Annotated in this window: 49 protein-coding genes, 1 tRNA gene and 1 rRNA gene; 19 read left to right on the top strand and 32 right to left on the bottom strand. The window is 70.7% G+C overall.

All coding sequences use genetic code 11. The features are described 5' to 3' along the window. Positions 1 to 203 precede the first annotated feature (203 nt). The 4 genes from ACFY9S_RS22395 to miaA form a co-directional block, all read right to left on the bottom strand. A complete protein-coding gene (locus ACFY9S_RS22395) occupies positions 204 to 2,378 on the bottom strand; it encodes an HD domain-containing protein (RefSeq protein WP_391131294.1) in 2,175 nt (724 codons plus the stop codon). Positions 2,379 to 2,674: 296 nt separating this feature from the next. Continuing rightward, positions 2,675 to 3,547 (bottom strand): diaminopimelate epimerase, encoded by an 873-nt coding sequence (gene dapF, locus ACFY9S_RS22390; RefSeq protein ID WP_391131292.1) that lies wholly within the window; start codon positions 3,545 to 3,547, stop codon positions 2,675 to 2,677. Between the two features lie 119 nt (positions 3,548 to 3,666). Next, positions 3,667 to 4,179, bottom strand: a complete 513-nt coding sequence (locus tag ACFY9S_RS22385) for a hypothetical protein (RefSeq protein WP_391131616.1) — start codon at positions 4,177 to 4,179, stop codon at positions 3,667 to 3,669. 108 nt (positions 4,180 to 4,287) lie between these two features. Then, the gene (miaA, locus tag ACFY9S_RS22380) at positions 4,288 to 5,226 is read right to left on the bottom strand and encodes a tRNA (adenosine(37)-N6)-dimethylallyltransferase MiaA (protein WP_391131290.1); all 939 of its coding nucleotides are present in this window, start codon (positions 5,224 to 5,226) and stop codon (positions 4,288 to 4,290) included. A gap of 182 nt (positions 5,227 to 5,408) precedes the next feature. On the opposite strand from miaA, the gene ACFY9S_RS22375 reads away from it, so the two are divergent. Then, positions 5,409 to 5,678 carry a hypothetical protein gene (locus ACFY9S_RS22375; RefSeq protein WP_391131288.1) on the top strand — a complete coding sequence of 90 codons (270 nt, stop codon included), beginning with the start codon at positions 5,409 to 5,411 and terminating at the stop codon, positions 5,676 to 5,678. A 26-nt stretch (positions 5,679 to 5,704) separates the two neighbouring features. Continuing rightward, positions 5,705 to 6,052: an Rv0909 family putative TA system antitoxin gene (locus ACFY9S_RS22370; protein WP_391131286.1), complete on the top strand. Its 348-nt coding sequence runs from the start codon at positions 5,705 to 5,707 to the stop codon at positions 6,050 to 6,052. Between the two features lie 157 nt (positions 6,053 to 6,209). Here ACFY9S_RS22370 and ACFY9S_RS22365 read toward each other — a convergent pair whose 3' ends face one another. From ACFY9S_RS22365 to ACFY9S_RS22350, 4 genes are all read right to left on the bottom strand, one after another. After that, entirely contained in the window at positions 6,210 to 6,923 is a 714-nt protein-coding gene (locus ACFY9S_RS22365) for a class III extradiol dioxygenase subunit B-like domain-containing protein (protein WP_391131285.1), read from the bottom strand. Between the two features lie 58 nt (positions 6,924 to 6,981). Next, a complete protein-coding gene (gene miaB, locus ACFY9S_RS22360; RefSeq protein WP_391131283.1) occupies positions 6,982 to 8,496 on the bottom strand; it encodes a tRNA (N6-isopentenyl adenosine(37)-C2)-methylthiotransferase MiaB in 1,515 nt (504 codons plus the stop codon). A 66-nt stretch (positions 8,497 to 8,562) separates the two neighbouring features. Then, complete coding sequence (locus ACFY9S_RS22355) at positions 8,563 to 9,216, bottom strand: response regulator (RefSeq protein WP_391131281.1); 654 nt, start codon at positions 9,214 to 9,216, stop codon at positions 8,563 to 8,565. Next, positions 9,216 to 10,181: a histidine kinase gene (locus ACFY9S_RS22350; protein ID WP_391131279.1), complete on the bottom strand. Its 966-nt coding sequence runs from the start codon at positions 10,179 to 10,181 to the stop codon at positions 9,216 to 9,218. The genes ACFY9S_RS22355 and ACFY9S_RS22350 overlap by 1 nt, the downstream gene beginning before the upstream one ends. Positions 10,182 to 10,387: 206 nt before the next feature. Between ACFY9S_RS22350 and ACFY9S_RS22345 the strand changes: the two genes are divergently transcribed. Both ACFY9S_RS22345 and ACFY9S_RS22340 read left to right on the top strand, forming a co-directional pair. Then, positions 10,388 to 10,873 (top strand): cation:proton antiporter regulatory subunit, encoded by a 486-nt coding sequence (locus tag ACFY9S_RS22345; protein ID WP_102912251.1) that lies wholly within the window; start codon positions 10,388 to 10,390, stop codon positions 10,871 to 10,873. 4 nt (positions 10,874 to 10,877) lie between these two features. Further along, on the top strand, positions 10,878 to 12,095 hold the full coding sequence (locus ACFY9S_RS22340) for a cation:proton antiporter (protein ID WP_102912250.1): 1,218 nt from the start codon (positions 10,878 to 10,880) through the stop codon (positions 12,093 to 12,095). 39 nt (positions 12,096 to 12,134) lie between these two features. On the opposite strand, the gene ACFY9S_RS22335 is transcribed toward ACFY9S_RS22340, so the two are convergent. Continuing rightward, the gene (locus ACFY9S_RS22335) at positions 12,135 to 12,542 is read right to left on the bottom strand and encodes a MazG nucleotide pyrophosphohydrolase domain-containing protein (RefSeq protein WP_391131276.1); all 408 of its coding nucleotides are present in this window, start codon (positions 12,540 to 12,542) and stop codon (positions 12,135 to 12,137) included. Positions 12,543 to 12,638: 96 nt separating this feature from the next. Here ACFY9S_RS22335 and ACFY9S_RS22330 point away from each other — a divergent pair, with 96 nt between their 5' ends. Beyond that, the gene (locus ACFY9S_RS22330) at positions 12,639 to 13,640 is read left to right on the top strand and encodes a TAXI family TRAP transporter solute-binding subunit (RefSeq protein WP_391131274.1); all 1,002 of its coding nucleotides are present in this window, start codon (positions 12,639 to 12,641) and stop codon (positions 13,638 to 13,640) included. A gap of 233 nt (positions 13,641 to 13,873) precedes the next feature. Here the strand turns inward: ACFY9S_RS22330 and ACFY9S_RS22325 are convergent, their stop codons facing one another. Together ACFY9S_RS22325 and ACFY9S_RS22320 are read right to left on the bottom strand one after the other, a co-directional pair. Beyond that, entirely contained in the window at positions 13,874 to 15,280 is a 1,407-nt protein-coding gene (locus ACFY9S_RS22325) for an ATP-binding protein (protein ID WP_391131272.1), read from the bottom strand. Between the two features lie 9 nt (positions 15,281 to 15,289). After that, the gene (locus ACFY9S_RS22320) at positions 15,290 to 15,976 is read right to left on the bottom strand and encodes a response regulator (RefSeq protein WP_391131270.1); all 687 of its coding nucleotides are present in this window, start codon (positions 15,974 to 15,976) and stop codon (positions 15,290 to 15,292) included. Between the two features lie 291 nt (positions 15,977 to 16,267). Here ACFY9S_RS22320 and ACFY9S_RS22315 point away from each other — a divergent pair, with 291 nt between their 5' ends. From ACFY9S_RS22315 to ACFY9S_RS22280, 8 genes are all read left to right on the top strand, one after another. Next, positions 16,268 to 17,044, top strand: coding sequence for an amino acid ABC transporter ATP-binding protein (locus tag ACFY9S_RS22315; protein ID WP_102909911.1), 777 nt, complete (start codon positions 16,268 to 16,270; stop codon positions 17,042 to 17,044). Between the two features lie 82 nt (positions 17,045 to 17,126). Next, the gene (locus ACFY9S_RS22310; RefSeq protein WP_391131267.1) at positions 17,127 to 17,966 is read left to right on the top strand and encodes a transporter substrate-binding domain-containing protein; all 840 of its coding nucleotides are present in this window, start codon (positions 17,127 to 17,129) and stop codon (positions 17,964 to 17,966) included. Between the two features lie 84 nt (positions 17,967 to 18,050). Further along, positions 18,051 to 18,716, top strand: coding sequence for an amino acid ABC transporter permease (locus tag ACFY9S_RS22305; RefSeq protein ID WP_102909912.1), 666 nt, complete (start codon positions 18,051 to 18,053; stop codon positions 18,714 to 18,716). Beyond that, positions 18,713 to 19,606, top strand: coding sequence for an ABC transporter permease subunit (locus tag ACFY9S_RS22300; RefSeq protein WP_391131265.1), 894 nt, complete (start codon positions 18,713 to 18,715; stop codon positions 19,604 to 19,606). The genes ACFY9S_RS22305 and ACFY9S_RS22300 overlap by 4 nt, the downstream gene beginning before the upstream one ends. A gap of 176 nt (positions 19,607 to 19,782) precedes the next feature. Then, positions 19,783 to 21,390: an FAD-dependent monooxygenase gene (locus ACFY9S_RS22295; RefSeq protein WP_391131263.1), complete on the top strand. Its 1,608-nt coding sequence runs from the start codon at positions 19,783 to 19,785 to the stop codon at positions 21,388 to 21,390. A 17-nt stretch (positions 21,391 to 21,407) separates the two neighbouring features. After that, entirely contained in the window at positions 21,408 to 21,569 is a 162-nt protein-coding gene (locus ACFY9S_RS22290; protein WP_391131261.1) for a putative leader peptide, read from the top strand. 98 nt (positions 21,570 to 21,667) lie between these two features. Then, positions 21,668 to 22,234, top strand: a complete 567-nt coding sequence (locus tag ACFY9S_RS22285) for a cysteine dioxygenase (protein ID WP_391131259.1) — start codon at positions 21,668 to 21,670, stop codon at positions 22,232 to 22,234. After that, complete coding sequence (locus ACFY9S_RS22280) at positions 22,231 to 22,650, top strand: rhodanese-like domain-containing protein (protein WP_391131257.1); 420 nt, start codon at positions 22,231 to 22,233, stop codon at positions 22,648 to 22,650. Before ACFY9S_RS22285 ends, ACFY9S_RS22280 begins: the two co-directional genes overlap by 4 nt. Before the next feature lie 51 nt (positions 22,651 to 22,701). Here the strand turns inward: ACFY9S_RS22280 and recX are convergent, their stop codons facing one another. The 4 genes from recX to ACFY9S_RS22260 form a co-directional block, all read right to left on the bottom strand. Beyond that, on the bottom strand, positions 22,702 to 23,520 hold the full coding sequence (gene recX / locus ACFY9S_RS22275; RefSeq protein ID WP_391131255.1) for a recombination regulator RecX: 819 nt from the start codon (positions 23,518 to 23,520) through the stop codon (positions 22,702 to 22,704). Positions 23,521 to 23,523: 3 nt separating this feature from the next. After that, positions 23,524 to 24,648: a recombinase RecA gene (recA, locus tag ACFY9S_RS22270; protein WP_391131253.1), complete on the bottom strand. Its 1,125-nt coding sequence runs from the start codon at positions 24,646 to 24,648 to the stop codon at positions 23,524 to 23,526. A gap of 437 nt (positions 24,649 to 25,085) precedes the next feature. Continuing rightward, entirely contained in the window at positions 25,086 to 26,351 is a 1,266-nt protein-coding gene (locus tag ACFY9S_RS22265; RefSeq protein WP_391131251.1) for an AI-2E family transporter, read from the bottom strand. A 226-nt stretch (positions 26,352 to 26,577) separates the two neighbouring features. Beyond that, positions 26,578 to 26,772: a DUF3046 domain-containing protein gene (locus ACFY9S_RS22260; RefSeq protein ID WP_102909918.1), complete on the bottom strand. Its 195-nt coding sequence runs from the start codon at positions 26,770 to 26,772 to the stop codon at positions 26,578 to 26,580. A 79-nt stretch (positions 26,773 to 26,851) separates the two neighbouring features. On the opposite strand from ACFY9S_RS22260, the gene ACFY9S_RS22255 reads away from it, so the two are divergent. Beyond that, on the top strand, positions 26,852 to 27,796 hold the full coding sequence (locus tag ACFY9S_RS22255) for a hypothetical protein (protein ID WP_391131248.1): 945 nt from the start codon (positions 26,852 to 26,854) through the stop codon (positions 27,794 to 27,796). Here ACFY9S_RS22255 and ACFY9S_RS22250 read toward each other — a convergent pair whose 3' ends face one another. The 3 genes from ACFY9S_RS22250 to ACFY9S_RS22240 are packed head-to-tail and all read right to left on the bottom strand — an operon-like array spanning position 27,797 to position 29,681. Beyond that, positions 27,797 to 28,108 carry an AzlD domain-containing protein gene (locus tag ACFY9S_RS22250; protein ID WP_033308277.1) on the bottom strand — a complete coding sequence of 104 codons (312 nt, stop codon included), beginning with the start codon at positions 28,106 to 28,108 and terminating at the stop codon, positions 27,797 to 27,799. Next, complete coding sequence (locus ACFY9S_RS22245) at positions 28,105 to 28,836, bottom strand: AzlC family ABC transporter permease (protein ID WP_391131246.1); 732 nt, start codon at positions 28,834 to 28,836, stop codon at positions 28,105 to 28,107. The genes ACFY9S_RS22250 and ACFY9S_RS22245 overlap by 4 nt, the downstream gene beginning before the upstream one ends. 14 nt (positions 28,837 to 28,850) lie before the next feature. Then, entirely contained in the window at positions 28,851 to 29,681 is an 831-nt protein-coding gene (locus ACFY9S_RS22240) for an AraC family ligand binding domain-containing protein (protein WP_391131244.1), read from the bottom strand. Positions 29,682 to 29,800: 119 nt separating this feature from the next. Here ACFY9S_RS22240 and ACFY9S_RS22235 point away from each other — a divergent pair, with 119 nt between their 5' ends. From ACFY9S_RS22235 to ACFY9S_RS22225, 3 genes are read left to right on the top strand one after another with little or no spacing between them, the layout of a single operon-like run. Further along, entirely contained in the window at positions 29,801 to 34,750 is a 4,950-nt protein-coding gene (locus tag ACFY9S_RS22235) for an ATP-dependent helicase (protein WP_391131242.1), read from the top strand. A 57-nt stretch (positions 34,751 to 34,807) separates the two neighbouring features. Then, entirely contained in the window at positions 34,808 to 35,629 is an 822-nt protein-coding gene (locus ACFY9S_RS22230) for a DNA-formamidopyrimidine glycosylase family protein (RefSeq protein ID WP_391131240.1), read from the top strand. 32 nt (positions 35,630 to 35,661) lie between these two features. Next, entirely contained in the window at positions 35,662 to 36,426 is a 765-nt protein-coding gene (locus tag ACFY9S_RS22225) for an SDR family oxidoreductase (protein WP_391131238.1), read from the top strand. 97 nt (positions 36,427 to 36,523) lie between these two features. Here the strand turns inward: ACFY9S_RS22225 and ACFY9S_RS22220 are convergent, their stop codons facing one another. From ACFY9S_RS22220 to ACFY9S_RS22175, 10 genes are all read right to left on the bottom strand, one after another. Then, on the bottom strand, positions 36,524 to 36,823 hold the full coding sequence (locus tag ACFY9S_RS22220) for a hypothetical protein (protein WP_391131236.1): 300 nt from the start codon (positions 36,821 to 36,823) through the stop codon (positions 36,524 to 36,526). A 397-nt stretch (positions 36,824 to 37,220) separates the two neighbouring features. Then, positions 37,221 to 37,691: a ferritin-like domain-containing protein gene (locus tag ACFY9S_RS22215; protein WP_391131234.1), complete on the bottom strand. Its 471-nt coding sequence runs from the start codon at positions 37,689 to 37,691 to the stop codon at positions 37,221 to 37,223. Between the two features lie 201 nt (positions 37,692 to 37,892). Then, positions 37,893 to 38,273 carry a helix-turn-helix domain-containing protein gene (locus ACFY9S_RS22210; RefSeq protein ID WP_391131233.1) on the bottom strand — a complete coding sequence of 127 codons (381 nt, stop codon included), beginning with the start codon at positions 38,271 to 38,273 and terminating at the stop codon, positions 37,893 to 37,895. Positions 38,274 to 38,382: 109 nt separating this feature from the next. Then, on the bottom strand, positions 38,383 to 38,928 hold the full coding sequence (locus ACFY9S_RS22205) for a nicotinamide-nucleotide amidohydrolase family protein (protein ID WP_391131231.1): 546 nt from the start codon (positions 38,926 to 38,928) through the stop codon (positions 38,383 to 38,385). Beyond that, a complete protein-coding gene (pgsA, locus tag ACFY9S_RS22200) occupies positions 38,925 to 39,791 on the bottom strand; it encodes a CDP-diacylglycerol--glycerol-3-phosphate 3-phosphatidyltransferase (RefSeq protein ID WP_391131229.1) in 867 nt (288 codons plus the stop codon). The genes ACFY9S_RS22205 and pgsA overlap by 4 nt, the downstream gene beginning before the upstream one ends. Next, positions 39,788 to 41,287 carry a 30S ribosomal protein S12 methylthiotransferase RimO gene (gene rimO, locus ACFY9S_RS22195; protein ID WP_391131227.1) on the bottom strand — a complete coding sequence of 500 codons (1,500 nt, stop codon included), beginning with the start codon at positions 41,285 to 41,287 and terminating at the stop codon, positions 39,788 to 39,790. Before rimO ends, pgsA begins: the two co-directional genes overlap by 4 nt. Before the next feature lie 94 nt (positions 41,288 to 41,381). Further along, positions 41,382 to 42,227, bottom strand: coding sequence for a RodZ domain-containing protein (locus tag ACFY9S_RS22190; protein ID WP_391131225.1), 846 nt, complete (start codon positions 42,225 to 42,227; stop codon positions 41,382 to 41,384). Positions 42,228 to 42,490: 263 nt separating this feature from the next. After that, a complete protein-coding gene (locus ACFY9S_RS22185; protein WP_391131222.1) occupies positions 42,491 to 45,259 on the bottom strand; it encodes a DNA translocase FtsK in 2,769 nt (922 codons plus the stop codon). 127 nt (positions 45,260 to 45,386) lie between these two features. Further along, positions 45,387 to 46,067, bottom strand: a complete 681-nt coding sequence (locus ACFY9S_RS22180) for a two-component system response regulator (RefSeq protein WP_030853408.1) — start codon at positions 46,065 to 46,067, stop codon at positions 45,387 to 45,389. 307 nt (positions 46,068 to 46,374) lie between these two features. Then, positions 46,375 to 51,837 (bottom strand): HAMP domain-containing protein, encoded by a 5,463-nt coding sequence (locus tag ACFY9S_RS22175; RefSeq protein ID WP_391131219.1) that lies wholly within the window; start codon positions 51,835 to 51,837, stop codon positions 46,375 to 46,377. A gap of 381 nt (positions 51,838 to 52,218) precedes the next feature. Between ACFY9S_RS22175 and ACFY9S_RS22170 the strand changes: the two genes are divergently transcribed. Then, positions 52,219 to 54,972 (top strand): SpoIIE family protein phosphatase, encoded by a 2,754-nt coding sequence (locus ACFY9S_RS22170; RefSeq protein ID WP_391131216.1) that lies wholly within the window; start codon positions 52,219 to 52,221, stop codon positions 54,970 to 54,972. 51 nt (positions 54,973 to 55,023) lie between these two features. On the opposite strand, the gene ACFY9S_RS22165 is transcribed toward ACFY9S_RS22170, so the two are convergent. Then, positions 55,024 to 55,395: a hypothetical protein gene (locus ACFY9S_RS22165; protein ID WP_391131213.1), complete on the bottom strand. Its 372-nt coding sequence runs from the start codon at positions 55,393 to 55,395 to the stop codon at positions 55,024 to 55,026. 84 nt (positions 55,396 to 55,479) lie between these two features. On the opposite strand from ACFY9S_RS22165, the gene ACFY9S_RS22160 reads away from it, so the two are divergent. Next, the gene (locus tag ACFY9S_RS22160) at positions 55,480 to 56,250 is read left to right on the top strand and encodes a transposase (RefSeq protein ID WP_391131210.1); all 771 of its coding nucleotides are present in this window, start codon (positions 55,480 to 55,482) and stop codon (positions 56,248 to 56,250) included. A gap of 103 nt (positions 56,251 to 56,353) precedes the next feature. On the opposite strand, the gene ACFY9S_RS22155 is transcribed toward ACFY9S_RS22160, so the two are convergent. From ACFY9S_RS22155 to rrf, 3 genes are all read right to left on the bottom strand, one after another. Next, positions 56,354 to 56,429: transfer RNA gene (locus tag ACFY9S_RS22155), tRNA-Thr, on the bottom strand. Between the two features lie 73 nt (positions 56,430 to 56,502). Then, a complete protein-coding gene (locus ACFY9S_RS22150) occupies positions 56,503 to 57,165 on the bottom strand; it encodes a DegT/DnrJ/EryC1/StrS family aminotransferase (protein ID WP_391131614.1) in 663 nt (220 codons plus the stop codon). Between the two features lie 114 nt (positions 57,166 to 57,279). Continuing rightward, positions 57,280 to 57,371 (bottom strand): 5S ribosomal RNA (gene rrf, locus ACFY9S_RS22145); the annotation flags it as partial.

The following is a 57,371-nucleotide window of genomic DNA, read 5'->3' as shown; positions in this document are numbered from 1 at the left end:
GACGGCGCGCTTTCGTCCCACCCGAACCGGGGACCGCGGCCTGCGCCGGGTGCCGCCCCCGGCCACCCTGGCGGCGCGCCGGGAAGCCGTCCTGCAAGCCTCAGCGAGGCCGCCCGAGGCAGTCCTGCAGCCTCAGCGAGGCCAACCCAGGGCAGTCCTGCAAGCCTCAACGAGGCCACCCGGAGGCCGCCCGCCCGGGCCGCTCAGCCGCCCTGCGGCTGCGGCTGGGCCCGGCTGACGTCGTACACCCCGGCGACATTGCGCATCGCCCGCATCAGGGCGGGCAGGTGACCGGCGTCCGGGAGCTGCACCGTGTAGGTGTGCCGCACCTGCTGCTGGGTCGGGGGCTCGACGGTCGCCGAGACGATCTCGGCGCCCTCGGAGGCCATGGCCTCGGTGAGGTCGGCCAGCAAATGGGGACGGACGAACGATTCGGCGACCAGCGTGACCCGGCACTCGGCGGTCTCTCCCCAGCGCACGCCGACCTCCGCGCGCCCCCCGTCCTTCATGCGCGCCACCGCGGCGCACTCCACGCGGTGCACGGTGACCGCCCCTCCGCGTACGGCGAAGCCGGTGATCTCGTCGGGCGGTACGGGCGTGCAGCAGCGGGCGAGCCGGACGGTCGCTCCCGGCAGGTCGGCGAGGACGTGACCGGTGGCGGGGCGGCCGGCGGGCTGCTCGGAGGTCCCGTCCGGGACGGGCACGTCGGCGGGCCGGCGCGCTGTCCGGTCCTCGGCGATCCGCGCCTCGCTCTGCTGGGACTCCGCCTGCGCCGGATGTGCGGTCAGCCATCGCTGGATGGCGATCCGGGCCGCAGGTGTGTGGGCGTGCTCCAGCCACTCCCGGGAGGGCTCCGACGCCGGGTCCTGGCCCATGAGGAGCTGGACGGTGTCGCCGTCCGTCAGGACGGTGCTCAGCGTCGCCAGGCGGCCGTTCACCCGGGCGCCGATACAGGCGTGCGCGTCCTCGCCGTACTGCGCGTAGGCGGCGTCCACGCAGGTCGCGCCCTCGGGCAGGCCGAGCGTGCCGCCGTCGGGCCGGAAGACGGTGATCTCGCGGTCCTGGGCGAGGTCCTCGCGCAGGGTCGACCAGAAGTGGTCGGGGTCGGGCGCCGCCTCCTGCCAGTCGAGGAGCCGGGAGAGCCACCCCGGGCGGGTGGGGTCGACGCGCTCGCCGTCGGCCGGGTCGTCGGGGGCCGGTGCGTACGGGTTGCCGAGGGCGACGACGCCGGCCTCGGCGACCTTGTGCATCTGATGCGTGCGGATGAGGACCTCGACGACCTGGCCGTCCTCGCGCGCCACGGCCGTGTGCAGCGACTGGTAGAGGTTGAACTTCGGTACGGCGATGAAGTCCTTGAACTCGGAGACCACCGGCTTCAAGCACGTGTGCAGTTCGCCCAGGACGCCGTAGCAGTCCGCGTCCTCGTTCACCAGGACCAGGACGCGGCCGAAGTCGGAGCCGCGGAGCCGGCCGCGTTTGCGCGAGACGCGGTGCACCGAGACGAAGTGGCGGGGCCGGATGAGGACTTCGGCCGGGATGTCCGACTCGCGCAGCACACCGCGCACCTCGTCGGCGACCTCGGCGAGCGGGTCGTCCGTGCGGGCCGCGTTGCGGACGATCAACTCCCTGGTGTGCGCGTACTCCTCGGGATGCAGGATCGCGAAGACCAGGTCCTCCAGCTCGGTTTTGAGCGCTTGGACGCCGAGCCGCTCGGCGAGCGGGATGAGCACGTCACGTGTCACCTTCGCGATGCGCTCCTGCTTCTCGGGGCGCATGACGCCGAGGGTGCGCATGTTGTGCAGCCGGTCGGCGAGTTTGATCGACATGACGCGGACGTCGTTGCCGGTGGCGACGAGCATCTTGCGGAAGGTCTCGGGTTCGGCGGCGGCGCCGTAGTCGACCTTCTCCAGCTTGGTGACGCCGTCGACGAGGTAGCGGACCTCCTCGCCGAACTGGTCGCGGACCTGGTCGAGGGTCACGTCCGTGTCCTCGACGGTGTCGTGCAGCAGGGACGCGGTCAACGTCGTGGTCTCGGCGCCGAGTTCGGCCAGGATCAGGGTCACGGCGAGCGGGTGCGTGATGTACGGCTCGCCGCTCTTGCGCATCTGGCCGCGGTGCGAGGACTCGGCCAGGACGTAGGCGTGGCGCAGGGGTTCGAGGTCCGCGTCGGGATGATGGGCGCGGTGGGCCTCGACGACATGGCTGATGGCGTCGGGCAGCCGGCCACGGGCGGCGGGGCCGAGCAGGGCCGCGCGGCCGAGGCGGCGCAGGTCGATCCGGGGGCGGGCCTTTCTGCGGGGGGCTGTCGGCGTCACCGGTCCTGACACCGCGCCCGGCATCGGGCCTGGGGTCACGGAATTCGTGGCCTCCGCACTCATGGGCACCTCCGGCTGCGTCAACCGGCGGACGGGTGCCTCAGAGCGGACATGGCTCAGGAGGCGGCTTCGGTCCCCCGTCCGGGCCGGTGCTTGATGCTACCGAGCCCACCATGCCCGACTGACCGCCTCTCGCCGAGCGTGAAACTGATCACCCATTCGAGGGACGAATGTGAGGTTTGTACCCTCGTAGGTCACGACCTGCACCATGCGAATCTCGCCAAGTGGCCGGATTCCAGCGGTGGTTTCGGGTCGGCCGACCGAAGGTGCGCGGGTGTTTCGGGACGACCGGTTCCGGCTCACGCTGACGTGACGGCATCCAGCCAGTCCGTGTCGATCTCGCCCTCGGCCACGATCACGGCCGGGCCGGTCATCTCGATCTCGCCGCCAGGCCGCTCGGTGATCACCAGCGTGCCGCCGGGGACGTCAACGGTGTAGGTCACGGGGGTGCCGGTGGCCGTCGGGTCGGCGCCGTCGCGGCGGGCGGTGGCCACGGCGACCGCGCACGCGCCCGTGCCGCACGAGCGGGTCTCACCGGAGCCACGCTCGTGCACACGCAGCGCGACGTGCCCGGGGCCGCGGTCGGCCACGAACTCGACGTTCACACCGTCCGGGTAGGCGGCGGCCGGGCTGAAGGGGGGCGGGGAGAGCAGGTCACCCGCGTGCGCCAGGTCGTCCACGAAAGCGACCGCGTGCGGGTTGCCCATGTTGACGTTCCGCGCGGGCCAGCTGCGCTCGCCGACGCTCACCGTGACGTCGCCGTCCGGGAGCACCGCTCGGCCCATGCCGACGGTCACATCGCCGTTCTTGGCGAGGTGCACGGTCTTCACTCCCCCGCGCGTGGCGACCGCGAGGTCTCCCTCGGTGACGTGACCGGCGCGCTGGAGGTAGCGCGCGAACACCCGCACGCCGTTGCCGCACATCTCCGCGATCGAGCCGTCGCCGTTGCGGTAGTCCATGAACCACTCCGCCTCGGCCGCCATCTCCTCGGCCTCCGGGTGGGCGGCGGAGCGCACGACGTGCAGCAGCCCGTCACCGCCGATGCCCGCGCGCCGGTCGCACAGGGCGGCGACGGCGGCCGGGGGCAGGCCGATGGTGTTCTCGGGGTCCGGGACGATCACGAAGTCGTTCTCGGTGCCGTGACCCTTGAGGAAGGCGATCCGCGTGCTCATGCCTCGATCGTAAGGGCTGCCTGCGACAGCGCCCCTGCGCGGCCACGACGGGGCCCCTACCCGGCTACGTCAGCGGTCCTCCGCGCCTGCGACAGCACATCGGCGCTCGTATCGCGCGATCAGCGCAGCCGCGCCACGCGCCACACGGCGAGGACCACCACGAGGGCCACGACCAGGGCGTACGCGAGGGCGACCCGCCAGTCGGGTCTGCGGCCGGAGCCGCGAGCCGGCAGGCCCGGCCAGGTGTAGCCGACGCGACGGGCGGCCATCATGCCCCAGCCGGCCGCACACGAGCAGATCAGCAGGCCCAGCATGGCGATGACGGCCCCGCTGTCGCCGAAGTCGAAGGCGAGCGGGAAGGCGAACATCAGGGAGCCGAGTGCCGCGAGACCCACGATGGGGGCCAGCTGCCAGATGTGGAGCCGGCGCTGCGGACGCAGCTCGACCTCGACCTCGTCGGCGAACATCTCGCCGGGCTCGGGACCGTCGTCCGTCACGCCCTGCGACTCGTCGGGCCCGTCGGAGCTGAGGTGGTCCGCCTCCTGCTCGGGTGCGGCGTCGGGCCCCGGCTCATCCCGCTCGGCGGTGATGTGATCGGTGCTCGGTGCGGTGTCGCGAGGGCCGGCCTCCATCGCCACGCGCCCTCCCAACTAGGACTCAACTCGGTCGATCGAAGCTCGATGATGGCACGCCGCCGAAGGACCGGATGACGGCCTGGGCATCCCGATGCCATGACGTGATCAGGCTGTAACCGGTCGTTCGACCAAGGACAGCGCGAGCTGCGGAAGTTCTGCGAGATCGGCTGCCGCCCCACTCAACCAGTGCACCCGCGGGTCGCGCCTGAACCATGAATCCTGGCGGCGCGCGAAGCGCTTGGTGGCACGGACGGTCTCGGTCCGCGCTTCCTCGAGGGTGCACTCCCCCGCGAGCGCCGCGAGCACCTGCTGGTAGCCGAGCGCGCGCGAGGCCGTACGCCCTTCACGCAACCCCTGCGCCTGAAGTGCGCTCACCTCGTCCACGAGGCCGGCGTCCCACATCCGGTCGACCCGCCGCGCGATGCGCTCGTCGAGCTCGGGGCGGGCCACGTCGACGCCGATCTGAAGGGTGTCGTACACCGAGTCATGGCCGGGGAGGTTGGCCGTGAACGGTTTGCCGGTGATCTCGATCACCTCCAGGGCGCGGACGACCCGGCGGCCGTTGCTCGGCAGGATCGCGCGGGCGGCCTCGGGGTCGGCGGCGGCCAGGCGGGCGTGCAGCGCGCCGGGGCCGCGCAGCGTGAGTTCCTCTTCCAGGCGGGCGCGGACCTCGGGGTCGGTGCCGGGGAACTCCAGGTTGTCGACGGCTCCGCGAACGTAGAGTCCGGAGCCGCCGACCAGGATCGGCCAGCGGCCCTCGGCGAGCAGGGCGTCGATCCGTTCCCGGGCCAGGCGCTGGTACTCGGCGACGGACGCCGTGACGGTCACGTCCCAGATGTCCAGCAGGTGGTGGGGGACGCCGTCACGCTCCTCGGGCGTCAGCTTGGCGGTGCCGATGTCCATCCCTCGGTAGAGCTGCATGGAGTCGGCGTTGACGACCTCGCCGCCGAGACGCTGGGCCAGGAAGACGCCCAGATCGGACTTTCCGGCCGCAGTAGGTCCGACGACGGCGATGACGCGGGGGGCGGGGAGTGCACTGCTCACCGCCCCAGTCTCGCAAACCTAGAACCCTGGTCTCGAACGAGTTACGTGACGCCACGGCCGCGGGGTCGTTGCCCGTTGCGAGGTTCCTGCCGCCGGATCGCAGAGGCGGTGGCCCGGGCCGCGCAAACTGACGCACCGGGCAACGCGGGATTTCGCCCGCACGAGTAACGTATGGAGTGGATATGGGCGTTTTTGCACGACTTCTCCGGCGGTCGAAGGCCACGGCGGAGACGCCTGCAGCCGAGGCTGAGACCGATACGGCGAAGGCCGGGACCGAGGATGAGGCGGCCGAGGCCGCGGAGGCCAAGGGCACCGACGGAGCCGGGGAAGCGGCGGATCCGGCCGGTGAGGCCGCTGCCGAAGTCACCGAGTCCGAAGCCGTCGACATCCCCAAGCAGCAGTCCACCGAGAAGGCGGCCGACAACGAGGCCGGCGAGGGTGCCCGTACGTGACCGCCCCGCGCGAGGGAAGGTGAGTCATGGGTCTCCTGCACAACGTGAAGGCGAAGCTGGGCCCGGCGAAGGGCAAGGTCTCGGACCTCGCACAGCGGCACGAGGACAAGATCCACCACGGTCTCGACAAGGCCGCGCAGGCCGTCGACAAGAGCACCAAGGGCAAGTACAGCGACAGGATCCAGTCGGGCACGGGCAGGGCCAAGGGCGCCATGGGCCGCCTCGCGCACCAGGGCGAGAGTGGACCGGGCGGGGGTGGCACGACACCGCCGCCGGGCACCGGTGCCGTGCCGCCGGAGGCGGGCCGCACGGCGCCGCCGCGGGACCCGGGTGGCCCCACGCCGCCGGACGACACGCCACCGCCCGCTTCCTGACGCGGACATCGGCACTCTGAAGGGCACATCGGCGGACGGCCGCGGAGCACCGGCTCCCGGCCGTCCCCGCCGTTTCTCTTGTCTGTCTGTTCGCTTGTCTGTCTGTTCGCTTGTCTGTCTGTTCGCTGCCTATCGGCCTACCGGCCTGCCGTCCGCGCTACGACCAGCTGGCCACGATGTATCCCACGCCGTAGGGAGCGTCCTCGTAGAGCAGCGATCCGCCGAGGTCCGCGCCCTCGGCCGCGCCCGCCAGGACCTGCCAGGGGGCCCGGCCGGACACCTTCAGCTCGTGGGCCAGCCCGGTGTCCAGCGCGGTGAGTGCGGCCACGTCCGCCGCGCCGAGCGCCCGTGCGACGTCCGCGTCGAACGGGGCCGCCCGTTCGTCCAGATAGCCCGGGGCCTTGAGCGTCCGGCACGCGCTGGCGTCACCCATCACCAGCAGGGCAACTCGCTCGTCCCGGGCGGCGATGTCCCTACCGGTCCGCGCGCACAGCCCGGGCGGGTACGACTCCCCCACCCCGAGTCCCTCGACCGGGGCGTCGGACCACCCGGTCCGCTCCAGCAGCCAGGCGGCCACCGCCAGCGCGTAAGGCAGTCGCGGTAGCGGGTTCGCGCCCTCGGCCGCTCCAAGACGTACAGCGAGGTCGACGCCGAAGCCCCGGAACGACCCGGCCGCTCCCTCCGGGTACATCTCGGGCCCGGGGCCGTCCACAGGGCCTACGACCACGAGCCGGCCGGGCCGGGCGGCGGTGAGTACGCCCAGCGCGTCCGTGCAGGCGTTCCGCGCGGCGTCCAGTTCCGGGGCGGCGCCCTGGGCGACCTCGGGGACCAGCAGGGGCGGGCAGGGGCAGACTGCGGCGGCGACAAGCATGATCGGCAGGGTAACTCTCAGGGGCGGCTGCCACCGCACAGGGCGGCAGCGGTCCGGTTCAGTCGCAGCCGCACCCGCTCGCCACGGCCGGCAGGGGCTCGGGGGCGCCGATCTTCGGCAGTCCCAGCATCACACCGACGGGCGTGGCCTTCTCGGCCGCGTTCCGATTCTCCCAGGCGTCGCCCGCGCGTGTACGCCGCACGTCCAGCACGGGGCCCTCGGCCAGGAGGTGGTGCGGGGCGGCGTAGGTGATCTCGACCGTGACCACGTCGCCGGGGCGGACCTCCTGGTCCGGCTTGGTGAAGTGGACCAGGCGGTTGTCGGGGGCGCGGCCGGACAGGCGGTGGGTGGTGTCGTCCTTGCGGCCCTCGCCCTCGGCGACCATCAGCTCCAGGGTGCGGCCGACCTGCTTCTTGTTCTCCTCCCAGGAGATCTCCTCCTGGAGGGCGACGAGCCGCTGGTAGCGCTCCTGGACGACCTTCTTGGGGATCTGGCCATCCATGTCGGCGGCCGGGGTGCCGGGGCGCTTGGAGTACTGGAAGGTGAAGGCCTGGGCGAAGCGGGCCTCGCGCGCCACGTGCAGCGTCTGCTCGAAGTCCTCCTCGGTCTCGCCGGGGAAGCCCACGATGATGTCCGTGCTGATCGCGGCGTGCGGGATGGCGGCGCGGACCTTCTCGATGATCCCCAGGAAGCGCTCCTGGCGGTAGGAGCGGCGCATCGCCTTCAGGACCGGGTCGGAGCCGGACTGGAGCGGCATGTGCAGCTGCGGCATCACGTTCGGCGTCTCGGCCATGGCGGCGATGACGTCGTCGGTGAAGTCGCGCGGGTGCGGGGAGGTGAAGCGGACGCGCTCCAGCCCTTCGATCTTTCCGCAGGCCCGCAGCAGCTTGCTGAAGGCCTCACGGTCGCCGATGTCCGAGCCGTACGCGTTGACGTTCTGCCCGAGCAGCGTGATCTCGGAGACGCCCTCGGCGACCAGGGCCTCGATCTCGGCGAGGATGTCGCCGGGGCGGCGGTCCTTCTCCTTGCCGCGCAGGGCCGGGACGATGCAGAAGGTACAGGTGTTGTTGCAGCCGACGGAGATGGAGACCCAGGCCGCATAGGCGCTCTCGCGGCGGGTGGGCAACGTCGAGGGGAACGCCTCCAGCGACTCGGCGATCTCGACCTGTGCCTCGTCCTGCACGCGCGCGCGTTCCAGCAGGACGGGCAGCTTGCCGATGTTGTGCGTGCCGAAGACGACGTCCACCCAGGGCGCCCGCTTCACGATGGTGTCGCGGTCCTTCTGCGCCAGACAGCCGCCGACCGCGATCTGCATGCCGGGGCGGCTCGCCTTCTTCGGGGCGAGGTGGCCGAGGTTGCCGTACAGCTTGTTGTCGGCGTTCTCACGCACGGCGCAGGTGTTGAAGACGACGACGTCCGCCTCGTCGGCGCCCTCGGGGGCGCGGACGTAGCCCGCGTCCTCCAGCAGTCCGGACAACCGCTCGGAGTCGTGGACGTTCATCTGGCACCCGTAGGTGCGTACCTCGTATGTGCGCGTGCCGCCCACTGACTGGCTCCGGTCGATGCTGCTCATGGGGACAAGGGTAGGCGGTCGGCGATGGTGGCCCGGCCGCCTGTGGACAACCACCCCGTACCGGCCTCAGGGCTCGATGAGTCCGGCCCTGATCGCGTAGCGGGTCAGCTCCAGGCGGTCGCGCATGCCGAGCTTCTGGAGCAGGTTGGCACGGTGGCGCTCGACCGTTTTGGCGCTGATGAAGAGCAGTTCGCCGATCTCCTTCGAGGTGTGGCCCTCGGCGACGAGCTTGAGGATCTCCTCCTCGCGTTCGGTGATGGCCCTCTCCGGCAGGCCGTCGCCCCGGTGCAGCCGCTCCAGGTAGGAGCGGACGAGGGCGCGTTCGGCGCCCGGGTAGATGAACGGCTCGTCCCGCACGGCCGCCCGGCAGGCCTCGACCAGGTCACGGTCGGCGACGGACTTGAGGACGTAGCCGCTGGCTCCGGCTCTGAGCGCTTCGAAGAAGTACTCCTCGTTGTCGTACATCGTCAGGATCAGGATGTGCAGGCCGGGCAGTCGGCGGGAGAGTTCCCGGGCCGCCTGGAGGCCGGTCATCCGCGGCATGGCCACGTCCAGGACGGCGAGGTCGACGGCGGTCTCGCGGGCGCGTGCGACGGCCTCGGCCCCGTCGCCGGCCTCGGCGACGACCGTCAGGTCCGGTTCCCCGTCCAGGATGAGGCGCACGCCCCGGCGGACGAGGGTGTGGTCGTCGGCGAGCAGGACGCGGATCGGTGTGGACATCAGCTGGATCCTTCTGTCGCCGGTACGCGCTCTGTCACCGGTATGCGCAGCCGTATCTCGGTGCCGCCGCCCGGAGCCGGTTCCAGGGTCAGGGCGGCGCCGATCAGCAGGGCGCGTTCGCGCATGCCCGTGATGCCGGCGCCCTCGGGGGCGTGACCGACGCCCGTGCCGTTGTCCCGTACGAGGAGTTCGACGCCGCCGGGCACCGGCCGGAGGCGGAGTTCGGCGCGGTCGGCGGCGGCGTGCCGGGCGGTGTTGGTCAGCCCCTCCTGGGCGACCCGGTAGACGACGAGTTCCGCTTCCGGGGTCAGGGTGGGGAGATCGCCGGTCACGTGGTGGCGCACGGTCAGCCCGTGGGTGGTGAACTCGCCGCTGAGCGACCGCAGCGCGCTCGCCAGCCCGAGTTCCTCCAGGACGCCGGGGCGCAGCCGGCGGGCGATCCGGCGGATCTCGTCCAGGCCGGCCCGGGTCGCTTCCTGCGCCTGGCCCACCTCCTCGCGAAGGTCCTCGGGCGCCCGGTCGGCGACGCGCTTGAGCTGGAGGAGGACGGCGGTCAGGGTCTGCCCGACCTCGTCGTGGAGCTCCCGCGCGATACGGTGCCGTTCGCTCTCCTGTGCGGACAGCGCCCGGGCTGCGCCCGTGGCCCGCTCGGCCTCCAGCCGGTCGAGCATCGTGTTGTACGTCATGATCAGCCCGGCCGTCTCAGCCGGTCCCGCGACCACCGGCCGGGAGCCCGGACGCAGCAGGTCCGCGGTGGCCATGGCCCGGTCCAGTCGCTGCAGGGGCACCAGGCCGAACCGCAGCACGAGCGCGTTGCCGGCGAGCAGCATCACCAGGCCGGCGAACAGGACGAGGGCCTCGCCCGCGAGGACGGGGGTGGACACGGTGACCGGGCCGAGCAGCAACGCCGTGGCCACGACCAGACCGGCGGCGTTGAGCGAGAAGATCCGCCAGAACAACGACACGCTTCCGGATCCGCTCCTTCCCGTCTTCGCACCAGGCACCGCCCCCTCCACCCTCTCCGGCGGCCGGCCGCTGCGTATATCCGTCACGACACCCATGTCGTCACCGTACGGCCGGATGGGAGCATGCGGACTTGACCCGTTCGGTGATCGCCACCGTTCAACAGGCCAACAAAGTACGACAAATAAGACGAACAAGGGGAAGTAACGTGTCAGCTCCGCGCCTGAGGGCGACGCCGCTGCCGGGTATCGGGGTCCAGTACGACCTGGAGACCCGGGAACACCGCCATCTGTCGGTGGTGGCGCACCGCGACGGCACGCGCACGGTGAACGTGTACCGGCCCGACGATCCCGATTCCTGCGCCCAGTCCCTGAAGCTGACCAGCTCGGAGGCGGGATCGCTGATCGACGCGCTGAAGCCGTCCCACCACAGCCCGAGCCTGCTGTACACCACGGATCTGGGGCTGGTCGCCGAGCGGATCGAGGTGGCCGCGACCTCGCGCTGGAACGGGCGGGTGCTGGGCGACATGCGGATGCGGACGGAGACGGGCGCCTCGGTGGTGGCCGTGCTGCGCCGGGCCGAGGCCATCCCGTCACCCACGCCGGATTTCCGGCTGGCCGGCGGCGACACTCTGATCGTCGTCGGGACCCGTGAGGGTGTCGACGCGGCGGCGACCATCCTCGAGCGGGAGTGAGCCGTTGCACTCCGCGGTTCTGCTCATCGAGTTCGGTTCCATCATTCTCGGCCTCGGCCTGCTGGGCCGGTTCGCCGGCCGCTTCCAGCTCTCGCCGATACCCCTGTACCTCCTGGCCGGTCTCGCCTTCGGTGAAGGCGGTCTGCTGCCGCTGGGGGCGAGCGAGGAGTTCGTCGCCACCGGCGCGGAGATCGGCGTCATCCTGCTGCTGCTGATGCTGGGCCTGGAATACACGGCGACCGACCTGGTCTCCAACCTCAAGACCCACTACCCCTCCGGTCTGGTCGACTGCGCCCTGAACGCGCTGCCCGGCGCTGCCGTGGCGCTACTGCTCGGCTGGGGTCCGGTGGCCGCCGTCGTACTGGCCGGTGTCACGTGGATCTCGTCGTCCGGTGTGATCGCGAAGGTGCTCGGCGACCTGGGCCGGGTCGGCAACCGGGAGACGCCGGTGATCCTCAGCGTGCTGGTGCTGGAGGATCTGGCGATGGCGGTGTACCTGCCCATCGTCACGGCGCTGGTGGCGGGCGTCGGGCTGATGGCCGGGAGCGTGACCCTGGCGATCGCGCTGGGCGCGGCCGGGCTCGTGCTGTTCGTGGCCGTGCGCTACGGCAGGCTCATCTCGCGGTTCGTCTCCAGCGACGACCCGGAGAAGCTGCTGCTGGTCGTGCTGGGCCTGACGATCCTGGTCGCGGGTGTCGCGCAGCAGCTCCAGGTGTCGGCGGCGGTGGGGGCCTTCCTGGTGGGCATCGCGCTCTCGGGAGAGGTGGCGGAGGGCGCGCACACCCTGCTGAGCCCCCTGCGTGACCTGTTCGCGGCGGTCTTCTTCGTCTTCTTCGGGCTGCACACCGACCCGTCGAGCATCCCGCCCGTCCTGCTGCCCGCCCTCGCGCTGGCCGTCGTCACCGCGCTGACGAAGATCGCCACCGGATACTGGGCGGCCCGGCGAGCCGGGATCTCGGTGAAAGGCCGCTGGCGGGCGGGCGGCGCGCTGGTGGCCCGTGGTGAGTTCTCCATCGTCATCGCCGGCCTTGCGGTCGCGGCGGGTGTCGAACCGTCCCTCGGCCCCCTGGCCACGGCCTACGTCCTGATCCTGGTGGTCCTGGGCCCGCTCACCGCGCGCTACACCGAGCCGGTGGCGACCTGGTGGGCCCGGCGCCGCGAGCCCAGCCGCCCGGAGCCCGCGCCCCGGACGACCGAGGCCGAGGCACCGGTCGCCGACTGAGGAGGGGTGGGCCGGGCGACCCGGAGCGCGACCCCCTGGTCAGGCGCCCCCGCCCGGCACCCACCCCTGTCTGCGCAGCACCCCCCGAACGTCCGGCGCCTCGTAGTGCTCCCCCTTGAGGACCTTGCCGTCCTCGCGGCGGGAGACCGAGCCGTCGGGGCCGATCTTCGTCATGTTGGAGCGGTGGATCTCCGCGAGCACCGCGTCCAGGTCGATGCCGTGTACGAGGGCGGTGCCGTAGGCGACGTAGACCACGTCCGCCAGTTCGTGCGCGAGCCGGTCGAGCGGGCCGCGCACCGACACCTCGGCGACCTCCCCGGCCTCCTCCGCGAGAAGCTCACCCCGGTGGGCCGCCAGTTCCGGGGAGACCTCCGTGGGCGTGCTTCGGGCGTCCAGGCCGAAGGCGAGGTGGAACGCACGGACCAGGTCGGCGGGCGAAGAGCTCATGGGGGCGACTGTAGTGGCGCCCACTGACAGTCCCCGCCCTCGTCCTGTGCCCCCTGCCCTGGTCAGCGGGGCACCCCGGCTGGCAGGATCGCCCGCATGTCCAGAACGCTCCCCCCTGTCGGCAGGCGCCGGGCCCTGCAGGGCGGCACCGCCGCCCTCGTGGTCCTCGGCCTGCTGCTGTGGTGGCTGCGTCCCTGGGCCGATGAGCCGCCGAGCGGGACGATCACGTTCAGCACGGGCACCCGTGCGGGGGTGTACCACGAGTACGGCGAACTCCTGCGCAACGAGATCGACAAGGACATGCCCGACCTGAAGGTGCGGCTGCTGACCAGCGCCGGTTCGCAGGAGAACGTCGCCGACGTGGCGACGGGCAAGGCCGACTTCGCGATCGCCGCCGCCGACGCGGTCGCCACGTACAAGCTCGACAACAGCCGGGGGGCCGACCGGCTGCGCGGCCTCGCTCGCCTGTACGACGACTACGTCCAGCTCGTCGTACCGCCCGACTCGGACATCCGCTCCGTCTCCGACCTGCGGGGCAAGCGCGTGGCCATAGGGCTGCCCGACTCCGGCGTGCGGCTGATAGCCAACGGTGTGCTCAAGGCCGCCGGCATCGATCCGGAGAAGGACATCGAGCCCTCCTCGGACGGCATCGACACCGGGCCCAAGCGCCTGGGGCACGGCCTCGACGCGTTCTTCTGGTCGGGCGGCCTGCCCACGGACGGTCTCAGCGGCCTGGCCAAGAAGTCGGCATCAGCCTTCCGGTTCGTGCCGATCGACGCCACGCTCGTGGCCAAGCTGCACGACCAGGGCGGCGCCACGCGCTACTACCGGGCCACGAAGATGCCGGAATCGGCCTACCCCCGCATCCAGCGTGGCAAGCCGGTTCCGACCATCGCGGTGTCCAACATGCTGGTCACACGCAGCGACATGGACCCCCGGCTCACCGAGTGGCTGACCCGTACGGTGCTGGACAGCCGGGACCTCATCGGGGCCACCGTCCACTCAGCCCAGCTGGTCGACGTCCGCACGGCGATCTACACCGACCCGCTGCAACTGCATGTAGGCGCCCAGCGCTACTACCAGTCGGTCAAGCCGTAGCGCTCGACCTCTCCAGATCCCGCTCTTCGTCATGCCGTCGTCTTCATGCCGCAGGCGCCGACCGGGCACCGGCCACCGACACCGTCTTGGTCATACCGTTGGCGCCGACGGCGGCGCCCCGACCGACACCGCCGTCCTCATCCCATAGGCGCCGACCGCGGCACCCCCACCGACACCGGGCGTCCTCATCCCATAGGCGCCGATCGCGGCATCCCCACCGACACCGGGCGTCCTCACGCAGCAGGCGCCGACCGCGGCACCGCCACCGTCACCTTCAGCCCGTGCGGTTCGTGACGGGCGTACGCGATCGAACCGCCGCCCGCCGCGAGCAGCGCTCGCGAGATGGACAGCCCGAGCCCCGAGCCCTTGATGTTCTGATGCCGGCCGCTGCGCCAGAAGCGGTCACCGACGCGGGCCAGCTCCTCGTCGGTGAGGCCGGGGCCGTGGTCGGTGACGACGACGGTGGAGGTATCGCCGTGGGAGGCGACGCTCACCTCGACGGTCTCGTCCTCGGGCGTGAACTTCACCGCGTTGTCGATGACCGCGTCCAGCGCGCTGGACAGGGCGACCGGGTCGGCCCACGCGGTCGTCGGCGGGCAGTCCCCCAGCAGGCGCACGCCCTTGGCCTCGGCGGTCGGGGCCCAGGCCGCGACACGTTCGGCGGTGAGCTCGCCGATGTCGGTGACCTTCAGGTCCGCCTCGGTGTGCTCGGCCAGCGCCAGGTCGAGCAGGTCGTCGAGGACCTGCGCGAGGCGCTTGCCCTCGGCCTGGACCGAGGCGATCTCCTTGTTGCCCTCGGGCAGCTCGAAGGAGAGCAGCTCGATGCGCAGCAGCAGCGCCGCGAGGGGGTTCCGCAGCTGGTGCGAGGCGTCGGCGACGAAGGCGCGCTGCTGCTCCAGCACGTCCTCGACGTTGTCGGCCATCTCGTTGAACGACCGGGCCAGGCGCTGGAGTTCCGGCGGACCGCCGGCGGCCGCGACCCGGGACTTGAGCCGCCCGGTGGCGATGTCGTGGGTGGTGGCGTCCAGGACCCGTACGGGCTTGAGCACCCAGCCGGTCAGCCGCAGGGCGGCACCGACGGCCAGCAGCATCGCTGCGGACTCACCCGCGCCGATGACCAGCCAGCCGTGCAGCGTGCGCGAGCGCATCTGCCCGGTGGGCGAGTCGGTGACGACGACCGCGACCACGTCCCCGTCCCGGATGACCGGCGAGGCCACCACGAGGTTGCGGCGCTGCCAGGGCCACACCTGTTTCGGGTCGTGGCTGCGGCGGCTGAGCTTCGCCTCGTCGAAGGCGTCCCGGACCTCGCCCTCCTTGGGCAGGGACCACTTGGGCGGTGCGTGGGCCATGGGCCTGCCCGTGCGGTAGAAGACACCGGAGCGGATGCCGTAGACCTCGTAGTAGCTGCGCAGCTCGCTGCTGAGGGTGGCCAGCCGCTCGTTCTCGAACGCGCCGGTGGTCCCGTCGGGCGAGTCGGTGACGAACTGCGCGAGAGCCGCGAAACGGGCTGTGTCGTCGATCCGGTCGACGACGACCTTCTGCTGCTGCGCGCCGGCGAGGCTGACGGCGAGCGGGACGCCGAGGGCGAGCAGCACGGCCGCCATCAGGATGATGAGCAGCGGGAGCAGGCGAGTGCGCACCCGGCCCCGCTACCCGGCAGGCGCGACGAGCCGGTAGCCGACTCCGCGTACGGTCTCGATGAGGGCCGGCATCCGCAGCTTGGCGCGCAGCGACGCGACGTGCACCTCCAGGGTGCGCCCGGTCCCTTCCCAGCTGGTCCGCCACACCTCGCTGATGATCTGCTCCCGGCGGAAGACCACCCCGGGCCGCTGCGCGAGCAGGGCCAGCAGGTCGAACTCCTTGCGGGTCAACTGGACCACCGACCCGTCGACACTGACCTGGCGGGTGGGCAGCTCGATGTGCACCGGGCCGAGCCGCAGCTCGGTCTCGATGCCGCTGGAGGTGTCCTCGTGGGAGGTGCGCCGGCTCACGGCGTGGATGCGGGCGAGCAGCTCTCCGGTGTCGTAGGGCTTCACCACGTAGTCGTCGGCGCCCATGTTGAGACCGTGGATGCGGGAGCGCACGTCGGAGCGGGCGGTGACCATGATCACCGGGGTGCTGGTGCGCTTGCGGATCTTGCCGCAGACCTCGTATCCGTCCTGGTCGGGCAGGCCGAGGTCGAGGAGGACGACGCCGAAGCAGTCGCCCTCGGGGACGAGTGCCTGGAGGGCCTCCTCACCGCTGCGCGCGTGCGTGACGTCGAACCCGTGCCGCGCCAGAACCGCCGACAGGGCGGCGGCGACGTGGTTGTCGTCCTCGACGAGCAGCAGTCTCATCCGGTCCCCCTTCGGTTCACTGGCCGTACGATCTGAATGTGTACAAAAAACGTGTGCACGCGCGCGCGTGCACCTTGTGCAGTCACGCTGATGGATGAGGACGGCGTCAAGAGGGTTCCGGTTGCGGACCGCTTCCGTTACCCGGCTGGTATGAGCGCTGCTCCCAAGTGCTACGACACGTGTCCGATTGCTATCGGATCGTGATGCTCAGATTCCCCTCAGATGTAATGACGCAGGTCGTACGGGGTTACTACTGTCCTCCGAAACCGAGGAGGACGGAGCCTGAGAGCGATGACCGAAGTATCGGTGGCCAAGGAAGATGTGGCCGCGACCGGAGAACTGGTCGTCCTGAAGAGCGTCAACAAGCACTTCGGCGCGTTGCACGTACTCCAGGACATCGACCTGACGATCGCCCGCGGTGAAGTCGTCGTGGTCATCGGGCCCTCCGGGTCCGGCAAGTCCACCCTGTGCCGCACCATCAACCGCCTGGAGACGACCGACTCCGGCACGATCACGATCGACGGCAAGCCCCTGCCCGCCGAGGGCAAGGAGCTGGCCAAGCTCCGCGCCGATGTCGGCATGGTCTTCCAGTCCTTCAACCTCTTCGCGCACAAGACCGTGCTCGAGAACGTGATGCTCGGCCAGATCAAGGTCCGCAAGAAGGACAAGAAGTCGGCCGAGGAGCGGGCCCGCGCCCTGCTCGACCGGGTCGGCGTGGGCGCGCAGGCCGAGAAGTACCCGGCTCAGCTCTCCGGCGGCCAGCAGCAGCGCGTCGCCATCGCACGGGCGCTGGCCATGGAGCCGAAGGTGATGCTCTTCGACGAGCCGACCTCCGCGCTCGACCCCGAGATGATCAACGAGGTGCTGGAGGTCATGCAGCAGCTCGCCCGCGACGGCATGACCATGATCGTCGTTACCCATGAGATGGGTTTCGCACGATCGGCCGCAAACCGCGTGGTGTTCATGGCAGACGGTCGAATCGTCGAGGAGGCTGCGCCCGACCAGTTCTTCAGCAATCCGCGCAGCGATCGTGCCAAGGACTTCCTGTCGAAGATCCTGCACCACTGACGGCGCGGGTCGCGTCCGACGCGTCCCCGCGTCGCCCACCCTTGAGGGCACGCATCTCTTCACCAGTCAAAGGATGTTCATCATGAAGCTCCGCAAGGTCACCGCCGCCTCGGCCACCGTCTTCGCTCTCGCCCTGACCGCCACCGCCTGCGGCGGCGACAACAACGAGGGTGGCGGCTCCGGTTCGGGCGACGGCAAGACGATCACGGTCGGCATCAAGTTCGACCAGCCCGGCCTCGGCCAGAAGACGCCGCAGGGCTACGCCGGCTTCGACGTCGATGTCGCCACGTACGTCGCGAAGAAGCTCGGTTACAACGAGGACCAGATCGAGTGGAAGGAAGCGAAGAGCGCCGACCGCGAGACCATGCTCCAGCGTGGTGACGTCGACTTCATCGCCGCCACCTACTCCATCACTCCGGAGCGCCAGGAGAAGGTCGACTTCGCCGGGCCGTACCTGCTCGCGCACCAGGATGTTCTGGTGCGTGCGGACGACAACAGGATCAAGTCGCCGGAGGACCTGAACAACGCCAAGCTGTGCTCGGTCACCGGCTCCACCTCGGCGCAGAACGTCAAGGACAAGCTGGCTCCCAAGGCGCAGCTGCAGCCGTACCCGACGTACTCCGCCTGCCTGCCCGGTCTGCAGAACGGTGCCGTCGACGCGCTGACCACCGACGACTCGATCCTCGCCGGTTACGCCGCCCAGTCGCAGTTCAAGGGCAAGTTCAAGCTCGGCGGCTTCAAGCTGACCAACGAGAACTACGGCATCGGCGTCAAGAAGGGCAGCGACCTCAAGGGCAAGATCAACGACGCCCTTGAGGCCATGGTGGCCGACAAGGCCTGGCAGGAAGCTGTGGACAAAAACCTCGGCCCGGCCAACTACAAGAACGAGCCGGCGCCGAAGATCGGCGACATCAAGAGCTGAAGCAACGCCTGACAGGGTGCGCCGCCCACCGGAAGGGGCGGCGCACCGGCGTGGGCATCCCTACACGCGGAAGCACGGGAGATCGTGTTCGACTTTCTTGAGGATTACGACCTGCTGGGAGCCTTCTGGACGACAGTGCAGCTCGCTGTGCTCTCCGCCGTCGGCTCCCTGATCTGGGGCACCCTGCTGGCCGCCATGCGCGTCGGCCCGGTGCCGCTGATGCGCGCCTTCGGGACCGCGTACGTGAACATCGTGCGCAACATCCCCTTGACCGTCATCATCCTGTTCACGTCGCTGGGCCTGAACCAGACGTTGGGAGTCTCCCTCGGCGCGAACGACGTCGAGACGATCAACTTCCGGCTTGCCGTCCTGGGCCTGATTCTCTACACCTCTTCCTTCGTGTGCGAGGCGCTGCGTTCCGGCATCAACACGGTGCCGGTCGGGCAGGCTGAGGCGGCCCGCGCGATCGGTCTCAATTTCAACCAGGTGCTGGGTCTGGTCGTTCTGCCGCAGGCGTTCCGTTCGTCCGTCGTACCGCTGGCAAATGTGCTGATCGCCCTCATCAAGAACACCACGGTGGCCGCCGCCATCGGTGTCGCCGAAGCGGCGGTACTGATGAAGGAGATGATCGAGAACGAGGCGCAGCTGCTGCTGATCTCCGCGATCATCGCGTTCGGTTTCGTGGTCCTGACCCTGCCGACCGGCCTGTTCCTCGGCTGGTTGGGCAAGAAGGTGGCGGTGAAGCGATGAGCTCCGTTCTGTACGACGCCCAGGGGCCTCGCGCCAAGCGGCGCAACGTCATCCTCACGGTGGTCTTCCTGGTAGCCGTGGCGGCCCTGCTGTGGTGGGTGTTCGGGACCCTCAAGGACAAGGGCCAGCTGGAATGGGCCCTGTGGGAGCCGTTCGTCCACACCGAGGCCTGGTCCACGTACATCTGGCCGGGGCTGCAGAACACCTTGAAGGCCGCCGCCCTGGCGGTGATCATCGCGATGCCGCTCGGCGCGGTTCTCGGCATCGCCCGTCTGTCGGACCACGCGTGGGTCAGGGTGCCAGCCGCGGTCGTGGTGGAGTTCTTCCGCTCCATCCCCGTGCTGGTGCTGATGATCTTCGGCCTCGCTCTGTTCGCCCAATACACCAACGTCGCCTCCGACGACCGTCCGCTCTACGCGGTCGTCACCGGCCTGGTGCTGTACAACGCCTCAGTCCTCGCCGAGATCGTCCGGGCGGGCATCCTGGCCCTGCCCAAGGGCCAGTCCGAAGCGGCGATGGCGATCGGCCTGCGCAAGGGCCAGCTGATGCGCCTGGTCCTGCTGCCGCAGGCCGTCACCGCGATGCTCCCGGCCATCGTGAGCCAGCTCGTCGTCATCGTGAAGGACACCGCACTGGGCGGCGCCGTCCTCACCTTCTCCGAACTGCTCTCCGCGGCGAACACCATGAGCGGCTACTACGGCGCGAACGTCATCGCCAGCTTCACCGTCGTGGCCGTCATCTTCATCGCGCTGAACTTCGCCCTGACCTCGTTCGCGAGCTGGCTGGAGCGCCGGCTGCGGCAGGCGAAGAAGTCGACGGGCGCGGTCGTGGGCGTGAACGACGCGGAGATCGCCGGCACGACGGGGACCGGCGCCGGAGGCACCGTCTGACACCCGGTCACCTCACATGACACACTCAGGGGCAGTGGCATGATCGCCACTGCCCCTCGTCACTTGACGCAAGCACCCGCAATAGGTTGCATACGTTCTGTGATCGTGCACCCTGCTCCAACTTCCTGTTCACCCACGTCTCTCAGGACACCACCGCGGGCAGGGGGCGCCGCGTCGTGGACCCGGTGATCATCGTCGGAGCGGGGCCCGTCGGGCTCACGCTCGCCCTTGCGCTGGCACGTCAGGAAGTCCCCTGCGTCGTCCTCGACGAGGGCCCGGGCAAGGACGAACCCCGCGCGGCGCGCACCGTCGTCCTGCGCGAGGACACCGCCGCCCTCGTGGAACGGCTGACCGGCATGCCCCTCACCCGAGCCGGTGCGCACTGGGCCGGATGGCGGTCGATGCGGCGCAAGCAGGTGATGCGCGAGATCGTCTTCGACGGCACCGACCCTGCCCCCCTGCACATCGCCCAGCACGTGCTGACCGGTGCCCTGCGCGCCGCCCTCACCGGCGAACGGCTCGTCAAAGTCGCCGTGGAGAGTCGCCTCGACGGGATCGAGCAGGAGGCTTCCGGAGTCACCGCTCACACGCGCGGTCCCAAAGGCACCTGGTGGCGCGGCAGTTTCCTGGTCGGGTGCGACGGCCCCCGCTCGACCGTGCGCAAGCTCCAGGACATCCGCTTCCCTGGCCGTACGGCGGTGGAACGTCACGCCGTCGCCGCGCTCCGCACGGAACTGCCCTGGCACGACGAGGCGTTGCTGCACCGCCTGCCGCCCTGGCGCATGTCCGGCCCCGCCGCCGGCGAAGTCACCGCCCGACCTCTGCCGGACGGCGTCTGGCGCCTGGACTGGCTCCTGCCGCCCGGCAAGGACCTGGTCACACCCGAGCTGCTGCTCACCCGTATCCGGGAGACCCTGGCCGGCTGGGCGGGCGGCACGACCCCGCCCTACGAGCTGCTGGACACCGGTGTCCACACCGTCCACCACCGGCTGGCCCGCCGCTGGCGCGCCGACCGCGTGTTCCTCGCCGGGGACGCGGCCCACCTGCTCGGCGCGCTGGGTACGCACGGGCTGGACGAGGGCCTGCGGGACGCCGACAACCTCGCCTGGAAACTGGCCCTGGCCTGGCACCACGGGCCGCACGAAGCGCTCCTCGACAGCTACCAGACGGAACGCCGGGCGGTCGTCGCCGCCCGGCTCCGCGCCGCCGACCAGGCGCTGCCGCTGCTGCGCGGCGGTGCAGGGCTGCGCGCCGTCGTACCCGGCTCCTCCCGGGGCCACGACGCCCTCCTCACGGAGGGACACCTGGGGCACGGCCAGCTCGGCGCGCCGGGGGCGTACGCTGACTCGCCGCTCGCGCCCCCGCCCCTCGAAGGGCAGATTCCCGTCGATACGCCGCTCGGCGCACCGGTCACCGACGTACGGGTCACCGCGGAGGACGGCACCTTCGTACGGCTACGGGACCGGCTCGGCCGCGGCGCGCTGCTCGTGGTGCTGATCGCCCCGGGTACGGGCGTCTGGGAGCGCAAGCACTGGGTCGGCGCAGGCATCATGCCCCAGCTCGCGGCGGCGGTCACGGCACTGCCGCACCCCGCTGAACTGCTCGTCGCCGAGAGCTACCCGGGCGCGGCGGCGCACACGGTGCTTCTGGTGCGCCCCGACGGACACCTCGTCACAGCTCTGGGCGGAGTGCGCCCGGCCGACCTGTACGCGGCGGCGGAGGCCACGGTGGGCGGACCGGTGAAGGCGCAGGCAGAGGCCGGCGCTTCGGCCGGCACGCGCTGACATCGATCCCCGGTGATGTGCTCACTGTCACGGTGCGTCCGCATGGTGACAGTGAGTTGACCCGTCCGGGCGGTCGTGCTGTACTCCGGTTCGTGACCGACACCTGTGTGCGCCTGTGGCGGAGGGTCCATATGGACCTCCTCCGTTATGCGGGCTGCGTGTGTCGCCCGTCCTGCTGACTTCGCATTCCACTTCGCACTGTGCGCGCCGCGCTCTGACCGCGTCGGCTTCAGCGCCTCCTTCGCGAACCCTCATCAGGACCCTCAGGACGGCACCCGTGTCTGTATCCCCTTCTGCGACCTCCCCCATCTCCCTCGTCTCCTCCGTCTCCTCCGTCTCCTCCGCCGGTTCGGCTCCCACGCAGGCCGACCTCTACGACTTCGTCCGGCGCGCGGCCGCCGACGCCGAGCTGATCGACTCCCTGCCGATCGATCCGGAAGGCCGTACCTGGGTGCGGCTGGACGGGCCCGGCGGCAGCGAGGCCTGGCTGATCGGCTGGCCGCCCGGCACGGGCACCGGCTGGCACGACCACGCGGACTCGGTCGGCGCCTTCCTGACCGCGTCGGGCGAGCTCCAGGAGAACTCACTCGCCGCGCGACTGCCCACCGACGGCTGGAAGACCCTGGAACTGACCGAGGACGTGGACCGGGTACGCCGGTTGCGGGCCGGCCAGGGACGCGCCTTCGGCCGGCACCACGTGCACGAGGTGCTCAACGAGTCCCCCGACCGGCACGCGATCTCCGTCCACGCCTACTACCCGCCCCTGCCGCAGATCCGCCGCTACAGCCGCAGCGGTCCGGTCCTGCGTCTGGAACAGGTCGAGCGACCGGAGGACTGGCAGTGAGCGCCACCCCCGGGCCGACGAGCCGCGGCCCCCATCGGCCCGTTGGTATCGACGCTTTGCTGGAGCGGGTCCGGGCGGGCTACGAGCGCGTCGAACCGCACGAGGCGTACGAGGCCGCCCGGGCCGGTGACGCGCTCCTGGTCGACATCCGTTACGCCGCCCTGCGCGAACGGGACGGTCTCATCCCCGGCGCCCTGGTCGTCGAGCGCAACGAACTGGAATGGCGATGCGACCCCCAGGGCAGCCACCGCCTCCCCGAGGCCACGAGCCACGCCCTGCGCATCGTGGTGATCTGCAACGAGGGCTACGCGTCCAGTCTGGCGGCCCAGTCCTTGCACCAGCTGGGACTGCACCGGGCCACGGATCTGGTGGGCGGCTTCCAGGCATGGCGAGGGGCGGGGCTGCCGGTGGTGTGAGCCGGAGCCCCGGGTGTGCTCGGACAGGGTGGTGACGCGGCCGGCTGCGGCTCAGAACCCCTCGTCCGCCAGAAACTCCGTGTCCTCGCCCTCTTCCTCCAGCGCCTGCCTCACCACGCGCAGCGCCATGCCCTCGGGGTAGCCCTTGCGGGCGAGCATGCCGGCGAGGCGGCGGAGGCGTTTGTCGCGGTCGAGACCGCGGGTGGAGCGGAGCTTGCGGTCGACGAGTTCCCGGGCGGTCGCCTCCTCCTGCTCGGAGTCGAGCTGGGAGACGGCCTCGTCGATCAGCACGGAGTCGACGCCCTTGGTCCGCAGTTCCCGGGCGAGCGCTCGGCGGGCCAGTCCCCGCCCGTGGTGACGGGACTCCACCCAGGCATCTGCGAAGGCCCCGTCGTTGATGAGGCCGACCTCTTCGAAGCGGGACAGCACCTCCTCGGCCGCCTCGTCCGGGATCTGCCGCTTGCGCAGGGCGTCGGCGAGTTGCTTGCGGGTCCGCGGGGTCCCGGTGAGCAGGCGCAGGCATATCGCCCGAGCCTGCTCGACCGGGTCCCCCGGAGGTGCCTCCTGCTCGGCCCTCGACGAGGGAGGGACACCTCCGTCCTCGGCATCAGGGGCCGCCTCACCGAAGCCACGCCGACGACGACCGCGCCTGCCGCTCGGCCCGCCGTCACGCGAGCCGCTTCGGGGTGGGCCGCCCGAGTATGGCCCGGTGTCGCCCCCGTCCTCGTGCGGCCGGTCGCCTTCTGGTCGTGGGGCCCCTGGGCCGTCCTCCCTGTCTACGGCTGAGCGCGTGTCGCCTCCGGTGCCCCTCCCCCGTGGGACACCGGAGGCGGCGTGCTCGTACTCCGCCCAGTCGGTTCGCCGTGTCACGGGTCAGCTCTTGGCTGCGGCGGCCTTGGACTTGGCGGTCTTGGCCGGTGCCGGGGCGGGGACAGCGGGTGCCGCGTCGGCCGGTGCGGAGACCGCGGCGTCCGTGCCCGGCTCGGCGGCCGGCTCCTCGGGACGCACGCCGACGCCCAGCTTCTCCTTGATCTTCTTCTCGATCTCGTTGGCCAGGTCGGGGTTGTCCTTCAGGAAGTTGCGCGCGTTCTCCTTGCCCTGGCCGAGCTGGTCGCCCTCGTACGTGTACCAGGCGCCGGCCTTGCGGACGAAGCCGTGCTCCACGCCCATGTCGATCAGGCCGCCCTCGCGGCTGATGCCGTGGCCGTAGAGGATGTCGAACTCGGCCTGCTTGAAGGGCGGCGCGACCTTGTTCTTGACGACCTTGCAGCGGGTGCGGTTGCCGACCGCGTCCGTGCCGTCCTTCAGGGTCTCGATGCGGCGGATGTCGATGCGCACCGAGGCGTAGAACTTCAGCGCCCGGCCACCGGTCGTGGTCTCCGGGGAGCCGAACATCACGCCGATCTTCTCGCGGAGCTGGTTGATGAAGATCGCGGTGGTCTTGGACTGGTTGAGCGCGCTGGTGATCTTCCGCAGTGCCTGGCTCATCAGGCGGGCCTGCAGACCGACGTGGCTGTCGCCCATCTCGCCCTCGATCTCCGCGCGCGGGACGAGCGCGGCGACGGAGTCGATGACGATGAGGTCGAGGGCGCCGGAGCGGACCAGCATGTCCACGATCTCCAGGGCCTGCTCGCCGTTGTCCGGCTGGGAGAGGATGAGGTTGTCGATGTCGACGCCGAGCTTCTTCGCGTACTCGGGGTCGAGTGCGTGCTCCGCGTCGACGAAGGCGACCTGGCCGCCGGCCTTCTGCGCGTTCGCCACCGCGTGCAGGGTCAGGGTGGTCTTGCCGGAGGACTCCGGTCCGTAGACCTCGACGACGCGGCCGCGGGGCAGGCCGCCCACGCCGAGGGCCACGTCAAGGGCGGTGGACCCGGTCGGAATGACCTCGATGGGCTCGTTGACCCGGTCACCCATGCGCATGACCGCGCCCTTGCCGAACTGCCGTTCAATCTGTGCGAGTGCGGCATCCAGGGCCTTCTCGCGGTCGGTTCCTGCCATGGGTTCCACCCGATTTGCTTGAGTCGATCGCTTCACGTCAAAGACGCTAACGCCTGCCACTGACAATGCGCCCCGACGCACGTCCAGCCTGTGGGTAACTCGGGCATTTACCTACCCAAAGTACGCCGAAACGCCCTTCGTTGAGCTTCGCCGATGTCCTCATAAGAATGGATGTTCGATTTCTGTGTCAAGCGCACCACTCGGCACCGTGCATCCCCGCCCCCCGCCCCCCATCCCCCCCATCCCGCATCGCAACAGCACCGGCACACCGGCGCCACACCCATCCACACGATGCCGGGCCGTCTTCTTCGAGCATGCCGAACTGGTGCGCGGTCTTCTGGACGACCCGACCCTGCCGGACGGGCTCGTCCCAGCCGACGAGCAGGCGAGCCTCTTGATGGCCGCGACGCCGTAGGGAGCCGGACGGCTCGTGCCACTCAGGAAGAGCTCTCCCCCGAGCCCCCGTCTCCGGCCCGCTCCGCCCCCGGCCGCCGTGCCCACAAGCCCCTGGCCCGGGTGAGCAGGCCCGACCCGTCCACCAGTCGGCGGTGGCCGTGCACCCGGGGGTCGTCCGTGACGTCGTAGCGCCTGACATACGCCCCCAGGAACGCCTGGAGCGTGGCGATGGCGGGGATGGCGATCAGCGCGCCGACGGCGCCGAGGAGGGCGGTGCCGGCGATGACCGAGCCGAAGGCGACGGCGGGGTGGATGTCGACGGTCTTGGAGGTCAGCTTGGGCTGCAGCACATAGTTCTCGAACTGCTGGTAGATCACGACGAAGACCAGCACCCACAGCGCATACCAGGGATCCACCGTGAACGCGATCAGCATGGGCAGGGCGCCCGCGAGATAGGTGCCGATGGTGGGGATGAACTGCGACACCAGGCCCACCCACACCGCGAGCACGGGCGCGTAGGGCACGTCCAGGGCCTGTAGCAGGACGAAGTGCGCCACACCGGAGATCAGTGCCATCAGGCCGCGTGAGTAGATGTAGCCGCCGGTCTTGTTGACGGCGATCTCCCACGCACGCAGTACCTCGGCCTGGCGGGCGGGCGGCAGGACGGAGCAGATCGCGCGACGCAGTCGCGGGCCGTCCGCGGCGAAGTAGAACGAGAACAGGGCGACCGTGAGCAGTTGGAAGAGACCACCGATGACCTGGGCGGACACGTCCAGGACGCCTGTGGCGCTGTTCTGGACGTAGTTGCGCAGCCAGTCGGAGCGGAGCAGGCCCTCCTGGATGTCGACGCGTTTCAGGTCGGTCTTGAAGTGCGTGTTGATCCAGTTGATGACGGAGTCGAGGTACGCGGGGAAGCCCTCGATCAGCTTGATGATCTGGTCCGCGAGGACGGAACCGAGCAGGGTGACGAAACCGGCCGACACGACCATCACACCGATGAAGACGACGAACGCGGCCAGCCCTCTGCGCATGCCGCGCGAGGCCATCCAGCTCACCGCGGGCTCTATGGCAAGGGCCAGGAAGAACGCGATGAGGATGTTGATCAGCAGGCCGGTGAGCTGGTGGAAGGCCCAGCTGCCCAGCTGGAACACGGCGACGAGGGTGAGCGCGAGCACCATGGCTCGCGGCAGCCAGCCCGGCATGCGGCCGTTCGCCCCGGCCCCGCCGACCGGGGGCCGGACGGGCGGCGTCGTGCCGGAGGCTGAGGGCTGCTGGGCTGCCTGCCCGGTCTCGTCAGTGGGTGCCACGGTCCAAGTCTCGCCCACGCCACCGACAGCCGTCTGCCCGCCCTGAGATCTTCACGACCGCTCAGCGATGTCCGGCACCGGCCGGCCGATCCGGCTGGTGGTCTCGACCGTCACCCGACGCTTGCCGGCTGGTGGTCTTGACCGTCGGCCCACCCCTTGCCCGCCGGTGGTCTTGACCGTCAGCCCACCCCTTGCCCGCCGGTCGTCCGGCGCGCGCCGGCAGCGGTCAGCGCCTCTCCCGGGGCACGTCCATCACCGAGCAGACCACCTGCCAGACTTCTTTGGCGGCCCAGCCGGCATCCAGCGCCTCTTGCACCGTGCGCCCGCCCAGCTCGGACATCACGTGATCGCGCGCGAAGGTTTCGGCGTAACCAGGACCGAAGTGCTCCGCCATTCGCTGCCAGAAGACCGTCAACCGCATGCCTTCAGTATCCCGCCCCTGGGGTGGGGCTTGGTCGTGACCGCCTGCCGGCCCCGCTTCGCGCCCTACGGTCTGATCCATGGCCGAAACAGGAGCTACCGAAGTCCCCCCGACGCCCGCACCGCACAGCCCCGTCACGCGCGCGGAGCGTTTCGTCTGGCTCACCGCGCGCGTGCTCGAGCAGCGCCGCTTCGCCCACCACTTCCGGGGCGCCGCCGCCGACCCGGTGGAGATCGCTCTGGACGCCTACCGCAACGAGGACGGCGGATACGGCCACGCGCTGGAGCCCGATCTGCGCGGCCCGGTCAGCCAGCCGTTGCACACCGCGCACGCCCTGCGTGTGCTGGACGCGGTCGGACGCTGCGCCGGCCAGCGCGTGGAACGCATGTGCCGCTACCTGACGTCGGTGTCCACGACGGACGGCGCCCTCCCGGCGATCCACCCCAGCCAGCGCGACTACCCCACGGCTCCCTTCGTGACGGTGGTGGACGACCCGCCCAGCGACCTCCTGGCCACCGGGCCGGTGGTGGGAGTGCTGCACCGCAACGAGGTGTGGCACGCCTGGCTCTTCCGGGCCACGGACTTCTGCTGGCAGGCGGTCGAGTCCCTGGAGAAGTCGCATCCCTACGAGATCGAGGCCGCCGTGGCCTTCCTGGACTCCGCCCCCGATCGTCCGCGTGCGGAGGCGGCCGCCTCCCGTCTCGGCCGCCTGGTCCGCGCACACCGCCTCGCGGCCCTGGATCCCGGGGGCCTGGACGCGTATCCGGTGTCTCCCGGTTACGCCTCGGGGGAGCATCATTTCCCGTACGACTACGCGCGGACCCCGCGTTCCCTCGCGCGCGCGTGGTTCACGGACGAGGAGATGGCCCGGTCCCTGGACCATCTCGCGGCCCAGCAGCAGGAGGACGGCGGCTGGCCCGTCCGCTGGCGCCACTGGGCGCCTGCCCCCGCCCTGGAGGCGCGCCCGCTCGTGACGATCGAGGCCCTGCGCGTGCTCAGGGCGTACGGCCGCGCCATCGACTGATCATCCGGCCCCCATGGCCCGCGCCCCGGCGGTCACCAGCACGGCCGCGGCGACGACCAGCAGGAACGGGGCACGCAGCATCAGAGCGACGGCCGCGGCGGCGAGTCCGGCGGCCCGCGCGTCCAGCACCAGCGTCTGCCCGTCGGCGAAGGTCTGCTGGGCGGTGAGGGCCGCCAGCAGCGCGACGGGCAGCAGCGCGGCGAGGCGTTTGACGAGGGGCCGCTCCAGGGCTCCCGCAGGCACCAGGAGTCCGGCGAGCTTGACGGCGTAGCACCCGAGGACGGTCACTCCGATCGCGATCCAGACGTTCACCGCGCGTCCCCCTGTCGCCGGCGCCGGCCGTCCGCCCACAGCACGGCCGGCGCCGCCAGCGCGGCCAGCAGCACCGGTACCCCGGCGGGCAGGACGGGCAGCAGTCCGAGCCCCAGCAGCACGGCGAGCCCGGCGGCGGCCCGCTCGGTCGCGGTCTTCAGCATCGGCGCGAGCAGCGCCAGGAACACCGCGGGCCCAGCGGCGTCCAGGCCCCACGCGTCGGTGTCCCCGATGGCCTCGGCACCCAGGGCGCCGAGCAGTGTGGTGAGGTTCCACAGGAGGTACAGGGTCAGCCCGGTCACGACGAACCCGAGCCGCGCGGCGCGTCGCGTGGGCTGAGCGAGTGCGACGGCGGCCGTCTCGTCGATCACCCACTGGGCGGCGAACGGCCGCACCGCGCGCGGGAGGGCCAGCAACTGCGACAGACGCAAGCCGTAGAAGGCGTTCCGCACGCCCAGGAAGAAGGCCCCGGCGGCGGCGGTGAACGGACCGCCTCCGGCCGCAAGGGCCCCCACCAAGGCGAACTGGGACGCGCCGGTGAACACCAGAAGACTGAGCGCGCACGTCTGCAGCAGCGTGAGTCCGCTGCCGGCCGAGGTCACTCCGAAGGCGAACCCGGACAGCCCGACGGCCACCCCGACACCCAGCGCGTCGCGTACGACGGCCCGGTCCGCCTTCCCACCGATCTCTGCTTCTTCGAAAGCTGTCCGATCTGTCACGCCCGGCACGCTACGGGCAGCGGCTACAGCGGGTCTTGTACGTTCTTGCGCTCCCGCTGGTACGCCCCCGGAGGTACGCCGACGATCCGGCTGAAGTGCCGGTTGAGGTGCGGCTGGTCGGTGAATCCGACGGCCACGGCGGCCTCGGCGGGGGGCGTCCCCGTGTCCAGCAGCTGTCGTGCCCGGCGGACGCGCGCGTTCGTGAGCCAGGCGTGCGGCGGCATGCCGTAGACGTCGCGGAAGGCCCGCAGCAGGGCGAACGGGCTGGTCCCGAGGTCGGCCGCCAGCCGTTCCAGAGTCGGCGGCTGCGCCATCCGCTCCTGCAGGACACCACGCGCGCGTGCCGCGATGCGGGCCCCCGCCGTGCGCACCTCCCGCCGCGGCATGGGGCCGCCGTTCAACCGCAGCAGCCTGGTGACGGCGACCCGCAGCAGTGTGTCCGCGGCCAGTGCGTTGCCCTCGTCGGCGGCTCGCAGCACCTGGTGCACCAGACCCACGGCGTAGGGATCGTCCACCACCGGGCTGACGAAACCCGGGGTCCCGCGCAGGGCCGTCGTCTCGGCGGCGATCTCCGCCACCACATCGGCCGGCGGGTACAGGGCCCCGTACCGCCATCCTTCGGGGACTCCGGCCCGCCCGGTGTGCGGCGTATCGGGATTCACCAGTGCGAGGGCGCCGGGACCCGCGTGCTGATCGCCTCCGCCGTGGTGGAACACCTCCACCCCGTCGGCGATGGCGGCGATCACGAAGTTCTCGTGCGTGTGCCGCACGAACCTCTTGTGCACGTACCGGGCCCGCAGCAGATCGACCCCGGGCAGCTCGTCGTACTGCCAGTGCCGTGCGCGCTCGTTCATATGACCATTGTCCGCGGCGGCGGGCGACGGGGCAGACCCCCGGGTGGTACCCGGCGGCGAAGCGGCAGGCCACGAGGCGGCGAGGCCCCGTTGTCAGTGCCGAGGTGCACGATGGACGCATGCCCAGCAATGCGCACCGAGCCCTGGACGGCTTCTCCCCCGCGACCCGCGCCTGGTTCACGGGTGCCTTCTCCGCGCCCACCTCGGCCCAGGCCGGTGCTTGGCAGGCCATCCACGAGGGTTCGGACGTGCTGGTCGTCGCCCCCACCGGCTCCGGAAAGACCCTGGCGGCCTTCCTGGCCGCTCTGGACCAGCTGGCGTCGGCGCCTCCTCCCGCCGACCCCAAGAAGCGCTGCCGCGTCCTGTACGTCTCGCCCCTGAAGGCCCTGGCGGTGGACGTCGAGCGCAACCTGCGCAGTCCGCTGACCGGCATCCGCCAGGAGTCGGTGCGCCTCGGCCTGCCCGAGCCCGAGGTCAGGGTGGGCATCCGCTCCGGCGACACCCCCGCCGCCGAGCGCCGCACCTTGTCGACCCGCCCGCCGGACATCCTGATCACGACCCCGGAATCGCTGTTCCTGATGCTGACGTCGGCCACGCGCGACGCGCTGGCGGGCGTGGAGACGGTGATCCTCGACGAGGTGCACGCGGTCGCCGGCACCAAGCGCGGCGCGCATCTCGCGCTCTCCCTGGAGCGGCTGGACGACCTCCTCCCCAAGCCCGCCCGCCGCATCGGCCTCTCCGCGACGGTCCGCCCGGTGGACGAGGTGGCCCGGTTCCTCTCGCCCCGCCGCAAGGTGGAGATCGTCCAGCCGGAGTCGGGCAAGGAGTTCGACCTGTCGGTGGTCGTCCCGGTCGAGGATCTGGGCGAGCTGGGCGGCTCCCCGGTGGCGGACGGCCAGGAAGGCGCCGAGCGCCCGTCCATCTGGCCGCATGTGGAGGAGCGGATCGCCGACCTCGTCCAGTCCCACCGTTCGACGATCGTCTTCGCGAACTCCCGCCGCCTCGCGGAGCGCCTCTGCAACCGCCTGAACGAGATCGCGTACGAACGGGCCACAGGTGAGACGCTCGACGAGCACCATTCCCCCGCCGAGCTCATGGGCGGCTCGGGTGCGGCCCAGGGGGCTCCCCAGGTCATCGCCCGTGCCCACCACGGCTCGGTGTCCAAGGAGCAGCGCGCCCTGGTCGAGGAGGACCTCAAGGCGGGCCGCCTGCCCGCGGTCGTGGCCACGTCCAGTCTCGAACTGGGCATCGACATGGGCGCGGTGGACCTGGTCGTGCAGGTGGAGTCGCCGCCCTCCGTAGCCTCCGGTCTGCAGCGCGTCGGCCGGGCGGGGCACCAGGTGGGCGCGGTCTCCACGGGTGTGGTCTTCCCGAAGTACCGCGGCGACCTGGTGCAGGCGGCGGTGGTCACCGAGCGCATGCGCACCGGCTCCATCGAGTCCCTCAAGGTCCCCGCCAACCCCCTGGACGTCCTGGCCCAGCAGGTCGTCGCCATGACGGCCCTGGACACATGGCAGTTCGACGACCTCCTCGCCGCGGTCCGCCGGGCCGCCCCGTTCGCCTCGCTTCCCGAGTCGGCCTTCACGGCCGTCCTCGACATGCTGGCCGGCCGCTACCCGTCCGACGCGTTCGCGGAGCTGCGTCCGCGCGTGGTGTGGGACCGGGTCACCGGCGAGATCACCGGCCGCCCCGGCGCGCAGCGCCTCGCCGTCACCTCCGGCGGCACGATCCCCGACCGCGGTCTCTTCGGCGTCTTCCTCGCGGGCGCCGATCCCAAGAAGGGCGGCGGCCGGGTCGGTGAGCTCGACGAGGAGATGGTCTACGAGTCCCGCGTGGGTGACGTCTTCACGCTCGGCACCAGCTCCTGGCGCATCGAGGACATCACCCGCGACCGCGTCCTGGTCTCCCCGGCTCCGGGTGTGCCGGGCCGGCTGCCCTTCTGGAAGGGCGACCAGCTGGGCCGCCCTCTGGAACTGGGCCGGGCGGTGGGCGCGTTCCTGCGCGAGGTCGGGTCGCTGCCCGAGGACGACGCCCGGCTCCGCCTCCTCGCCGCCGGGCTGGACGCGTGGGCCGCGGACAACGTGCTGTCGTACCTGAAGGAGCAGCACGAGGCCTGCGGCCACATCCCGGACGACCGGACGATCGTCGTGGAACGCTTCCGTGACGAGCTCGGCGACTGGCGCGTGGTCGTGCACTCCCCCTTCGGCGCCCAGGTGCACGCCCCCTGGGCACTCGCGCTCGGTGCGAAGCTCTCCGAGCGGTACGGCATGGACGCCCAGGTCATGCATGCTGACGACGGCATCGTGCTGCGCCTGCCGGACGCCGACCTCATGGGCTTGGACCTGCTGGACCAGGAGCCGGTCACGATGGGCCGGGAGTACGACGCCGAGAAGGCCCCCCTGGGAGCGGCGGACGTCGTCTTCGACAAGGGCGAGGTCGATCAGGTCGTCACCGACCAGGTGGGCAGTTCCGCCCTGTTCGCCTCCCGCTTCCGCGAGTGCGCCGCCCGTGCGCTGCTGCTGCCGCGTCGCACCCCGGGCAAGCGCACCCCGCTGTGGCAGCAGCGGCAGCGTGCCTCGCAGCTGCTGCAGGTGGCGAGCGAGTTCGGCTCGTTCCCGATCGTTCTGGAGGCGGTCCGCGAGTGCCTCCAGGACGTCTTCGACGTCCCGGGACTGGTCGAGCTGATGGGCGACCTGGAGTCCCGCAAGGTCCGCCTGGTCGAGGTCACCACCGCCGAGCCGTCGCCCTTCGCGCGCTCCCTGCTCTTCGGATACGTGGCCCAGTTCCTGTACGAGGGTGATTCCCCGCTGGCCGAGCGCCGTGCCGCCGCCCTGTCGCTGGACTCGCGGCTGCTGGCCGAGCTGCTGGGCCAGGCGGAGCTTCGCGAGCTGCTCGACGCCGAGGTGCTGACCGAGCTGGAGCGGGAGCTCCAGTGGCGCACCGAGGACCGCCGCGTCAAGGACGCCGAGGGCGTCGCGGACCTCCTGCGCCTCCTCGGCCCGCTCACGGAGGCGGAACTCTCCGAGCGGGGCGCCGAACCGCAGTGGGCGCGGGAACTCGCCGGCGCCCGCCGCGCCATCCGGGTCCGGATCGCGGGCCAGGACCACTGGGCGGCGATCGAGGACGCGGGCCGGCTGCGCGACGCGCTGGGCACGGCCCTGCCGGTCGGTGTCCCGGAAGCCTTCACGGAGCCCGTCAAGGACCCGCTGGGCGACCTCCTCGCCCGCTACGCCCGCACCCACGGCCCGTTCACCTCGACCACGGCAGCGGCCCGCTTCGGCCTGGGCGTCGCCGTCACCGAGGGCGCCCTCCAGCGGCTCGCGGCGGCGGGCCGGGTCGTCCAGGGCGAGTTCCACCCGGCCGGGATCGGCCAGGAGTGGTGCGACGCTGCCGTGCTGCGCCGGCTGCGCCGCCGCTCCCTGGCCGCTCTGCGGCACGAACTGGAGCCGGTGCCACCGGCCGCCCTCGCCCAGTTCCTCCCCCAGTGGCAGCACATCGGCAAGGGGCACTCCCTGCGCGGCATCGACGGGCTGGTCCGGGCCATCGAGCAGGTCCAGGGCGCGTCCGTACCGGCCTCCGCCCTGGAGAAACTGGTCCTGCCCTCCCGGGTCGTGAACTACACCCCGGCGATGCTGGACGAGCTCACCGCCGCCGGAGAGGTGGTCTGGGCCGGAGCGGGTTCCCTCCCCGGCAAGGACGGCTGGGTCTCCCTCTACCTGGCGGACGCGGCCCCCCTGCTCCTGCCGCCCCCGCACCCCTTGGAGCTGACCGCCCTGCACCAGTCCGTCCTGGACACCCTCTCCGGCGGCTACGGCCTGTTCTTCCGCCAGATCGCCGACCAGGTCCGCGCCACCACGCACCCCGAGGCCACGGACCCCCAGCTGGCCGACACCCTCTGGGACCTGGCCTGGTCGGGCCGCCTGACGAACGACACGCTCACCCCCATGCGCTCCCTGCTCGGCTCGGGCCGCACGGCGGGTTCCACGGCCCACCGTGCCAAGCGCACGGTCCCGCGCGGCCGCTACGGCTCCCTGACGGCCGCGGCGCGCACCGCGTCCCGCTCCGGCCCACCGACGGTCGCGGGCCGCTGGTCCCTGCTCCCCGCCCATGAACCCGACCCCACCGTGCGGGCCCATGCCCTCGCCCGCACCCTCCTCGACCGGCACGGCGTGGTCACCAGGGGCGCGGTGTCGGCGGAAGGCGTCGAGGGCGGCTTCTCGGCGACGTACCGCGTCCTGTCCGTCTTCGAGGAGAGCGGCCAGGCCCGCCGCGGCTACGTCGTGGAGGGCCTCGGTGCCGCGCAGTTCGCGATGGACGGCGCGGTGGACCGCCTGCGTGCGGTGTCCAACGCCCGCGACCGCGGCGAGGACCTGCCCGGCCCGCCTCCCGGTTCCGGACCCGACCCGTTCCGCAGCCAGGACCTCGCCGGCCCGGACGACTCCGCCCCCGCCCACGACTTCGCCGGCCCGGACGACTCCGCCCCCACCCACGACCACACCGACGCCCCCGGCCCCGACGGCTTCCTCGACCTGGACGCCTCCTACGACGCCCCTCGTCCGTCGCCGGGCGAGTGGGTCTCGCCCCGCGACTACGCCCCGCAGGCCGCACCCTGGCTCAACGGCGGGCGGGCAGCCCACGGCCAGGGGTTCGCGGGCCGCCGTACCCGCCCTGACGGCGCCACCGGGGCCGTCGTCCTCGCCGCCGCCGACCCGGCGAACGCGTACGGCGCCGCCCTGGCCTGGCCCGAGCCCCCGACCGGCGCCGGGCACAAGCCGGGCCGCAAAGCGGGCTCCCTGGTGGTGCTCGTCGACGGTGAACTGACGCTCTACATGGAGCGCGGCGGCAAGACGTTGCTGGCCTGGGCCGCCGACCCGGACGGCGCCCCCGCCGACGACCCCCGCCTGCGCAGCGCCGCGGATGCCCTCGCCGCGGCAGCCCGCGCGGGTTCGCTCGGCACGGTCACGGTGGAACGCGTCAACGGCGCCCAGGCCCTGACGTCCCCCATCGGCGCCCTCCTGGAGGGAGCGGGCTTCATCGCGACACCCAGAGGACTCCGTCTGCGCGCCTGACGCCCGCACCCACAGCCGGTCCGGCCGGGTGCGCGGCCGTCGTGCCACCCTTGACCCATGCCCGAAGGTGACACGGTCTGGCAGGCCGCGAGGCGGTTGCACGACGCCCTCGCGGGCAGGGTGCTGACCCGCAGCGATCTCCGGGTACCGCGCTTCGCCACGGCCGACCTCACGGGTCGCGCGGTCCTGGACGCCACCGCGCGCGGCAAACACCTCCTCACCCGCATCGAGGGCGGTCTGACCCTCCACTCCCACCTGCGGATGGACGGCTCCTGGAAGGTGTACGGAAACGGCCAGCGCTGGAGCGGAGGTCCCGGACACCAGATCCGCGCGATCCTCGGCACCACCGATCGCACGGCCGTCGGCTACCGCCTCCCCGTCCTGGAACTGCTGCGCACCACCGACGAGCACCGCGCGGTCGGTCATCTCGGCCCCGACCTCCTGGGCCCGGACTGGGACCCCGACCGAGCCCTCGCCAACGTCCTCCAGGACCCCGCCCGAGAGCTCGGCGAGGCCCTGCTCGACCAGCGCAACCTCGCCGGCATCGGCAATGTCTACAAGAGCGAGCTGTGCTTCCTGCTCGGCGTCACGCCCTGGCTCCCGGCCGGCGACCTTCCCCCCGACCGCGCCACGAAGCTGCCCGCGCTCGCCAAGAGGCTGCTCGAGGCCAACCGCGACCGCCCGATCCGCAGCACGACGGGCCGCCGCGGCCAGGACCTCTTCGTCTACGGCCGCGCACCCCGCCCCTGCCTGCGCTGCCGCACCCCGATCCGCGTCGCCGACCAGGGCGACGGCTCCCGCGAACGCCCCACCTACTGGTGCCCCACCTGCCAGCCCGGCCCTGCCCCCGCCCCGGTCCGGTCCGGCCGCACCAATTGACGCCCTGTCAGATCCGCTCGTACGGTCCCTGTATGCCTGTCACGGCGTACGACCTCACCGGCCGCACCGTGTTCGTCACCGGCGCCGCGAGCGGCATCGGCCGCGCCTCGGCACTGCTGCTCGCCGAGGCGGGGGCTGACGTGCACTGCGCCGACCGTGACGCCGAGGGCCTGTACGAGACGGCGACCCTGATCGAGGACGGTGGCGGCACCGCTCGCACCCACACCCTCGACGTCACCGACCGGGCCCGGCTGCGGCAGGCCTTCACCTCCTGCGAACGCCTGGACGCCCTGGCCGCGGTCGCCGGGATCATGCACCGAAGCATGGTGCTGGAGACCCGGGACGAGGACCTCGACCGGGTACTCGACGTCAATTTCAAGGGAGTGCTCTACGCCTGCCAGGAGGCCGCCCGCCTGATGATCGCCCGCGACACGCGGGGCAGCATCGTCACCATGGCCTCGGGAGCCGTCGACACGGGCGGCCCCGGGCTGCTCTGCTACGGCGCGGCCAAGGCGGCGGTGGTCCAGCTGACGAAGACCCTCGCCACGGAGGTGGGCCGGCACGGGATCCGTGTCAACGCGGTCGCCCCGGGCTGGATCCGTACGCCGATGACGGACCGCGGCGACAGCGGCTCCCAGGCGCACACGGAGTCCGCCATGGCCCGGAGGTCGCCCCTGGGCCGCGTGGGTGAGCCCGAGGACATCGCCCACGCGATCCTCCACCTGGTCTCCGACGCCTCTGCCTTCACCACAGGCCAGATCCTCCGCCCGAACGGGGGTGTGGCGATGCCGTGGTGAAGACAGCCCCGGCCCGTCGAGGCGCGTCCCGCGTCCACGACACGCCGCCGGTCCACCACACTCCCCCCACGCAGCAGGCTCCCCGGCCGAAGCACCCCTACGCTCCCCCCGACTTCACCCCCGCCGCACCCCCGCCTCCTGCCCGGGTCCCGACCCCGGCACTCCATACGCTCCGCCACCGCCCCGCCCCCACAGCGCCCCGGGCCCGCCGCTTTGGCACGCAGTGCACGGGCAGCACGCTCAACCCCCACCCTCCGGCCGCGACCGCCGCCTCCAGCACCCCTGCCTCAGGCGCGGCCACCAGCCGTACCACGGCCCACCACCACAGCGCCCCCACCCCGAGCGTGACCCCGCGGACCCCCCAGTGCCGGCTCCCCCAGCGCACTATCCCCGCCATGGCCGCCACCTCCAGCCCGACGCTATGCGGCCCCCCGGGCCGCCGGACAGGGCGCACCACGGGCACACGGGCGCACCGCACACACCGCGCACCCGGCGCACGCCGCTCAGGTCGCGCACGCCGCCCATCCCGCGCACGCCGCGACGCTGCGCGAAGCCCAGCCCGCGCACGCCGCCCAGCCCGCGCACGCCGCTCAAGCCGCGCACGCACACCCGGCGCACCCGACCCGCACCGCGCACCCGACCGGCACCACCCAGCCGGCCCGCACCACCCAGCCGGCCCGCACCGCCCACAAGACCCCCACCACACAGGCCTCCGCGGCGCATGCGTGCGGGGCGCCCCGACGCGGTGGCGAACATCGCGCCCGGCGCGTCACCCGCTCCCGCGCCCTCCTCCGTCACCCGTTCTCGGCCTGGAACATCCAGTGATGCTTCTCCAGGTCCGCCGTGATCCCGATGAAGATGTCCTGACTCACCGGATCCGGCTCACCTGTGGTCTCGACCCGCTCCCGCATCCGCACGATCACCGCACCCAGCGCTTCGACGAGCGTTCCCACGGCGGTCGTGTCGTCGACCCATCCTTCGGGGGTCACTCCGATCCCGCTGCCGACGGCCACGGTCGCGGCCCGCCCGTCAGGGGAGATCCCGAGGGCCGCGGCGCGCTCGGCCACGGTGTCGGAGTACTTCCGCGCGGTGTCGACCACCTCGTCGAGCTGGAGATGAACGGAACGGAAGCGCTGCCCCACCACGTTCCAGTGGATCTGCTTCGCCACCAGGGCGAGGTCCACCAGGTCGACCAGGGCACCTTGCAGTGCCTCGGACACGGTCTTCAGGTTCGCGTCCGACAACGAGCTCTTCACGACGTACATCCGCACCTCCGAGGACTGCCCCCGCCATCCCCTCAACGATGACGGCCGTACGCCTCACCGGCAAACGCACACAAATCAGACACAGCTTGCCCGAGGCGGAGCCAGCCGACCCCGGGCAAGTGAAAACCCCGGGCGGCACCCCTCCGGATCTCCCGGAGAGGCCCGGCCGGGGCCTCGATCATGCCGTGCGAGCGCAGAGCCTCACGCGGCGACGACGTCCACCGCTTCGGCGGGCGCCTTGATGGTCACCCGTTCCGGTGGCACACCGGCCACCGACACGGAACCCAGCATCGAGCGAACCGGCGTCGGTACAGGCTTGCTGGTGGTGGCCGCTGCAGACTGGGCCAGCTCGGCGAGGGCGAGCTCGTCGCTCACTTCCCGCATGAGCTCGGACATCCGTACGTCCAGCGCGTCGCAGATGGCGGAGAGCAGCTCAGAGGAAGCCTCCTTCTGCCCCCGCTCCACCTCGGAGAGATAGCCGAGTGAGACTCGGGCGGACGAGGAGACTTCGCGCAGAGTACGGCCCTGGCGCTGGCGCTGCCGACGCAGCACGTCACCCAGCAGGCGACGGAGCAGAATCATCGGTGGCTCCCTCCTCGGACCGCGTAGCCGCATCCATTACGCCCCACCGTACCGCCTTGCGCCGCGGCCGTGCGGGGAGCGATGTCGTGTTCACTCAGGGCTGCAAACATCAAAACCCCCCGTTCCGTTCCGTATCCTGTGCCCGCTCATTCCCAGTCTGTTCGCTCGCAAGCTCCTTCAGAAGCAGTGCGAGTACGCTCCGTACACTCTCTCTACGAATTTCCGCGCGGTCGCCGTTCAACCGCAGAGCCTCCACTTTTCCGCCGCCGGCAGAACCGGAATCCGCTCGGACCGGTCCGTCCACCGCGATGAAAACGGTGCCGACGGCCTGTCCGTCCTGCGGCTCGGGACCCGCGACTCCGGTGGTCGCGATGCCCCAGTCGGTGCCGAGTGTCTTGCGTACGCCGGCCGCCATCTCGGCCGCGACCTGCGGATCCACCGCTCCGCGCGCCGCCAGCAGGACGGCGTCGACACCGAGCAGGTCCCGCTTCAGATCGGTGGCGTAGGCGGTCACCGAGCCGCGGAAGACCTTGGACGCCCCGGGAACGGATGTGAGGTCCGCCGCAACGAGGCCACCGGTCAGCGACTCCGCGACGGCGAGCGTCTCGCCCTTCACCGTGAGTAGTCGCACCACGTCAGTGGCCGTGGAACTCACGCTTCCTTCTCCTCCAACGCGGCCTTGCGCTCGGCGATTCCCTGCCGGCGCAGCACAATGGCCTGTTTCACATAGTCGAGCCCGGTCACCACGGTCAGCACGACCGCCGCGGCCATCACCCACCACCTCAGAGTGGCCAGCCACCCCGTCAGTGCCAGCACGTACATGCCGACGGCCACGCCCTGGGTGAGGGTCTTCAGCTTGCCCCCGCGGCTGGCGGGAATCACGCCGTACCGGATGACCAGGAAACGCAGCAGGGTGACCCCCAGTTCCCGGCCGAGGATGACGCCGGTCACCCACCAGGGCAGATCGCCGAGCGCGGACAGACAGACCAGCGCCGCCCCCATGATCGCCTTGTCGGCGATGGGGTCGGCGATCTTCCCGAAGTCCGTGACCAGGTCGTACCTCCGCGCCAGGTGACCGTCGAACAGGTCGGTGATCATGGCGATGGCGAAGGCGGCCCAGGCGAGGGACCGCCACACCGGGTCGTAGCCGCCGTCGGCGAGCATCAGCGCGACGAAGGCCGGTACCAGGACCAGGCGGAGCATGGTCAGGAGGTTGGCGATGTTCCAGACACTGGCCTGGTTGACGGCCGCGGCAGCGATCTTCCCGCCCCGCGGGGTCTTCCCTTCGCCCGAGGCGTCGAGGCCGCCGTCCTCACCGGGGACGGCCTCGCCGGCACCGGACACCGCCTCGGTAGCTCCGCCGTTACCCGCACCGGACGAGGCTCCGGGCCCCGCACCGGGCGCACCGCCCTCGGCCGGGCGCGTGGCTGAGGCAGCGGGCGTCGCAGCGGCCGCGCCGGCCGCTGCCCTCCTCGCGCCCGAGGAGCCTCCCGCCGCGGATGCCGGGACACCGGTCATCTGCCCGCCTCCTCACTCCACCCGGGCGACGCGAGCGAGCCCTGCAGCGGCTCGGCCACCAGGTCGACACCCTCCGTACCGACCACCTTCGCCTCGACCATACGGCCGACACGCAGACCCGCGCCGCTCGTGAGGAGCACCTGGCCGTCCGTCTCGGGCGCCTGGTGCTCCGCACGGCCGTACACGCCGTCCTCGTCGACGGACTCGACGAGGACCCGCACGCTCTGGCCGACACGGTCCTCGGCCCGCTGCGAGACGAGTTCCTCGGCCAGTCGCGAGATGTGGGCCAGCCGCTCGGCGACGACGTCCTCGTCGAGCTTGTCGTCGTAGGTCGCCGCCTCGGTGCCCTCCTCGTCGGAGTAGCCGAAGACGCCGATGGCGTCCAGTCGCGCCCCGGTCAGGAACCGCTCCAGCTCGGCGACGTCGGCTTCGCTCTCGCCGGGGAAGCCGACGATGAAGTTGGAGCGCACACCGGCGTCGGGCGCCTTGCTGCGGATGGTGTCGAGCAGTTCCAGGAACCGGTCGGTGTCGCCGAAGCGGCGCATCGCGCGCAGCACGCCGGGTGCGGAGTGCTGGAAGGACAGGTCGAAGTAGGGCGCGACCTTCGGGGTCGAGGTGAGCACGTCGATGAGGCCGGGCCGCATCTCGGCGGGCTGGAGGTAGCTGACGCGCACCCGCTCGATGCCGTCGACGTCGGCGAGCTCGGGCAGCAGGGACTCCAGCAGGCGGATGTCGCCGAGGTCCTTGCCGTAGGAGGTGTTGTTCTCGGAGACCAGCATGATCTCCTTCACACCCTGCTCGGCCAGCCACCGCGTCTCGTTCAGCACGTCGCTGGGGCGGCGGGAGATGAAGGAGCCGCGGAAGGACGGGATGGCGCAGAAGGAGCAGCGCCGGTCGCAGCCGGAGGCGAGCTTGACGGACGCGACCGGGGAGCCGTCCAGGCGGCGGCGCAGGGGTGCCCGCGGGCCCGAGGCGGGGGCGAGGCCCTCCGGAAGGTCCGCCGGCGCGACGACGGGCTCGGCCGGGCCGTGCCCGGGCAGCGCGACCTCGGCCGCCGACTCCTGACGCTCCGCCGGGCTGATGGGCAGCAGCTTGCGCCGGTCCCGCGGGGTGTGCGCGGCGTGGATGCCGCCGTTGAGGATGGTCTGCAGCCTGTCCGAGATGTCGGAGTAGTCGTCGAAGCCGAGCACGCCGTCTGCCTCGGGGAGGGCTTCGGCGAGTTCCTTGCCGTACCGCTCGGCCATGCAGCCCACCGCCACGACGGCCCGGGTTCTGCCGTGCCCCTTGAGGTCGTTGGCTTCGAGAAGGGCGTCGACGGAGTCCTTCTTGGCGGCTTCGACGAAGCCGCAGGTGTTCACGACGGCGACGTCCGCTTCCTCGGCGTCCTCCACGAGCTGCCAGCCGTCCGCCTCCAAACGGCCTGCGAGCTCCTCCGAGTCCACCTCGTTACGGGCGCAGCCAAGGGTGACGAGTGCGACGGTACGGCGTTCAGGCATGGGCTCAAGACTACTTCGTCCCGCTGACACCCCACGTCGACGGGGGTCGGCCGATTCCCGGCCAACCCCGCATCAACTGGACCTTTCGGCCTGATCACCCGGCTTCGGGGTCGCCCTTCGTGTACGTCAGGCGCTCGACGGAGCCCGGCTGGAAGTTCTCCTCGATCTTCTTGCCGTTGACGAAGAGGTCGATCGCGCCGGCGTCTCCGATGACGAGGTGGACCTTCGAGCTGTCCTGGAAGGTCTTGGCGTCGCCCTGCTTGACGAGGCCGTCGAAGATCATCCGGCCGTTGTGGTCCTTTGCCGCGACCCAGCTCTCGTCGTCGACGGCGCTGACCCGGACGGTCACCTTGTCCTGTGGCGCGGCCGCGATGGCGCTGTCGGACGGCTCGGGCTCGGGGTCGGCGGGCTTCTTGGTCTTGGTGGTCGGGGAGGCGGAGTCGCCGGGCGTGGAGTCCTCGGCAACGTTCGCCTCGTTGCTGCCGTCGTCGCCCTGGAACATCGTGAAGCCGACGAAACCGATCACGGCGACGATCGCGGCGACCATCGCCGCGGTCCAGTTGGGCCCCCGCCGCTCAGGACGGATGCGTTCCGCCTCGAAGAGAGGGGCTGCCGAGGTCGGTGCCGGACGCCCGCCGTGCTCGTCCCCGTACTGGGCGAGCAGCGGCGCGGGATCGAGGTTGACGGCTTTGGCCAGGGTCCTGATGTGCCCACGGGCGTAGACGTCCCCACCGCAGGGGGAGAAGTCGTCCGCCTCGATCGCGTGCACGATGTTCATGCGGACCCGGGTGGCGCTACTGACGTCGTCGACGGTCAGCCCGGCGGCGATACGAGCCTGCTGCAGGGCACGGCCGATGGAGGGGCGGGCTTCCTCGCGGTCTGCTTCGACGTGCTCGTTTTCGAACGGACGCTCGTCTTCAGGGGAGTTGCCGATGGACACGGGGGCGCCTTTCGAGCGTGTAGCCGCCTGTGCTGGAAGTTCAGTCTAGGGGGGTACCAAAAGGGTGGGGCAACCGGGCGGTGTCGCTTTGTACGCCATCGGAATGGCCCGACATTCCGATGGTGGGCTCACTGCTTGTTGCTTCCATCAACTTGACGTACGCCGAAGGGAAACGGTTGCTCGATGATCCCTTACGGGTGGGTCACGATCCGGCCACCCGATTGCCGTAACGCCCCGCGAGGCGATCACCGTGTCCCGTTTCCCTACCCTTCAGACTCCCCCCGGATCAGGGCGAGCACGCCATCCAGCTCATCAGGCTTCACAAGAACGTCACGAGCCTTCGAACCCTCGCTCGGTCCGACGATGTTCCGGGACTCCATCAGGTCCATCAGCCGGCCGGCCTTGGCGAAGCCGACGCGCAGCTTGCGCTGGAGCATGGACGTCGAGCCGAACTGCGTGGAGACGACCAGTTCGGCCGCCTGGCACAGCAGGTCGAGATCGTCGCCGATGTCCTCGTCGATCTCCTTCTTCTGCTTGGTGCCCACGACGACGTCCTCCCGGAAGACCGGCGTCATCTGGTCCTTGCAGTGCTGGACGACGCCCGCGATCTCCTCCTCGGTGACGAAGGCGCCCTGCATACGGGTGGGCTTGTTGGCCCCCATCGGCAGGAACAGCCCGTCACCCTTGCCGATGAGCTTCTCGGCGCCCGGCTGGTCGAGGATGACCCGCGAGTCGGCCAGCGAGGACGTGGCGAACGCCAGCCGGGACGGGACGTTGGCCTTGATCAGACCGGTGACGACGTCCACCGACGGCCGCTGCGTGGCGAGCACCAGATGGATGCCGGCCGCCCGGGCGAGCTGCGTGATGCGCACGATCGCGTCCTCGACGTCCCGCGGCGCGACCATCATCAGGTCGGCGAGCTCGTCGACGATGACCAGCAGGTACGGGTACGGCTGGAGCTCGCGCTCACTGCCCTCCGGCGGTTTGGCCTTGCCCTCGCGCACGGCCCGGTTGAAGTCGTCGATGTGCCGGTAGCCGTAGGCCGCCAGGTCGTCGTAGCGCAGGTCCATCTCGCGCACGACCCACTGGAGCGCCTCGGCGGCCCGCTTGGGGTTGGTGATGATCGGCGTGATCAGGTGCGGGATGCCCTCGTACGCGGTCAGTTCGACCCGCTTGGGGTCGACCAGGATCATCCGCACGTCCTCGGGGGTCGCCCGCATCATGACCGAGGTGATCAGGCAGTTGATGCAGGACGACTTGCCGGAGCCGGTGGCGCCGGCGACCAGCATGTGCGGCATCTTCGCCAGTGAGTGCATGACGTAGCCGCCCTCGACGTCCTTGCCGAAGGCGACCAGCATCGGGTCGTCGTCCTCGGCGGACTCCGCCAGACGCAGTACGTCTCCGAGGTTGACCATCTCCCGGTCGGTGTTGGGGATCTCGATGCCGACCGCGGACTTGCCGGGGATCGGGCTGATGATCCGCACGTCCGGGCTGGCGACGGCGTAGGCGATGTTCTTGGTCAGCGCGGTGATGCGCTCGACCTTCACGGCGGGGCCGAGCTCCACCTCGTAGCGCGTGACCGTCGGCCCGCGGGTGAAACCGGTGACACTGGCGTCCACCTTGAACTCGGTGAAGACCGTCGTCAGCGACTCGACGATGAGGTCGTTGGCGGCGCTGCGGGACTTGCCCGGACCGCCGCGCTCCAGCAGGTCGAGGGACGGCAAGGAGTACGTGATGTCGCCGGAGAGCTGGAGCTGCTCCGCGCGCGGGGGCAGGTCGCGGGGTTTGGCGGGCGGGGACTTGGTGAGGTCGCGGACGCCCGCCTTCGGCTTCTGCGGCTCGGGCTCTTCCTGTTCGGACCTGTCCTGCTTGAGCTTGTCCTGCTTGGCCTTGTCCAGCTGGGGGCGTGCGGCCGGGACGGGCGTCGGTGTGGTCGCCTCCTGGTCCCCCACCCGTACGCCCTGGGTGAGGTCGGCGACGATCGGCGAGGGAGGCATGCCGTGCAGAACGGCCCCGTCGAGCGCCGCGGCGGCCGCCGCGGCGATGTCCACGGCGTCCCGGGGCCGGTCCATGTCGGGCTGCGGCACCGCAGAGCGGCGGGGGCGGCCACGGCGCCGGGAGAGCGCCTCCTGCTCGGCACCGTCCGGGTCGTACGCCGCCGGCGCAGGCGCGCGCCTGCCGCGCGGGCGCGCGGGCAGCGCCTCGCGCCACTGCTCGTCGTAGCGCTCGTCGTCCTCGGCGAAGGCGAACTCGTCCTCGGCCGGGTCGCGGAGGATGCCGAGACGCACCCCGAGCTGCCGCAGCCGCTGCGGAATGGCGTTGACCGGGGTGGCCGTGACGACGAGCAGCCCGAAGACGGTCAGCAGCACCAGCAGCGGCACGGCGAGCACGTCCCCCATGGCGTACGACAGCGGGGTCGCCATGGCCCAGCCGATGAGACCGCCGGCGTCCCTTATGGCCTGCATGCCGTCGCCGCGCGCGGGTGAGCCGCACGCGATGTGGACCTGGCCGAGGACGCCGATGACGAGCGCGGACAGGCCGATGACGATGCGTCCGTTGGCCTCGGGCTGCTCCGGGTGACGGATGAACCGCACGGCGATGACGGCGAGGAGTATCGGCACGAGCAGGTCGAGCCGGCCGAAGGCGCCGGTCACCAGGATCTCGACGAGGTCGCCCACAGGGCCCTTGAGGTCGGCCCAGGTGCCCGCGGCGACGATCAGCGCAATGCCGAGCAGCAGCAGGGCGACGCCGTCCTTGCGGTGGGCCGGGTCGAGGTTCTTCGCACCCTGCCCTATGCCGCGGAACACGGCACCGACGGCGTGTGCCACACCCAGCCACACGGCGCGCACGAGCCGGTAGATGCCGCCGGTGGGACTGGGCGCCGGTTTGGGCGCGACCTTCTTGGCCGCGGCCTTCCGGGCGGGCGCCTTCTTCGCGGGAGCCTTCTTGGCGGCGGCCTTCTTCGCCGGAGCCTTCGCGGCCGCCTTCTTCGCGGGCGGCGGCTTCTTGGCTGCGGAGGGACGTGAGGCCATGGGTGTGAGGTTACCGGGGGAGACGACAGGGGACACGCGTGTCTACCGCTTCACCCGTTCGTGTCGCTCCGGGAGAGGCACCAAACTGACACGCGGTCACGGGTGGACAATCCCGGCTGCGCACGCGTCAGTTCTGCGAGGACACCGAGGAGGTGCTCCCGGTGCCCGGCTCCAGCGCGTCCAGCGCCCGCCGCAACCCCGTGAGCTTGCGCTCCAGATGAGCCGCCGTGGCCACCGCGGCGGCGTCCGTCGACTCGTCGTTGAGCTGCTTGGTCAGCGCTTCGGCCTGCTCCTCGACGGCCGCGAGCCGTGCGGAGAGCTCCGCGAGCAGCCCGGCCGACTCCTTGGCCTCACCGCCCGCGTCCTTGCCGTTGCCCTCCAACTGGAGCCGCAGCAGCGACGCCTGCTCCCGCAGCTGGCAGTTCTTCATGTACAGCTCGACGAAGACGGAGACCTTCGCGCGCAGCACCCACGGGTCGAACGGCTTGGAGATGTAGTCCACCGCGCCCGCCGCGTAACCCCGGAAGGTGTGGTGCGGGCCGTGATTGATGGCCGTGAGGAAGATGATCGGGATGTCCCGCGTCCGCTCACGGCGCTTGATGTGCGCGGCCGTCTCGAAGCCATCCATACCCGGCATCTGGACATCCAGCAGGATGACCGCAAAGTCGTCCGTGAGCAGCGCTTTGAGCGCTTCCTCCCCGGACGATGCCCGCACCAGCGTCTGATCGAGCGCAGAGAGGATCGCCTCCAGCGCCAGCAGATTCTCCGGCCGGTCATCGACCAGGAGGATCTTGGCCTTCTGCACCATGGCCCGCCCTCCTCGCCCCGGCGTGGGGCCTCCCCTGTCCGCAGGACCTGCGGCAGCACCGGTGGGTGCCGCCCCAGGAGACGGCTCCCTTGCGCCGCCCGTCCTTGTGCCGGTCATCGTAGCCGCACCCTGCCCATCGCCACACCCTGTCACCGCGATGTCACTGTGCACGTAGCAGAAACGCAGCAGGAGACCAGAAGGTTCCCCGGATCTTGTACTTCTACACGACTATGCGCACACCGAGTCGGCGACTCGGCGTGAACACCGAACCTGCCCGGCATGGTCGCGCAACTGCCCGACGTTCCCCTCATTCCCCTCGCATCCACTGATCCATCACCGCCAGCAGGTGATCGGGGTCGACGGGCTTCGTCACGTAGTCGGAAGCACCCGACTCGATCGCCTTCTCGCGGTCGCCCTTCATCGCCTTCGCGGTCAGCGCGATGATCGGCAGCCCGGCGAACTGCGGCATCCTGCGGATCGCCGTGGTCGTCGCGTACCCGTCCATCTCGGGCATCATGATGTCCATCAGCACGACCGCCACGTCGTCGTGCTGCTCCAGGACCTCGATGCCCTCACGGCCGTTCTCCGCGTACAGCACGGACAGGCCGTGCTGTTCCAGCACGCTGGTCAGGGCGAAGACGTTGCGGATGTCGTCGTCCACGATCAGGACCTTCTGGCCACCGAACCGGATGCCGCGGTTCGTCCTCGGCGCCGGTTCCTGCTCGGACGGAGTCCACCGCTCCAGCTGCGCCGGGCGCGCCGGCAGCTCGGGCATCCTGCGGCGCCGCCGGAACAGGGCGGCCGGTCCGTTCTGCGTCTCACGGTACGACGTCACCTCGGCCGGCGTCTCGACCTCGACGTCCGACAGCTCGGGCGTCGACGCCACCAGGTCGCCGGCCTCCAGGACGGGCAGCTGCTGCTGGTAGCCCTGCGGCGGCAGTTCACTGGGGTACAGCGGCAGATACAGCGTGAACGTCGAACCACGGCCGGGCTCGCTCTGCGCGTAAATCTCACCGCCGAGCAACTGCGCGATCTCCCGCGAGATGGACAATCCGAGACCCGTACCGCCGTACTTGCGGCTGGTGGTGCCGTCGGCCTGCTTGAACGCCTCGAAGATCACCCGCATCTTGCTGGACGCGATGCCGATCCCCGTGTCGGTCACGGAGAACGCGATGAGCCCGGCGTCCGGATCGGTCAGCGACCCGGTCTCCAGCAGCTGCTCCCGGATCCTCTGCGGCACGTCGTCCCGCGCCGGCCTGATGACCAGCTCCACCGACCCGGAGTCGGTGAACTTCACCGCGTTCGACAACAGGTTGCGCAGCACCTGCAGCAGCCGCTGCTCGTCGGTGTGCAGGGTCGCCGGCAGCTCCGGCGAGACCCGCACGGACAGGTCCAGGCCCTTCTCCGCGGTCAGCGGCCGGAAGGTGGCCTCCACGTAGTCCACGAGCTGGACGAGCGCGATCCGCGTCGGGGAGACGTCCATCTTGCCCGCCTCGACCTTCGACAGGTCGAGGATGTCGTTGATGAGCTGGAGCAGGTCCGAACCGGCTCCGTGGATCGTCTCGGCGAACTCGACCTGCTTCGGGGAGAGGTTCCCCTCGGCGTTGTCGGCGAGCAGCTTGGCCAGGATCAGCAGCGAGTTGAGCGGCGTACGCAGCTCGTGCGACATGTTGGCCAGGAACTCGCTCTTGTAGCGCATCGACACCGCGAGCTGCTCGGCGCGCTCCTCCAGCACCTGCCGCGCCTCCTCGATCTCGGTGTTCTTCACCTCGATGTCGCGGTTCTGCTGGGCCAGCAGCTCGGCCTTCTCCTCCAGTTCGGCGTTGGACGCCTGGAGTGCCTTCTGCCGCTGCTCCAACTCTGCCGAACGCTCTCGCAGTTGCTCGGTCAGCTCCTGCGACTGCGCCAGCAGCAGCTCGGTCTTGGTGTTGACGGAGATGGTGTTGACGCTCGTCGCGATCATCTCGGCGATCTGGTTGAGGAAGTCCTTCTGGATCTGCGTGAACGGCGTGAAGGACGCCAACTCGATGACCCCGAGCACGCTGCCCTCGAACAGCACCGGCAGCACGATCACCTGCGCGGGCGGTGCCTCACCGAGGCCCGAGGAGATCTTCAGATAGCCACTCGGCGCGTTCTCCACGAGGATCGTGCGCTTCTCCTCGGCAGCCGTCCCGACCAGCGCCTCACCGGGCTGGAACGACGTCGGCATGGAGCCCATCGAGTAGCCGTACGAGCCGAGCATGCGCAGCTCGTACTGGTCCTCGTCCGTGGCGCTCATGTCCTCACCGTCGACGAGCGGCATCGCCACGAAGAACGCCCCGTGCTGCGCGGAGACCACCGGCGTCAGCTCGCTCATGATCAGCGAGGCGACGTCCTCCAGGTCGCGACGGCCCTGCATCAACGCGGAGATCCGGGCCAGGTTGCCCTTGAGCCAGTCCTGCTCCTTGTTGGCGATCGTGGTGTCGCGCAGGTTGGCGATCATCTTGTTGATGTAGTCCTGGAGTTCCTGGATCTCCCCGGACGCGTCCACGTCGATCTTCAGGTTCAGGTCGCCGCGGGTCACCGCGGTCGCCACGCGCGCGATGGCACGTACCTGCCGGGTCAGGTTCCCGGCCATCTCGTTCACCGACTCGGTCAGGTCCCGCCAGGTGCCGTCCACGTCACGCACGCGTGCCTGACCACCGAGCTGCCCTTCCGTGCCCACCTCGCGGGCGACACGGGTGACCTCCTCCGCGAAGGACGACAGCTGGTCGACCATCGTGTTGATGGTCGTCTTCAGCTCCAGGATCTCCCCGCGCGCGTCGATGTCGATCTTCTTCGTCAGGTCACCCTTGGCGATGGCCGTGGTCACCATGGCGATGTTGCGCACCTGGCCGGTCAGGTTGGACGCCATGCCGTTCACGGACTCGGTCAGGTCCTTCCACGTACCGGCCACACCGGGTACGTGCGCCTGACCGCCCAGGATGCCGTCCGTGCCCACCTCACGGGCCACCTTGGTGACCTGCTCGGCGAACGAACTCAGCGTCTTGACCATCGTGTTGATGGTGTCGGCGAGCTGCGCGACCTCGCCGCGCGCCTCGATGGTGACCTGCCGGGTCAGGTCACCGTTGGCGACCGCCGCCGAGACCTGGGAGATGTTCCGCACCTGAGTGGTGAGGTTCTTCGCCATCAGGTTGACGTTGTCGCTCAGGTCCTTCCAGATGCCCGTGACACCCGGCACGTGCGCCTGGCCGCCGAGAATGCCCTCGGTGCCCACCTCACGGGCCACCCGGGTCACCTGCTCGGCGAAGGACGACAGCTGGTCCACCATGGTGTTGACGGTCGTGACGAGTTCGAGGATCTCGCCCTTGGCGTCGACGGTGATCTTCTTCGACAGATCACCCCGGGCGACCGCGGTCGTCACCTCGGCGATGTTGCGCACCTGGATGGTCAGGTTGTTCGCCATGCCGTTCACGGACTGGGTGAGGTCCTTCCAGGTGCCGGAGACACCCTGCACCTCGGCCTGGCCGCCCAGGATGCCCTCGGTGCCCACCTCACGGGCCACACGCGTGACCTCTTCGGCGAACGACGACAGCTGGTCCACCATCGTGTTCAGCGTGTTCTTCAGCTCCAGGATCTCCCCGCGCGCGTCCACGGTGATCTTCTGCGACAGATCACCCCGGGCCACTGCCGTCGCCACCTGGGCGATGTTGCGCACCTGGCCGGTCAGGTTGGACGCCATGCCGTTCACGGAGTCCGTCAGGTCACGCCACACACCGGCCACGCCCGGCACCTGCGCCTGACCGCCCAGCCGGCCGTCCGTACCCACCTCCCGCGCGACCCGGGTCACCTGGTCGGCGAAGGCCGACAGCTGATCGACCATCGTGTTGATGGTGTTCTTCAGCTCCAGGATCTCCCCGCGCGCGTCCACGTCGATCTTCTGCGACAGGTCACCCCGGGCCACTGCCGTCGTCACCTGCGCGATGTTGCGCACCTGGGAAGTGAGGTTCCCGGCCATCGAGTTGACGGAGTCGGTGAGCTCCTTCCACGTGCCGGACACGCCGTCCACCCGGGCCTGACCGCCCAGACGGCCCTCCGTGCCCACGTCCCGGGCCATCCGCGTGACCTGGTCGGCGAAGCTCGACAGCTGATCGACCATCGTGTTCACGGTGTTCTTCATCTTGAGCATCTCGCCGGAGACGTCGACCGTCACCTTCTGCGAGAGGTCACCGTTGGCCACCGCCGTCGTCACCTGCGCGATGTTCCGCACCTGTCCGGTGAGGTTCCGGAACGCCGTGTTGACGGAGTCCGTCAGGTCCTTCCACGTGCCGGCCACACCGGGCACCTGCGCCTGGCCGCCCAGCTCCCCCTCGACACCGATCTCCCGCGCCACACGGGTCACTTCGGCACCGAAGGCGGACAGCTGATCGACCATCGTGTTGACGGTGTTCTTCAGCTCCAGCATCTCGCCGGCCACGTCCACCGTGACCTTCTGCGAGAGGTCGCCATTGGCCACCGCCGTCGTCACGGCGGCGATGTCCCTCACCTGCGTGGTCAGATTCCGGAAGACCGTGTTCACCGAATCGGTGAGGTCCTTCCACGTCCCCGCCGCGCCCGGCACGTTCGCCTGACCGCCGAGCTGCCCCTCGGCCCCGACCTCGTTGGCGACGCGCGTGACCTCGTCCGCGAAGATCCGCAGCGTCTCGGTCATCTGGTTGATCGTGTCGGCGAGCTGCGCGACCTCGCCGCGCGCCGGCACGGTCACCTTGCGCGACAGGTCACCGTTGGCGACCGCGGTCGTCACCTCCGCGATCCCGCGCACCTGAGCCGTGAGGTTCCCGGCCATGGTGTTCACCGAATCGGTGAGTTCCTTCCACACGCCGGCGACACCAGGCACCTGCGCCTGACCGCCCAGCGCCCCCTCCGTGCCCACCTCACGGGCCACCCGGGTCACCTCGGAGGAGAACGCCGACAACTGGTCCACCATCGTGTTGACGGTGTTCTTCAGCTCCAGCATCTCGCCGGCGACCTGAACCGTCACCTTCCGGGACAGATCACCCTTGGCGACCGCCGTCGTCACCAGCGCGATGTCCCTCACCTGGGCCGTCAGCCGGTACGCCATCGTGTTGACGGAGTCCGTCAGGTCCCGCCATGAACCCGACATGCCCCGCACACGAGCCTGACCGCCCAGCTTGCCCTCGGTGCCCACCTCACTGGCCACACGCGTGACCTCGTCGGTGAACGTCGACAGCTGGTCGACCAGGTTGTTGACGGTCCGCCCGACCTTCAGGAACTCGCCCCGCAACGGCTGACTGTTCCCGTCCGGCACCTGCGTCCGCAGCTCCATCCGCGGCGACAGATCACCCTCCGCCACCGCCGACAGCACCCGGCCGACCTCGGAAACCGGCCGCACCAAGTCGTCCACCAGGGCGTTCGAGTTGTCGATCGCCGTCGCCCAGGAGCCCTCACAGGCACCCGTCTCCAGCCGCTCGGTGAGCTTGCCCTCACGGCCGACCATGCGCCGCACCCGCGACAGCTCACCTGTCAGATGCAGATTGCGGTCGGCCACCTCGTTGAAGACCGCCGCGATCTCGGCCATCACGCCGTCCCCGGACACCGTGAGCCGCTTGCGGAAGTTCCCGTCCCGCATCGACACCAACGCCGCCATCAGCCGGTTCAGGGCCGCCGTGTCCACCTCCGTCGTGCCACTGCGCACCCGGCCCTGGTTGATCGGGGACTGTCCGCCTTTCGCGCGCGCCTTCTTGCCACGCGTCGCTGCGCCAGACTCCACTGTGTCCCTCCCGCAGGGATCGACCGTCACTGCTGTGCTCGGGTACCACGCTCGGCGTACCAGTTACTACTGCGTATTCTCTGCCCTGCATACCAGGCCGTCGCCAGGGGGCTGCTGCCCAAGGTCGGCTTCGGGCACACAGCCTGCCCGTACCTTCACCAGAAGCTTGCCCAGTGTTTCACCCCGGCCGAACCAGGCCATAACAGTTCGGCAGCTTCGCACATCGTCCGCACACCCTCCGGACGGAAACACTGCAGACCGGCATCCGCATGGACCGCGAAGGTAAGTAACCTTGCATCCGGCTGTCCAGCCACGCCGGTCCGTCCGGCCTGGGCGGTGGCACGAAGACGAGCGGGCATCGGAGGGGCGGCCGCACACAACATGACCACCGGACTGATCCCGGGGGGACAGCCCCCCGACCCCCGGCCGACGGGCGCCCTGCCCCAGCAGCGGCGCGAGCCGGCCGGCCACGCAGCCCAGCACGTCGAGAACCGGTCGAGGAGTTCTGTGATCACCGCGCGCGCGGCCGCCAGTTTCGAGCCCGTCGGACGATCGGTCGCGAGCGCCCGCTCCTTCGTCCGCGACACGCTCCAGGGCTGGGGCTTCGCCGACATCATCGACGACGCCGTCGTTCTCACGAGCGAACTGGTGACCAACGCCGTGGTGCACGCCGGCACCTCCGCCGACGTGCTGTGCCTGCGCAGCGACGACGGCGTCCGCATCGAGGTGGCCGACCGCTATCCCGAACGCGAGATCCCCCTCCAGGCGACGGCCGTCAACATGGGCAGCCCCGACCGCGAGGGCGGCCGCGGCCTACAGCTGTGCGCGGCCCTCGCCGGCCGCTGGGGTGTGGAGTACATCCCCACCCACAAGACCGTCTGGTTCCAACTGGACCTGCCCGCACGCGTGGTGGGCACCCGGGCGGCCGGCCCGGCCCTCCCCTCCGACCTCCTCCCCCTCGCCGACAGCCGGGTCCGCGTGGCCGTCGTCCAGGTCGACCGCACCGGCCACATCGCCGCCTGGAACGAGGACGCCGAGGAACTCTTCGGCTACCCGGCCGAGCAGGTCACCGGCAAGCCCCTGACCGACCTCGCGGCCTGGCCGCACACCCCGGGCACCAGTACCGGCATCGCGGAGGCCCTCCGGCTCTCCCGCTGGGAAGGCAGCTACGGCGTCCGCACCGTCACCGGCCGCGTCACCCCCGTCTACGCCTCCCACCTGCGCGTCCGCGACACCGGCGGCGAACCGTCAACCGTGTGCCTCCTGGTACGGGACCACGAACGGGCAGTTCTGCAGACCCCGCTGCGCGGCCCGGCCTCCGACACCTCCACCGGCTCCGAGGGCCAGAGCAGCGACCCCTTCGAGGTCTTCATCGGCTCCCCCGCCCCGGACGACCTCGACGGCCTCCTCCAGCGCACGGTCGAACGCGCCCGCGACATGCTCGACGGCGACTCGGCGTTCCTCCTGCTCGCCACGGACGACGAGACGGAACTGGAGGTCCGCGCCTCCACCGGCCTCCCCTCCGCCCGCCAGCGCTTCGCCCGCGTCCCCGTCGAAGCCGGACCCGGCCGCTACGGCTCGGCGCGGATGCCCGCCGTCCACGACGACCTGACCGCGGTCCCCGGCGCGGTACCGCTGCTGAACGGCACGGGCATGCGCTCGGTCGTCACCGTCCCGCTGAAGGTGGAGGGCCGCCTCACCGGCTCCCTCGGCGTCGCCGCGGAAGCCCCCGCCAGATACTCCAACGAGGAGGCTCTGCGCCTCCAGTTCGCCGCCGACCGCATCGCCCTCGCCGTCGAATCGGCCCGGCTGGGCGAACTGGAACGCCTGCGCCGCGGCTCCCTCAGCTTCCTCGTCGAGGCCTCCGACCTGCTGGCAGGCACCCTGGACCGCGACCAGACCCTGGCCCTCATGGCCCAGATGACCGTCCCGACCCTCGCCACCTGGTGCGCCGTCTACACCATCGCCGACCAGGCCTCCGAGCCCTATCTCTCCTACGTCCTGCACGAGGACGAGGAACTCATCGACGGCATCAAGTCCCTGCTGTCGAAGGTGCCCGCGCCTGACCCGGTCCCCACCCCCGGCGCCCGCGTGTGGACGGCCCCCGGCGAGATGGCCCACCAGGCGGCGCTGCGCAGCTCCATGCGCAGCCTCGGCCTCAGCGGCAGCCCGACCCGCCAGGTCACCCCCGGCATCGGCCCCACCCTCGCGACCGCGTCCGCCGTGGGCGGCGAGACCGTGGTCCTCCCGCTGGTCGCTCGCAACCGCGTCATCGGCATGCTGACCCTCGGCAAGCCGACCGACGAACACTTCCGCCAGGAGATCCTGGAACTCGCCGAGGACCTCTCCCGCCGGGCCGCCCTGGCCCTGGACAACGCCCGCCTCTACTCGGAGCGCACGGCGATCAGCCAGTCCCTCCAGCGCAGCCTCCTGCCTCCGGAGCTCCCCGAGATCGCCGGCGTCGAGGTCGAGGTCATCTACCGCGCCGCCGGCGAGGGCAACGAGGTCGGCGGCGACTTCTACGACGTCTTCCCCATCCGCGACGGCGCGTACGGCTTCGCCATCGGCGACGTCTGCGGTACGGGCCCGAACGCGGCAGCGGTCACCGGCCTGGCCCGCCACGCCCTGCGCCTCCTGGCCCGCGAGGGGCTCAGCGGTCCGGCGGTCCTGGAGCGCCTGAACTCCGCGATCCTCGACGAAGGCGCCCGCAGCCGCTTCCTCACCCTCCTCTACGGGGAGATGCGCCCCCAGGAGGACGGCAGCGCGGAACTGAAGGTGGTCTGCGCCGGCCACCCGCTCCCCCTGCGACTGCGCCAGGACGGCTCGGTCGAACCGGCCGCGGAACCCCAGCCGCTCCTCGGGGTCCTCGAGGACCTGGAGCTCTACGAGCAGACCATCACCCTCGACCCGGGCGATGTCCTCCTGTGCGTCACGGACGGCGTCACCGAGCGCCGTGAGGGCGCCCGCATGCTCGGCGACGACGGCCTCGCCGACGTCCTCACGACCTGCACGGGCCTCACGGCCGGCGCGGTGGCGGCCCGCATCATGCGCGCGGTGGAACGCTTCGCGTCGGATGCCCCTTCGGACGACATGGCGATCCTGGCGATGCGTGTCCCCGGGATCCACAAGGACTAAGGGCTGTCCCGTAACTGCAGATCATCTCCGACAGGAGACCGCCTGTGGCGGTCAGCCGAAGAGGAGCTCAACGCCTCTGTCCAGGCAGTACTTCATGACGGTGACCAGTTGGCGGGTGTCGTCCACACGTCGCTGGAGAACGGGGTCACCGTCCTCAGGGTGGAGCTGATCGATGATCGTCTCCAGTCTGGGCAGCATGGCTGCGCATTGAGCGGCCGTGAGGGATCCGTCATCGTCTGGATGGTCGAGCAGCGGTGTCAGCGTGGTGGAGACACTGCTCCACGCGCGGTCTCCACCGAATCCGTGCATCTCAGCAAGGGTGAACCCCTCTGCGTCGGCCAGCCACTCCCTGAACATGTGGAAGCCGGTGTAGGACCAGGAGACGTCAGGGCTGCTCACGTCGCCGTCTCCGGGGAAGAGCATGAGCCCCACCGTGTCCCCCTCTGCTTGCCTGGTGCCCAGGATCAGTCGCCAGGCGACGTGTCGGCAACTGAAATGATCTGCGGCATGGCTGGTGTGATCACGGCGTCGGAGCCGTCCTGGATAGTCCCGTTCACCGGGCTGAGCCTGCGCCAGTTCAACAAGCTGATCACCGCGCTGCGGCGCGAGGGTGCTGACCCGGTCCGCAAGGGCCGGCCATGGTCGCTGCCGTTGGAGGATCGGGTCCTGCTGGTCGCCGCGTACTGGCGCACGAACCTCACCCTGCGGCAACTGGCGCCGCTGTTCGGGGTGTCGAAGTCGGCCGCGGACCGGATCATCCACCACCTCGGTCCCTCGCTCGCGCTCCATCCCCGGCGGCGGTTTCGTAAGGACACCGTGCTGATCGTGGACGGCACCCTGGTGCCCACCCGTGACCACACTATCGCGGAGCAGTCGAAGAACTACCGGTACTCCACCAACCATCAGGTCGTCATTGACGCCGACACCCGGCTCGTCGTCGCCGTCGGCCGGCCGGTCACCGGCAACCGCAATGACTGCAAGGCGTGGGAGCTCTCCGGTGCGAAAGACGCCGTCGGCCGCACCACGGTGATCGCGGACGGCGGCTACCGGGGCACCGGCCTGGTCATCCCGCACCGTCGCGGGAAAGGCCAGGCCGAGCTCCCGGACTGGAAAGAAGAGCACAACGCCTCTCACCGCAAGGTCCGAGCCCGAGTCGAGCACGCCTTCGCCCGTATGAAGACCTGGAAGATCCTTCGCGACTGCCGCCTCAAAGGCGACGGCGTCCACCACGCCATGCTCGGCATCGCCCGACTCCACAACCTCACTCTCGCCGGATGACCGGGAAACGACGCTGGTCAACCAGCATGTCTTAGATCATTTACGGGACAGCCCTTAGGGAAACGCAGAAAGGCCCCACCCGTGAGGGTGGGGCCTTTCTTGCTGGAGCCCCCAAGCGGAATCGAACCGCTGACCTTCTCCTTACCATGGAGACGCTCTACCGACTGAGCTATAGGGGCCTGTTGCTTTGCGAGGTCTCCCCGCGGCAACGGGATAGATCCTACCCCGAACAGGCCCGTGCTCCCAACCACGTCAAAAGGCGGGCTGGAGAAGCCCTCCGAGGGCGTTGCAGGCCGACACGGTCCGATGCATGTCCCGCTTGGTCAGGGACGCGTCCACGGGCAGCGCAAGAGTCTCGTCGGAGGCTCGCTCGGTCTCCGGCAGCGCAACACAACGACGGAACGCGGGCAGCCTGTGCACGGGCGTCTTCACCGGAACGCGGCACTCGATTCCCCTGGCCCGCAAGGCCCGCGCGAAGGCGTCCCGATCGGGCCGTCCATTGCCCGGAACCCGCACGACGTACTGCTGATAGGTGTGCCCGTCACCGTCGTCCGGCGTCCGCACACCCCTCAACTTGGCGTCGAGATAAGCCGCGCGCTCCCTGCGCTGGGCCATCTCGTCGTACGGCGCCTCCGACTCCCCTTGTTCCAGCACCAGCAGTCCGTGCCGATGCCCGAGGGCGTGCAGCGGAGCGATGTCGGCGAGCCGGCCGAAGCGGTGTACGACGACCACGGCCGCGGTTCGCGAGGTGACCGCTGCTTCCACAGCAGCGGCGTCGAGACAGTAGGTGGCGGGGTCTATGTCGGCGAACACCGGCAGAGCCCCGGCCATGGTCACGGCCTCGGCGACCTCGACGTTCCCGAAGGCCGGCACGACGACCTCGTCACCGAGTCCGACACCGGCGGCCCTGAGCATTGCAGCAGTACCCATGCTGTGCATGCTGGTTGCGCAACGTGAACTTCAAGTAACGCGCAACAAAAAAGGGTTGGACCCGGAACCGAAGTTCCGGGTCCAACCCTTTCAATGATTGTTCGGCGGCGTCCTACTCTCCCACAGGGTCCCCCCTGCAGTACCATCGGCGCTGTAAGGCTTAGCTTCCGGGTTCGGAATGTAACCGGGCG

The sequence above is a fragment of the Streptomyces sp. NPDC012474 genome, from assembly GCF_042955185.1.
Classification (GTDB): Bacteria; Actinomycetota; Actinomycetes; order Streptomycetales; family Streptomycetaceae; genus Streptomyces; species Streptomyces cahuitamycinicus.
This window is presented reverse-complemented; position numbering and strand designations above follow the sequence as displayed.

Coding starts and splice junctions, on each gene's coding strand:
- ACFY9S_RS22395 (WP_391131294.1), bottom strand. CDS start 2,378: ATGAGTGCGGAGGCCACGAATTCCGTGACCCCAGGCCCGATGCCGGGC.
- dapF (WP_391131292.1), bottom strand. CDS start 3,547: ATGAGCACGCGGATCGCCTTCCTCAAGGGTCACGGCACCGAGAACGAC.
- ACFY9S_RS22385 (WP_391131616.1), bottom strand. CDS start 4,179: ATGGAGGCCGGCCCTCGCGACACCGCACCGAGCACCGATCACATCACC.
- ACFY9S_RS22375 (WP_391131288.1), top strand. CDS start 5,409: ATGGGCGTTTTTGCACGACTTCTCCGGCGGTCGAAGGCCACGGCGGAG.
- ACFY9S_RS22370 (WP_391131286.1), top strand. CDS start 5,705: ATGGGTCTCCTGCACAACGTGAAGGCGAAGCTGGGCCCGGCGAAGGGC.
- ACFY9S_RS22365 (WP_391131285.1), bottom strand. CDS start 6,923: ATGCTTGTCGCCGCCGCAGTCTGCCCCTGCCCGCCCCTGCTGGTCCCC.
- miaB (WP_391131283.1), bottom strand. CDS start 8,496: ATGAGCAGCATCGACCGGAGCCAGTCAGTGGGCGGCACGCGCACATAC.
- ACFY9S_RS22355 (WP_391131281.1), bottom strand. CDS start 9,216: ATGTCCACACCGATCCGCGTCCTGCTCGCCGACGACCACACCCTCGTC.
- ACFY9S_RS22335 (WP_391131276.1), bottom strand. CDS start 12,542: ATGAGCTCTTCGCCCGCCGACCTGGTCCGTGCGTTCCACCTCGCCTTC.
- ACFY9S_RS22330 (WP_391131274.1), top strand. CDS start 12,639: ATGTCCAGAACGCTCCCCCCTGTCGGCAGGCGCCGGGCCCTGCAGGGC.
- ACFY9S_RS22320 (WP_391131270.1), bottom strand. CDS start 15,976: ATGAGACTGCTGCTCGTCGAGGACGACAACCACGTCGCCGCCGCCCTG.
- ACFY9S_RS22315 (WP_102909911.1), top strand. CDS start 16,268: ATGACCGAAGTATCGGTGGCCAAGGAAGATGTGGCCGCGACCGGAGAA.
- ACFY9S_RS22310 (WP_391131267.1), top strand. CDS start 17,127: ATGAAGCTCCGCAAGGTCACCGCCGCCTCGGCCACCGTCTTCGCTCTC.
- ACFY9S_RS22300 (WP_391131265.1), top strand. CDS start 18,713: ATGAGCTCCGTTCTGTACGACGCCCAGGGGCCTCGCGCCAAGCGGCGC.
- recA (WP_391131253.1), bottom strand. CDS start 24,648: ATGGCAGGAACCGACCGCGAGAAGGCCCTGGATGCCGCACTCGCACAG.
- ACFY9S_RS22260 (WP_102909918.1), bottom strand. CDS start 26,772: ATGCGGTTGACGGTCTTCTGGCAGCGAATGGCGGAGCACTTCGGTCCT.
- ACFY9S_RS22255 (WP_391131248.1), top strand. CDS start 26,852: ATGGCCGAAACAGGAGCTACCGAAGTCCCCCCGACGCCCGCACCGCAC.
- ACFY9S_RS22240 (WP_391131244.1), bottom strand. CDS start 29,681: ATGAACGAGCGCGCACGGCACTGGCAGTACGACGAGCTGCCCGGGGTC.
- ACFY9S_RS22235 (WP_391131242.1), top strand. CDS start 29,801: ATGCCCAGCAATGCGCACCGAGCCCTGGACGGCTTCTCCCCCGCGACC.
- ACFY9S_RS22230 (WP_391131240.1), top strand. CDS start 34,808: ATGCCCGAAGGTGACACGGTCTGGCAGGCCGCGAGGCGGTTGCACGAC.
- ACFY9S_RS22225 (WP_391131238.1), top strand. CDS start 35,662: ATGCCTGTCACGGCGTACGACCTCACCGGCCGCACCGTGTTCGTCACC.
- ACFY9S_RS22220 (WP_391131236.1), bottom strand. CDS start 36,823: ATGGCGGGGATAGTGCGCTGGGGGAGCCGGCACTGGGGGGTCCGCGGG.
- ACFY9S_RS22215 (WP_391131234.1), bottom strand. CDS start 37,691: ATGTACGTCGTGAAGAGCTCGTTGTCGGACGCGAACCTGAAGACCGTG.
- ACFY9S_RS22210 (WP_391131233.1), bottom strand. CDS start 38,273: ATGATTCTGCTCCGTCGCCTGCTGGGTGACGTGCTGCGTCGGCAGCGC.
- pgsA (WP_391131229.1), bottom strand. CDS start 39,791: ATGACCGGTGTCCCGGCATCCGCGGCGGGAGGCTCCTCGGGCGCGAGG.
- rimO (WP_391131227.1), bottom strand. CDS start 41,287: ATGCCTGAACGCCGTACCGTCGCACTCGTCACCCTTGGCTGCGCCCGT.
- ACFY9S_RS22185 (WP_391131222.1), bottom strand. CDS start 45,259: ATGGCCTCACGTCCCTCCGCAGCCAAGAAGCCGCCGCCCGCGAAGAAG.
- ACFY9S_RS22180 (WP_030853408.1), bottom strand. CDS start 46,067: ATGGTGCAGAAGGCCAAGATCCTCCTGGTCGATGACCGGCCGGAGAAT.
- ACFY9S_RS22170 (WP_391131216.1), top strand. CDS start 52,219: ATGACCACCGGACTGATCCCGGGGGGACAGCCCCCCGACCCCCGGCCG.
- ACFY9S_RS22165 (WP_391131213.1), bottom strand. CDS start 55,395: ATGCTCTTCCCCGGAGACGGCGACGTGAGCAGCCCTGACGTCTCCTGG.
- ACFY9S_RS22160 (WP_391131210.1), top strand. CDS start 55,480: ATGGCTGGTGTGATCACGGCGTCGGAGCCGTCCTGGATAGTCCCGTTC.
- ACFY9S_RS22150 (WP_391131614.1), bottom strand. CDS start 57,165: ATGCTCAGGGCCGCCGGTGTCGGACTCGGTGACGAGGTCGTCGTGCCG.